Origin of the sequence: Pseudomonas sp. Z4-7, assembly GCF_051131965.1 — a bacterium.
GTDB lineage: Bacteria > Pseudomonadota > Gammaproteobacteria > Pseudomonadales > Pseudomonadaceae > Aquipseudomonas.
The window spans coordinates 5605343-5663013 of sequence record NZ_CP071642.1; the positions used below are offsets into that span (position 1 = coordinate 5605343).

Here is a 57671-nt window from a genome sequence, read left to right on the forward strand (position 1 = left end):
GTATTGCCTGGGGGATCCCATCAACCATCGGGATCCTTCCGGCCATGTCCCCGCTTTCATGAAGGGTATCCTGCGATCGCTAGGCTTCATGCCTCCCCGAACACACCCGCCCGTTCCCGTTGCCCGGTCCGTATCTCAGCGCTCCTTGTTATCAACTGAAGCTCCGGAGGCGAGGCTTCCGAGAGCACTCGATCGTCCGAGTTCCGATGTTGTTCCGGGAAGCTCGGCCCAGCCAAGCAGGCTTGGAAGAGAAGAAATAGAGGAAATGTTTTACATCGACGAGGATCTACCCGGCCTCCAGTACTTGATAGGCGAGGGCAATACTAAATATGGCGCAATCACGTTAAATCCAAAACTGGATCCCGATGCCTACCATCAATTCATGGACTTTTTAGAGCTACGAGATGAATTACTAGACCGTATCAATGAATTAAGAATGCGCGCAGGAGAAACACCAGATTACAACACTGCCACCGGGCTTCCCCGTTATACAAGCGCACTGGCGAGACAAAAAAAACTGGAAAACAGTGCAAAGCATGTGAGAACCGTGAGAGTGATACCCGAATAAAGCGAAAACACCCAGGAACAGACCCATGCCGGCGAAACGTGGAACATTGCTGTGTCGCTATCACTACGACCCGCTTGATCGCCTGGCCAATTGCACGCCATCGGCCCTGGCCAGCACCCAGCGTTTCTATTTGAAGAATCGCCTGACCTCAGAGATTGAAGGCCCGGTGCAGCGATTGATTTTTCAGCACGACGATCAACTGCTGGCCCAGCTAAAGCGAAAAGATAAAGCCAGCGAAACCACTTTGCTCGCCTGCGATCAGCAGCGTTCAGTTTTACAGACGCTCGACGCCGCGCTACGCCACCCTCTCGTCTATACGGCTTACGGCTATACCTCGCCGGGAAACCGCTTGCTGAGCCTGCGGGGTTTCAATGGCGAACGACCGGACCCGGTGACCGGGCATTATCTGTTAGGCAACGGCTATCGGGCGTTCAATCCGGTGCTGATGCGCTTCAACAGCCCAGACAATTTGAGTCCGTTTGGGGAGGGTGGGTTGAATGCATATGCGTACTGTGGCGGGGATCCGACAAATCATTCGGATCCCAGCGGCCACGCATTTGGCTGGTCGCTGGTCAAAAACAGTCTTTCCAAAATAATAAAGACAGCCACACCACCTCCTTCGAAAGTAATCAATGATTTTGCCCTTCCGGGATTACCTTCACGAGCCATGAGAAGGGCTTCGGAGTCATCTCCCCCGCTCAAACCCGACATAGAAACTTTCGAGTTCATAGGTTTTCATGGCTCAACTAAAGAAAATTACCGTAGTTTGACGAGAGGTCCAAATCCAAATTTCATGGACAGTGTGGGTGGCCTCAGCGGTGGCAGAGGATTTTACGTAGCGCCGAAACGACCAATAGCAATCGATTTTTCACAAGTCGCGGCCAGTTACAGTAATGGCACACCTCATGTTTATACAGTTCACGTCAGAGGATTCAGCGCCATGACGCCAGGTCGACATTATCAGTTCCGCACAATGGGCGAAGGGGGCTTAGCTCTACGATCGCTATCCGAGATGGAGATAGTTCTACACGAGAAAATATACAATCGAATAGCAATATACATGACTGACATCAGAAGCAAGCCAACTCTTCCAAGAGCTTCAGAGGCACCTTTTTAACGTCTATCTATGTATGACAATGATCGCCACGCCAACTGGCGAATGTATTCCATCGTCGGGGCTGGAGGTTATCGGGAGCCAAACCTAACACTTCTGCTAGCTAGACAACCCTGCGCATCTGCCTAAGCCTGATACCTGCGTCCGAGGTTCTTTAATTCAGAGCGAAGCCCATGCCTTCTACAGACGAAACGCTACTTTGCCGCTATCACTATGACCCTCTCGATCGCCTGGCCGATTGCATACCAGCAGCCCAGGCCAGCGCCCAGCGCTTCTACTTGAAGCAGCGCCTGACCTCAGAAATTCAAGGCTCGGTGCAACGGTCGATCTTTCAGCACGACGACCAGTTGCTGGCCCAGCAGTACCGGGAAAATGAGATTGGCACAGCCACCTTGCTCGCTACCGATCAGCAGCGCTCGGTTTTACGGGTGCTCGACACAGCGCAATCCTATCCCCTTGCCTATACGGTCTATGGTCACCGCTCTGAGGAAAACGGCCTGCTCAGTCTGCTCGGCTTCAATGGGGAACGGCCGGACCCGGTGACCGGGCATTATTTACTGGGCAAAGGATATCGCGCATTCAATCCAGTACTGATGCGGTTCAACAGCCCGGACAGCTTGAGTCCGTTTGGCAAAGGTGGGTTGAATCCATATGCCTATTGCTTAGGGGACCCGGTAAATTATGCGGATCTAACAGGACATATACCGCTCAGGGGATTATTCAGAAGCTTGAGACAACTTTTCGCGCCAAAAACACGAAGCTCAATAAAAAATACCAAGCAGTCTTTATCGCCCGTTTCGCCAGCGGCGAAAAAATCCACGGACAGTACAAGAGATTTCATTGGCTTCCACGGCACGAGCCGCGAGAATGCAGAGCAAATCATAAATAACGGCATTCGAAGCAAGAGCAAGGGAGACTCCTTTTTTGTCACCAACACGTTTGACAGTGCAAACAACTATTCCAGCCTTCAAAAGAACGGTGCCGTCCTCGAGATCTACAGCAACGACGTTGACCAGGTTCGGGCGTTTTCAACACGTAGCATGGTCAAGCAATCGAATATCCCACAATTGAAGATCCCCGAGGCAGCGCATAAATCCTTGAGTTTCAAGATTGTCTCCTCCACCGATAGAAGCTCTAACTTCAACAGGTTCATGACCGAGCAAGAAAGTGCCGCTTATTGGATTGGCGCATTTCGAAAACAGCTTTAAATAAAAAACAGGCTTATACGGAGAAATTTTATGTCGACAGAGAGAATAGATACGCTTTGCCGCTATCACTATGACCCGCTCGATCGCTTGGTCGACTGCACCCCAGCGGCCCAGGCCCGCACTCAGCGCTTTTATCTGAAGGAGCGCCTGGCCAGCGAAATCGAGGGTTCGGTGCAACGATCGATTTTCCAGCACGACGACCAATTGCTGGCACAGCAGCAACGGGAAAATGCGATCAGCAAAACCACGGTGCTCGCCATCGACCAGCAGCGTTCTGTTTTACAGATGCTCGACGCAACGCAACCTTACGCCTTCGCTTACACGGCCTACGGTCACCGCCCTCATGTAAACGGCTTGCTCGGCCTGCTTGCCTTCAATGGAGAACGACCCGACCCCGTGACCGGGCATTATTTACTGGGCAATGGATATCGCGCATTCAACCCAGTGCTGATGCGGTTCAACAGTCCGGACAGTTTGAGTCCATTTGGCAAGGGTGGGTTAAATGCTTATGCGTATTGCACTGGAGATCCGGTGAACAAGGCCGATCCCTCTGGGCATTTCCCCAACGTATGGAAAGGTTTACTAAACCTTATCGGGCTAAGGACAGCTCAGCGCTATAGAACACCACTTGGAGCGTTTGAAAAGATCAAGGGAGTACACGTTGTCTATGATGAAATCTTCAGCTATTTACCCGGATCGGACATGGCCTCGCTTGCTAAGACATCACAGGCCATGAAACAAGAAGTCTATTCGATGGCAAAATCACCTGTCCACCTTTTCAAACCGGAACTTGGAGAAGCCTCTATAGAGAGCCTCAAATCCGCAGCACGGGGTCACATGAATGGAATCGTTCCTGCTCACGCAATCGAAATGACAAACGCTTATCAACAAAAAAGAAGCGCAGGTTTCACTCTTGGTATCCGTATTCGTGCGACGACGGTGGGTGCCTACCACGCCAGATTTGGGCGGTATGATAGTTTAGGGAGAGAACGCGGAGTTTTTTTTACCGACTGATTCTGTCACCTCGAAAACAACCCGAGCACATAAAAGGGGCGGCATCGCATTGCCGCCCTTTCATTACTGCAGACCCAACCTTACGCCGCACTGAACAACTTATGCGGATCGATCACAAACTTCTTCGGCACACCCGCATCGAACTCGCCATAGCCCTTCGGCGCGTCATCCAGGCTGATGACCTGCACGCCGACAATTTCAGCAATGTTGATGCGGCCCCCATGAGCAGGGACCAGCTAGTGGCTATCATACCTAACACTTCTGCTAGCTAGACAACCCTGTGCATCTGCCCGAGCCTGATACCTGCGTCAAAGGTCCTTTAATTCAGAGCGAATTCCATGCCTTCTACAGACGAAACGCTACTTTGCCGCTATCACTATGACCCTCTCGATCGCCTGGCCGATTGCACACCAGCGGCCCAGGCCAGCACCCAGCGCTTTTACTTGAAGCAGCGCCTGACCTCAGAAATTCAAGGCTCGGTGCAACGATCGGTTTTCCAGCACGACGACCAATTGCTGGCACAGCAGCAACGGGAAAATGCGATCAGCAAAACCACGGTGCTCGCCATCGACCAGCAGCGTTCTGTTTTACAGATGCTCGACGCAACGCAACCTTACGCCTTCGCTTACACGGCCTACGGTCACCGCCGTCATGTAAACGGCTTGCTCGGCCTGCTTGCCTTCAATGGAGAACGACCCGACCCCGTGACCGGGCATTATTTACTGGGCAATGGATATCGCGCATTCAGCCCAGTGCTGATGCGGTTCAACAGTCCGGACAGTTTGAGTCCATTTGGCAAGGGTGGGTTAAATGCTTATGCGTATTGCACTGGAGATCCGGTGAACAAGGCCGATCCCTCTGGGCATTTCCCCAACGTATGGAAAGGTTTACTAAACCTTATCGGGCTAAGGACAGCTCAACGCTATAGAACACCACTTGGAGCGTTTGAAAAGATCAAGGGAGTACACGTTGTCTATGATGAAATCTTCAGCTATTTACCCGGACCGGACATGGCCTCGCTTGCTAAGACATCACGGGCCATGAAACAAGAAGTCTATTCGATGGCCAAATCACCTGTCCGCCTTTTCAAACCGGAACTTGGAGAAGCCTCAATAGATAGCCTCAAATCCGCAGCACGGGGTCACATGAATGGAATCGTTCCTGCTCACGCAATCGAAATGACAAACGCTTATCAACAAAAAAGAAGCGCAGGTATCACTATTCGTATCGGTAATCTTGCGGCGAGTGTGGATGCCTACCACGCCAAATTTGGGCGGTATGATAGTTTAGGGAGAGCACGCGGATTTTATTTACCCGACTGATTCTGTTACCTCGAAAACAACCCGAGCACATAAAAGGGGCGGCATCTCTTTGCCGCCCTTTCATTACTGCAGACCCAACCTTACGCCGCACTAAACAACTTATGCGGATCAATCACAAACTTCTTCGGCACGCCCGCATCGAACTCGCCATAGCCCTTCGGCGCGTCATCCAGGCTGATGACTTGCACGCCAACGATTTCAGCAATGTTGATGCGGTCCCACATGATCGCCTGCATCAGCTGGCGGTTGTACTTCATCACCGGGGTCTGGCCGGTGTGGAAGCTGTGGGATTTGGCCCAGCCCAGGCCGAAGCGGATGCTCAGGCTGCCCATTTTTGCAGCGGCATCAACTGCGCCCGGGTCTTCGGTGACATAGAGGCCGGGAATACCGATCTTGCCGGCCACGCGGACCACGCCCATCAACGAGTTGAGCACGGTGGCCGGGGCTTCGTGCTTGACGCCGTCATGGCCGTGGCCGCGGGCTTCGAAGCCCACGCAATCGACGGCGCAGTCCACTTCTGGTTCGCCCAGCAGCGCGGCGATTTGCTCGTGCAGCGGGGTGTCTGTGGACAGGTCGACGATTTCAAAGCCTTGGGCCTTGGCGTGAGCCAGACGGATGGAGTTGACGTCGCCGATGATCACTACCGCAGCACCCAGCAGGCGGGCGGAAGCGGCAGCCGCGAGGCCAACCGGGCCGGCGCCGGCGATGTAGACGGTACTGCCAGGGCCGACACCAGCGGTGACGGCGCCGTGGTAGCCGGTCGGCAGGATGTCGGACAGGCAGGTCAGGTCGCGGATTTTCTCCATGGCCTTGTCGCGGTCCGGCAGTTTCAGCAGGTTGAAGTCGGCGTACGGCACCAGCACGTATTCAGCCTGGCCGCCAGTCCAGTCGCCCATGTCGACATAACCGTAGGCACCGCCGGCACGGGCCGGGTTGACCGTCAGGCAAACACCGGTGTGTTGCTCCTTGCAGGAACGGCACCGCCCGCACGCAACGTTGAATGGCACCGAGACCAGGTCACCGATTTTCAGGTTTTCGACGTCGCTGCCCTTTTCGATCACTTCACCGGTGATCTCGTGACCCAGGACCAGGCCGGTCTGGGCAGTGGTACGGCCGCGCACCATGTGTTGGTCGGAGCCGCAGATGTTGGTGGAGACTACGCGCAGGATGACGCCGTGCTCGATCTTCCTGCCGCGCGGGTCCTGCATTTTGGGATAGTCGATTTTCTGTACTTCGACCTTGCCGTTGCCGAGATACACGACACCACGATTACCAGACATGCTTTCACCTCGCTGTTGTTTTTGTGGAACTGCGTTGCCCAGGCAGGCAGCGCGTTGATTGCTCGGGTTAGTGCTTGTGTCTTGTTTCTTCTGTTGTCTGTGAGGGCCTCATCGCGAGCAAGCTCGCTCCCACAAGGATTTTGGGTGTAACTAAATTTCTATACCGGCACAAATCCTGTGGGAGCGAGCTTGCTCGCGATGACGGTCTATAGAACGACCGTGCGATTGGCGTTCAGAAACACCCTTCGCTCAATGTGATACCCCACCGCGCGGGCCAAGGTCAGCCCTTCAATGTCCCGCCCCTTGGCGATCAGGTCTTCGGGATAGTGGCTGTGATCCACCACTTCCACGCCCTGGGCGATGATCGGGCCTTCGTCCAGGTCGTTGTTGATGTAATGCGCCGTGGCGCCTACCAGTTTCACGCCTTTGTTGTAGGCCTGGTGATACGGCTTGGCGCCCTTGAAGCCCGGCAGCAATGAGTGATGGATGTTGATGGCCTTGCCGTCGAGCTTGCGGCACAGTTCCGGCGACAGCACTTGCATGTAGCGGGCAAGAATCACCAGCTCGGCGCCGGTCTCCTCGATCACCTGCCACACCTGCCGTTCCTGGGCCGGCTTGTCGTTCGGGTCCAGGGGGAAATGGTAGTAGGGAATCTGGTGCCAGTCGGCGAGCGGCTTGAGGTCCGGGTGATTGGAGACCACGGCCACTACGTCCATCGACAACTGGCCGATGCGTTGGCGGTAGAGCAAGTCGTTGAGGCAGTGATCGGCCTTGGAGACCATGATCACCACTTTCGGCCGGTAGTTGGGCGGCGTCAGTTCGAAGACCATGCCGAAGGCTTGCGCCCGCTCGGCCAGGCCGGCGCGGAAGCTCTGCTCGTCGAAACCGTCAGGCTGGCGAAACTCCACGCGAATGAAGAAGCGCGCCGAGAGCCTGTCGTCGAAGGAATGATGCTCGGTGACGTAGCAGCCCTGCTCGAATAAAAAGCGGGTCACCGCATCCACCGTGCCGAGCACGCTGGGGCAGTCGGCAGTCAGTATCCATGTGTCTGGGGCGCGGCTCATTGCGGTGACTCCTGTTCAAAATTAACGAAGCGACACAACCCCCCGTGGCGAGGGAGCTTGCTCCCGCTGGGCTGCGAAGCGGCCCCAAGATCTCGCGGTCGCTGCGCACTGGAGCGCCAGCCCGCCCCAGCGGGAGCAAGCTCCCTCGCCACAAAAGCCGTGTCGGCTTTAGTCCTTACGCCTGCACGCTCAACCCATACTCAGCCGCCGCATCCTGCAACCACAGCCACCAGTAATCGGAAAAGCTGCGGCGGATCACCAGTTCCCAGGTGTCTTCAGCGGTGTGGCGGATCACCAGTTGCGACTTGGCGAACACCGTGCCAACGGCCTTGCCCACCGGGAAGTTGCTTGGGTGTACATCGTAGCTGGTGGATTTCATCAGCACGTCGCGCACGTTAGGGCCGGATAGTTCGAGTATCTGCTGGCCGCCACTGACGTTGACGATCTGGATGTGCAGTTCGCCCAGCGCTTCGCGCAGGTTCTTTTCGGCGGCAAATTCCTCGCCGCTCGGCACTATCAGCAGCCATTCATCCGGGCCCAGCCATTGCAGGCTGGTTTCACCCTTGATGATGATGGCCAGCGCACCCGGCAACTCCAGGCCCAGGGCCTTGTGCACGCCCGCGGCGAACGCCGGATCGTGGCCATCGCCACGAATGGTCAGGTGGCCGAGGAGTTTTTTCTCGCGCACGGTCACGCCGGCGTTCTTGCGGCCCTTGCCCGCCAGGCTGGCGAGGTCGGCATGGTGCAGCGATGACTCGGCCTTGGCCCCGGTGGTGGGGCGTTGTTGGTACACGTTGACTGCGGTCATATGGAGCACCTGTCTGAATGCTGTTGGGTCAAACCCTGTGGTGGCTGTCAGGCCGTCATCGCGAGCAAGCTCGCTCCCACAAGGGTTACACGATCAACTGTGGGAGCGAGCTTGCTCGCGATGAAGCCGACGCGGTATGCCGTTCTCCCACAGGACCTCAAGCCACTAGATATTCTGCCGATCCCCCTTCGGATCGAAGAACACCGAAGAAACGATCTCTGCCTCGATCACCCGACCATCCGCCAGCGGTGCGAAGACTCGCTCGCCGAGGCGCTTCAAGCCGCCCTTGACCACGCCCATCGCAAACGAATAACCCAGGGAGTTATGCGCATAGCTGGAGGTCACGTGGCCGACCATCGACATCGGGATCGCCTGCTTGGGGTTGAACACCAGCTGCGCGCCTTCCGGCAGCCAGACATTCGGGTCGATCGGCTTGAGGCCCACCAGTTGCTTGCGCTCTTCACGCACGCAGTCTTCGCGGTTCATCCCACGCCAGCCGATCCACGAGAACGGCTTGGTCCGGCCGACGCACCAGCCCATGTTCAGGTCGTCCGGGGTCATCGAGCCGTCGGTGTCCTGGCCGACGATGATGAAGCCCTTCTCGGCCCGCAACACGTGCATGGTCTCGGTGCCATACGGGGTCAGGTTGTACTTCTTGCCGGCCTCGACGATCTGTTCGAGCACGCCCATGGCGTAGTCGGCCTGCACGTTGATTTCGTACGACAGCTCACCGGTGAACGAGATGCGGAACACTCGCGCCGGCACGCCGCCTACCAGGCCTTCCTTCCAGGTCATGAACGGGAAGCCGTCCTTGTCCAGGTCGATGTCGGTGACTTCGCTCAGCAGCTTGCGGCTATTGGGCCCCGACAGGGTCATGGTCGCCCAGTGGTCGGTAACCGAGGTGAAATACACCTTCAGGTCCGGCCATTCGGTCTGCTGGTAGATCTCCAGCCATTGCAGTACACGGGCCGCACCGCCAGTGGTGGTGGTCATCAGGAAGTGGTTGTCGGCCAGACAGGCGGTCACGCCGTCGTCGAAGACCATGCCGTCTTCCTTGCACATCAGGCCGTAGCGGGCCTTGCCCACGTCGAGCTTGGTCCAGGCATTGGTGTAAATGCGGTTGAGGAACTCACGGGCATCCGGGCCCTGGATGTCGATCTTGCCCAGGGTCGAGGCGTCCAGCAGACCGACGCTGTCGCGCACGGCCTTGCACTCGCGCTTGACCGCGGCATGCAGGTCTTCGCCGTTCTTCGGGAAGTACCAAGGCCGTTTCCACTGGCCGACGTCTTCGAACTCGGCGCCGTTTTTCACATGCCAGGCATGCAGCGCGGTGAAGCGCACCGGTTCGAAGATGTGCCCGCAGTGCCGACCGGCCACCGCGCCGAAAGTCACCGGCGTGTAGTTCGGACGGAACATGGTGGTGCCCATCTGCGGGATGCTCACGTTCAGCGAGCGGGCCGCGATGGCCAGGCCGTTGACGTTGCCCAGCTTGCCCTGGTCGGTGCCGAAGCCCAGTGCGGTGTAGCGCTTGACGTGTTCCACCGACTCGAAGCCCTCGCGGGTGGCAAGTTCGATGGCGGCGGCGGTGACGTCGTTCTGCAGGTCGACGAATTGCTTCGGCGCCCGTGCGGTGGTTTTTTCATGCGGCACCTGGAACAACGCCAGGGTCGGTTCTTCATGACGGCTCAGGGCCTTGGGCAACACGCCCTCAACAGCCTTGAAACCGGCTTCGCTGGCCGCGCGCACGCCGCCTTCAAAACCGTCGGCCAAGGAATCGCCGAGGCCGTAGACGCCATTCACACCGCCGACGCAAACGCGTTTCTGCGGCGCTTCGCCCGGCACGAAACCGAGGATGTCTTCGCGCCAGATCGGCTTGCCGCCCAGGTGCGAAGCCAGGTGGACCACCGGGCTGTAGCCGCCGGAACTGGCCACCAGGTCGCAGTCCAGCCATTCGCCAGGGCTGGTGACCTTGTGGGCGCGGACGTCGATCGCGGCGACACGTGCACCGGTGACGCGCTTGCTGCCACGGGCTTCGATCACGGCGCTGCCGGTGAGGATGCGGATACCCTTGGCGCGGGCTTCTTCCACCAGCGCACCACGCGGATTGCTGCGGGCATCGGCGACGGCCACCACTTGCAGGCCGGCGTCGAACCAGTCCAGGGCGACGCGATAGGCGTGGTCGTTGTTGGTGCTCAACAGCAGTTTATTGCCCGGCGCCACGCCATAGCGGCGTATGTAGGTAGAAACCGCGCCAGCCAGCATATTGCCCGGCACGTCGTTGTTGCCGTAGACCAGCGGGCGCTCGCAAGCACCAGTCGCCAGCACCACACGCTTGGCGCGAACCCGGTTGATGCGCTGGCGAACCTGGCCGATCGGTGCGCGGTCGCCGAGGTGGTCGGTGAGGCGCTCGTGGATGGTCAGGAAGTTGTGGTCGTGGTAACCGTTCACCGTGGCGCGAGGCAGCAACACCACCTCGGGCATCGAGCGCAGTTCAGCCACCGCCGCCGCGACCCACTCGGTCGCCGGCTTGCCGTCCAGGCTTTCGCGGGAGTCGAGCAGGCTGCCGCCGAATTCTTCCTGCTCATCGGCCAGGATCACTCGCGCACCGCTGCGAGCCGCGGCCAATGCTGCGGCCAGGCCAGCAGGGCCAGCGCCGACGATCAGCACGTCGCAGTGACGATTCATGTAGTCGTAGGTGTCCGGATCGTTCTCGGTCGGCGAGCGACCCAGCCCTGCGGCCTTGCGGATGTACTTCTCGTAAGTCATCCAGAACGATTGCGGGTACATGAAGGTTTTATAGTAGAAGCCCGGCGGCATCAGCTTGCCGCCGACCTTGCCGAGAATCCCCATCATGTCGTTGTTGACGTTCGGCCAGCCGTTGGTGCTGGTGGCGACCAAGCCCTGGTACAGCGCCTGTTGCGTGGCGCGCACGTTCGGGATCTGCGTGGCTTCGGTGGCGCCGATCTGCAGCACCGCGTTCGGCTCTTCTGCACCGGCGGCAAAGATGCCGCGCGGACGGGAATACTTGAAGCTGCGACCAATGATGTCGACACCGTTGGCCAACAGCGCAGCGGCCAGGGAATCGCCCTCGAAGCCTTTGTAGGTCTGGCCGTTGAAGGTGAATGTCAGCACTTTGTTGCGGTCGATCCGTCCGCCGTTGGACAGGCGATTGATCTGGCTCATACCTTCTCTCCCAGAGCCTGCGCGGCCGCTTTCGGACTGTCAGCCTTGTCGGTGAATTGCGGCTTTTGACCGATCTTGTAGGTTTCGAGAATCTCGTAGGTCACGGTGTCACGGGTCGCGTTGAAGTACTGGCGGCAACCGGCGGCATGAATCCACAACTCATGGTGCAGGCCGCGAGGGTTGTCGCGAAAGAACATGTAGTCGCCCCACTCCTCGTCGGTGCAGGCGTTCGGATCCAGCGGACGCGGGATGTGCGCCTGGCCGGATGCGTGGAATTCCTCTTCGGAGCGCAGCTCAAAGCAGTGAGGACAGAAGATGTGCAACATGGGGATTTCTCCTGTTAGTGGGCAACCGCAGCAGCGCCGTGTTCATCGATCAACGCACCGTTGTGGAAACGGTCGATGGAGAAAGGGGCGGCCAATGGGTGCATTTCGCCCTTGGCCAAACTCGCGGCAAACACGTTGCCCGAGCCAGGTGTCGCCTTGAAGCCGCCGGTGCCCCAACCGCAGTTGAAGAACATGTTCGGCACTGGCGTCTTGGAGATGATCGGGCAGGCGTCCGGCGTGGTGTCGACGATGCCGCCCCACTGGCGGTTCATGCGCACCCGCGAGAGCACCGGGAACATCTCGACGATGGCCTGGATGGTGTGCTCGATCACCGGGTACGAGCCACGCTGGCCGTAGCCGTTGTAGCCGTCGATACCGGCGCCGATCACCAGGTCGCCCTTGTCGGACTGGCTGATGTAGCCGTGCACGGCGTTGGACATGATCACGCTGTCGATGATGGGCTTGATCGGCTCGGACACCAGCGCTTGCAGCGGGTGGGATTCGATCGGGAGGCGGAAGCCGGCGAGCTTGGCCATGTGCCCGGAGTTACCGGCAGTGACCACGCCGACGCGCTTGGCGCCAATAAAGCCCTTGTTGGTTTCCACACCGATGCATACGCCGTTTTCCTTGCGGAAACCGATCACTTCGGTCTGCTGGATCAAGTCCACGCCCAAGGCGTCCGCCGCCCGGGCAAAACCCCAGGCCACGGCATCGTGACGGGCCACGCCGCCGCGACGCTGGACGGTGGCGCCCATCACCGGATAACGGGTGTTCTTCGAGCAATCCAGGTATGGGATCTCGTCGGCCACTTGCTTGGCATCGAGCAGTTCGCCGTCCACGCCGTTGAGGCGGTTGGCGCTGACGCGGCGCTCGGAATCACGGATGTCCTGCAAGGTGTGGCACAGGTTGTAGACGCCACGCTGGGAGAACATCACGTTGTAGTTCAGGTCCTGGGACAGGCCTTCCCAGAGTTTCATCGCGTGTTCGTACAGGTGGGCCGATTCGTCCCACAGGTAGTTGGAGCGCACGATGGTGGTGTTGCGCGCAGTGTTACCGCCGCCCAGCCAGCCCTTCTCGACCACGGCCACGTTGGTGATGCCGTGCTCCTTGGCCAGGTAGTAGGCGGTCGCCAGACCATGCCCGCCGCCGCCGACTATAACCACGTCGTAGACCTTTTTCGGGGTCGGCGTGCGCCACATCCGCTGCCAGTTTTCATGATGGCTGAGTGAGTGTTTGAAGAGGCCGAAGCCCGAATAGCGTTGCATAGTCATTTACTCCAAAACCGACTCAGCGATAAACCGGGAAGTCCGCGCACAAGGCCGCCACTTGCTGCGCGACATTGGCCTCGACGTCGGCGTCGCCGAGGTTGTCGAGGATGTCGCAGATCCAGCCGGCCAGCGTGACGCACTGGGTCACCTTGAAGCCGCGAGTGGTCACCGCCGGGGTGCCGATGCGCAGGCCCGAGGTCACGAACGGCGATTGCGGGTCGTTCGGCACGGCGTTCTTGTTGACGGTGATGTGGGCGCGGCCCAGGGCGGCGTCCGCGTCCTTGCCGGTCAGGCCCTGGCGGATCAGGCTGACCAGGAACAGGTGGTTGTCGGTGCCGCCGGACACTACATCGTAGCCGCGCTTGATGAACACGCCCGCCATGGCCTGGGCGTTGTCGATCACTTGCTGCTGGTAAGCCTTGAAGCCCGGCTCCGCCGCTTCCTTGAAGCACACCGCCTTGCCGGCGATGACGTGCATCAGCGGGCCGCCCTGGGCGCCGGGGAATACGGCGGCGTTGAGCTTTTTCTCGATCTCTTCGTTGGCCTTGGCCAGGATCAGGCCGCCGCGTGGGCCGCGCAGGGTCTTGTGGGTAGTGGTGGTGACCACGTCGGCGTACGGCAGCGGGTTCGGGTACAGGCCGGCGGCAACCAGGCCGGCGACGTGGGCCATGTCGACGAACAGCAGCGCACCGACCTTGTCGGCGATCTGGCGAAAGCGTGGGAAATCCAGAGTCTTGGAATAGGCAGAAAAACCGGCCACGATCATCTTCGGCTTGCACTCGACCGCCAGGCGCTCGACTTCGTCGTAGTCGATCAGGCCCGTAGTGGTGTCGATTCCGTATTGCACCGCGTTGTACAGCTTGCCCGAGGACGACACCTTGGCGCCGTGGGTCAGGTGACCGCCGTGGGCCAGGCTCATGCCGAGGATGGTGTCGCCGGCTTGCAGCAAGGCCAGGTACACGGCGCTGTTGGCCGACGAACCGGAATGCGGCTGGACGTTGGCGTAATCGGCGCCGAACAGTTGTTTGGCGCGCTCGATGGCCAGGGCCTCGACCTTGTCGACGTGCTCGCAGCCACCGTAATAGCGCTTGCCCGGGTAACCTTCGGCGTACTTGTTGGTCAGGCCGCTGCCCTGGGCCTGCATCACGCGCTTGCTGGTGTAGTTCTCCGACGCGATCAGTTCGATGTGATCTTCCTGGCGTTGCTCCTCGGCATTCATCGCCGCCAGCAGTGCATCGTCGTAACCCTGGATCTGGTCTTGCTTGCTGAACATCGCGTCTCTCCCAGCGGCGGCAGTGCGCCTTTCGTCTCGGTGAGGCACGGACCGTTTCGGTCGTGCCCTTTGGATGCGATGGTATGGCCGGCGCAGGCAGGTCAAATGCCTATGGACGCCACGCAAAGGTGCGTTTACGACATGGGATCAAATGGAATCGAAGACGGCCCTTGTGGCGAGGGAGCTTGCTCCCGCTGGGCTACGAAGTAGCCCTAAGACCAGACGCCTCGGCACATCAGGTAAATCCGGGGTGGCCTTTTGGGAGGGCTTCGCCCTCCAGCGGGAGCAAGCTCCCTCGCCACGAAGGGTTATGCAATGACCTGGCGGACCGCGAGCAATATAAGGAAATGCCCGGGATACAGCGCATACGCCCAGCGCCGCATGGGCACTGGACGAAAACGCCCCGCCTGTCGCAAAAGCGCCAGCCCAAGCCATGGCGCGATCAGGCAAGCCACCAGCCCCCAGACCGCCACCGTGTCGCCCAGCCATGCCGCGCCATACAACACCCGCCATTGATTGGCCGCCACGCAGACCATTCCCGGTAGCAACACGAAATACCAAGGCCGGCGATACACCAGCAACATCGCCAGCGGCAGCAGCACGCCGTAGAACCCGAACATCAACTGGGACGAGCACAGCGCCGCCAGCAGCAGCGCCGCCACCGCCAGGCATCGCGCCTGCAAGGTGGGGGTTTGCCAACTGCGCGCCACCCACAATCCCAGCACCAGCGTCGGCATCACGTTCAATGTCGTGGGGTTGGGAACGAACAAGCGGTAGGGGATTTCACTGATGGCGCTGAACAGTAACAGCCAGCCCAGGTAACGCCACGGAAGCGAGCTGGCGCCGTTGCGTGCGAGGTTGGCCGCCATCGCCAGGCAGAACCAGGGAAATGCCAAGCGTCCCGGCACATAAAGCCAATCGGCGGAAAAACCAACATATCGCAGATGATCGAGGACCATCGACAACAGTGCCAGCCACTTGAGCAGGTCCAGCGCAGCGTCGCGCTGACTCATGTGTACTGCGGCCCGCTGATTTTGTGATTTTCTGACCGAAACATCCCGTGTGCTCCCTCGCTAATCTTGGGTAAAGTGCGCACCACTATCGACCACGGCGCTGTGGACCCAAACACGCCGAACCATGGAACCCCTCACCCGGGAATTCCACCAGGGATCTCTTACCCAGGACTCTCTATTCAAGGAGCAAGGCCATGACCGACAAGAGCCAACAATTCGCCAGCGACAACTATTCCGGCATTTGCCCCGAAGCCTGGGCGGCCATGGAAGAAGCCAACCAGGGCCACCAGCGCGCCTATGGCGACGATGAATGGACCCACCGCGCGGCGGATGATTTCCGTGCCTTGTTCGAAACCGACTGTGAAGTGTTCTTTGCGTTCAACGGCACTGCCGCCAACTCCCTGGCCCTGTCGTCGTTGTGCCAGAGTTACCACAGCGTGATCTGCTCGGAAACCGCCCACGTCGAAACCGACGAATGCGGTGCGCCGGAATTTTTCTCCAACGGCTCCAAGCTCTTGGTGGCACGCACCGAAAACGGCAAGTTGACTCCCGAGTCGATTCGCGAGATCGCCCTCAAGCGCCAGGACATCCATTATCCCAAGCCGCGCGTGGTGACCCTGACCCAGGCCACGGAAGTCGGCAGCGTCTATACCCCGGAAGAAATCCGCGCCATCAGCGTTACCTGTAAGGAACTGGGTTTGAACCTGCACATGGACGGCGCGCGCTTTTCCAACGCCTGCGCCTTCCTCGGCTGCACCCCGGCCGACCTGACCTGGAAGGCCGGCGTCGACGTGCTGTGCTTCGGCGGCACGAAAAACGGCATGGCGGTGGGCGAAGCGATCCTCTTCTTCAACCACGACCTGGCGGAAGATTTCGACTATCGCTGCAAACAGGCCGGGCAATTGGCCTCGAAGATGCGCTTCCTCTCCGCGCCCTGGGTCGGCCTGCTGCAGAACGACGCCTGGCTCAAGCATGCCCGCCACGCCAACCACTGCGCCCAATTGCTGGCGCAACTGGTCAGCGACATTCCTGGCGTCGAACTGATGTTCCCGGTCCAGGCCAACGGCGTGTTCCTGCAACTCTCGGAACCGGCCATCGCCGCGCTGACCGCCAGGGGCTGGCGCTTCTACACCTTCATCGGCAAGGGCGGCGCACGGTTCATGTGCTCGTGGGATACCGAAGAAGCGCGGGTGCGGGAGTTGGCGGCGGATATTCGGGAAGTGATGAGCGCCTGAGGCAACCACCGATGCATCAAGGCCGTTTGCCCTTTAAAGCTTCAGGGCTTTCGTGGCGAGGGAGCTTGCTCCCGCTCGGCTGCGCAGCAGTCGCCTCCGGTAAGCACGAGCTATCTGATGGATCGCATGGGGCTGCTGCGCAGCCCAGCGGGAGCAAGTTCCCTCGCCACAGGGGGCTCGCTGCGGGTTAAAACTCGATCCGCACATCCCCCTTCGGCACGCTGCAGCACGACAGGATGTAACCCTCGGCCTCGTCATCCTCGGTGATGCCGCCGTTGTGCTCCATCTCCACTTCCCCGCCGAGTTTCATGACCTTGCAGGTGCCGCAGATGCCCATGCCGCAGGCCTTGGGAATCATCAGGCCAAGCTTGGCTGCTGCCGCATGGACGGTTTCGCCCGGTGCCACGCCGATGCTCTTGCCCGACGCGACGAATTCCACCTGATGCAGGTCCGCCTGGTCGACTTCAGGCGCATCCGCCGCCTGTTCGGCCTGCTCCACCGCGTCGGCGCGAGCTTCCGGTGGCGTGGCGCCGAAGGATTCCTCGTGGTAGCGCTTCATGTCGTAGCCGGCCGCTTCCAGCAGGCGCTTGACCGCGCTCATATACGGCGTCGGGCCGCAGCAGAACACTTCGCGCTCAAGGAAATCCGGCACCATCAGTTCCAGCATCTTGTGGTTCAGGTAACCGCGATACCCGGCCCACGGCTCGCCCAAACCATGCTTTTCGCAGATCAGGTGCAAGCTGAAGTTATCGATCCGCGACGCCATGTGCTCCAGCTCACGGTGGTAGATGATGTCCTTGGGCGAGCGGGCGCTATGGACGAAGGTCATGTCGACGTTGGCGTTGGTGTCGTAGAACCAGCGGGCCATGGACATGCATGGCGTGATTCCGACGCCACCGCTGAGGTACAGGACCTTCGGGCTCGGGAAATCGATGGCATTGAACAACCCCACCGGCCCGTGCACCGCCAGTTCCTGGCCTTCGTGCAGCGTGTCGTGCAGCCAGTTGGAGACCTTGCCCCCCGGCACGCGCTTGATGGTCACCGAGAAGCTGTAGGGCACCGACGGCGAACTGGAGATCGTGTAGGAGCGCATGATCGGCTGGCCTTCGATTTCCAACTCCAGGGTGACGAACTGCCCGGGCTTGAAAAAGAACATGATCGGCTGGTCGGCCATAAAGCAAAAGGTGCGCACATCCCAGGTTTCCTGGATGACTTTGACGCAACGAACGATATGTCGGCCATTGGCCCAGGTCTGGGTGGTGACCGGGTTCAGGAAATTGTTGGACATGCTGATCTCCACGGCCGACTGTCGGCCTTCATGATGGCGATTGTGCGCAGGCGCCTGCACCGCCATTTACCTATCTGCGACATTCACATACTTATCGCGACCAGCCCCCAACTACCGGGGCTCGCGCGTCGGGAACAGATTGGGCCATGTCGCCCATGGATAAGGTTGCGCCCCTGCGCGGCCCCACACTCGCCCCAACGGATAAACAATATTTCTGCCTTGCGTAGCACCCTTGATTAGCCACTTTCGCCGGCCACAGAGATGGCCATGAGGATAAAACGATGGACGTCACCACTACCCTGAGCCTGGGCGATCCGCTGGAACCCGCACGCAAGGCCACCGCGCAAATGCTGCAAGAGCGCGAGCGCACCTTTTCGCTGCCGCAGCCGTTCTACTCCGATGAGCGCCTGTTTGATATCGACATGCAGGAAATCTTTCAGAAGGAATGGTTGATCGCCGGCATGACCTGCGAAATCCCGGCCAAGGGCAACTACCTGACGCTGCAGGTCGGCAAGAACCCGATCATCGTGATTCGCGGCGCAGAAGGCGTGGTGCACGCGTTCCATAACGTCTGCCGCCACCGTGGCTCGCGGTTGTGCACCAGCGACAAGGGCAAGGTCGCCAAGCTGGTCTGCCATTACCACCAGTGGACCTACGAACTGGACGGTCGCCTGCTGTTCGCCGGCACCGAGATGGGTGCCGACTTCGACATGAAGCAGTACGGCCTCAAGCCGGTGAGCGTGAAGACCGCCGGCGGCTACATCTTCATCAGCCTGGCCGAGAATCCGCCGGCCATCGATGATTTCCTGTCGACCCTGAACCACTATATGGAACCCTACGACATGGAAAATACCAAGGTGGCGGTGCAAACCACCTTGATGGAAAAGGCCAACTGGAAACTGGTGCTGGAAAACAACCGCGAGTGCTACCACTGCAACGCCTCGCACCCCGAACTGCTCAAGACCCTGCTGGAATGGGACGACGTCACCGATCCGCGGGCCGACCAGGCGTTCAAGGACCACGTGGCCGCTTCCGCCGCCGCTTGGGATGCCGAGAAGATCCCTTACGCCCACGCCAGCTTCGGCCTGCGCAACCGCATCGTACGCATGCCGCTGCTCAAGGGCACCGTGTCGATGACGATGGACGGCAAGCAGGGCTGCGCCAAACTGATGGGCCGCATCAAGAACCCGGACCTGGGCTCGATGCGCATCCTGCACCTGCCTCACTCGTGGAACCACTGCATGGGCGACCACATCATCGTCTTCACGGTGTGGCCGATCAGCGCCCAGGAAACCATGGTCACCACCAAATGGCTGGTGCACAAGGACGCGGTCGAAGGCGTGGACTATGACGTGGAGCGCATGCGCCAGGTCTGGGACGCCACCAACGACCAGGACCGTCGCCTGGCCGAAGAAAACCAGCGCGGCATCAACTCCACCGCCTACCAGCCGGGCCCGTACTCGAAGACTTACGAATTCGGCGTGGTGAACTTCGTCGACTGGTACAGCGAGCGCATGCTCAACAACCTCGGGGCCGAGCCGGCGCCGTACCTCAAGGGCGTTCCGGTCCAGGGCTGACAAATGCGCCGAACCCCGCCGGTATCGCAAGGTACCGCGGGGTCACGGTCGCTCGATCTTCATGCTCGAAACCTTGCCATCCAGTTGGTTTTTCGCGCCGCCGCGGATAATGCGCCATGCGCCTGCGTTGTGGCTTTTTTCGAAGCTGCCCACCACCACCGGCTGGGTGATATCCGTTAAAACCTCGATCCGCGCCCATCCCTGGTTCTCTTTCTGATCCTTGTTGCCGTACACCCAGAACCGGGTGCCGGCCTTGGCCTTCAGAATTTTCGCCGAGCGCGCTTCATCGTTGTCGCAGCTACCGCCAAAGTTGAAGCTGCTGCTGCCTCCGAGACTCACGGTGCATACCACGTTCTGCCTGGCGGAGTTGCCCTCATACAATACAACGCTTGCATCGGAAAAATTCGTCGGTGTTGTTCCGGTTATAACGCGCGATACTTTCCCGTCCAGGCCATTGTTACGTACATAAACCACTTTCAAGTCTGCACTTTCATAACTTTTTTCGAACGTATCGACAACGACCGATTCGTTTAACCCGATATCACGTTTGATATCGATGACTGCGTAGTCGTCCTGCTTGCTGGCCGCGGGCGAGTCATAGACGGAAATCCGCGTGCCCTTGGCGATGCCACGCAACTTCAATGAACGGGCCTCATCGTTTTCACAACCGCGCCCAGGCAGGCGCAGGTTATGGTGCTGCCCGGCGGGAATGACACACGTAGTATCACCGGTGGGGTCGGCGCGGTTTTTCTCATGGAAATAAAATCCGCCCTGGGTCAACGCGGCGGCATAGGCAAACGCGTCGCCGGTCTGGTTGAAGTCGATCGCCAGAAAGTTTGGCGCGGTGCGCCTGCCCAGCGCGGCTGCGCAATAGTTGTCCACGCGTCGCTCAAGCCAGGTCAGGTTGTTGTCCGCATCAGCGGCATGGGCCGCGGTCGAACCCCAGGCATGGAACTGATTCATGATGAACAGTCTTGGCCACCGCTCAAATCCACCGGCACCTACGCTCGAAGAGTAGGTGCGCCAGCGCGACGGGCAGCTCCAGTCATGTTTGAAAATGCTGGTGCCCAGCTCCCAGTGATTCTGCTTTTCCCATAAGCTGTCTTTTAACAGGTTGACGGTCTTGCCTCTGATCCGATAGCCGCCCTCGTGCCTGTCCGTGAGGATAACCAGCCGTCTGCCGCTGCGAATCATCTGCTCCAGTGTTGGCCAGTTCGAGGTGCCCGCATAGGGGGCGGGGTCAAATACCCAATCCTCAAGGCCCGGCACTCGCTCCAGCGCATTTTGCAGCGTCGCCCTATCCACATAGTTCTCCAGTGTCAGGGTTACAACAGCGTTCGGATTACCGCGTAGAAACGGCAAGAAGACCTTGTTCAATGCATCGGTAAACTTCTTGTCCCTACGGACATCACAGGTGCCTTTCTCGGTGGTATGACACAAGTAGACGTCCTTCGACCCCAAATTGCCTGGGTGCAGGTCCAGCATGAAGCCACGCACGCCACGATCGAGTTGGGTGCGCTTGTCGTCCTGATAACCGTTGTGGGCGGTCACCCAAGTGTATTCATTAAAGGGTTTTTTAAAATTACTGATGCCCGGCGCCGTTTCCGCAGCATGGGCCAAGGATGCAGTGACCGCTGACGAGCTTAATAAGCCCAACAGCAAGGCTGCTTTTTTGAAGTCAAACATAGATTAATCTTCCCTGATGAGCACCGCACTTTGATTAGTGCTGAAAGCGCATTAACCGAAAAATCAGATCGGTCGTACAGGGTGAATTTTTTTCCTGATATTTATGTGATTTTCATGACAACAAAAAATGCGCTCAGGAGCGCATTTTGAACTAACGAATATCCGGCTAACTTGAGCGCCAACGCACTTCGCCATTCTCGCTGATAAATTCCTCGACGATACTTTCACCCACCAGCCGAAGTTTCACGTAGCCGTTCAACACCCGCTCCGGATACGCCTCGTCCCCCGCCAACTGTGTTTCCGACCACAACACCCGAGGATGCCCGTTCAACTCGCTGGTGGTGCCGTAGGGAATCGCTCCGTGCCCGACGCAACGCGCCTGCAGCCCGCCTTGCGGCGCGTAGCAGATACCGTTGTGCAAATGGCCCCAATACCAGTAATCCGGCTCACGCCCCAGAGCATCGCATACCGGTTGGTAGAGGGCGGTCTTGTGGTGCCCGGAAATGTCAAAACCCTGGTGATGACTGAGCACCATAAGCTTCTTGCGCTTGGGCAGGCTTTTCATCCACTCGATCTGTTGCGTGTTGAGCGTACCGTCCATGTACAGGTTCATGGCATCCGAGGCATAGGCGCTGTCCAGGCCAACCACCAGCCAGTCATCGTTGTACAAGGCAAAGTAGCTCGTGCCTTGCTGCACCGGAAAGCGCTTGGCCAGTTCCTTGAAATAACCGTGGGCGCCGCTGTACATCTCGTGATTGGAATTGAGCGTGAACGAGCCGTGCCTGCCCTGCGGCCAGCCGACCATGTCGACGTCTTCCTGGGAATGGGTGCCGGCGTAATACACGTCGCCCAAGTGGATGGTGAAATCGGCCTGGGCCAGTTGCATCTGGTTGGCGACCGCCACGGCGGGTGCGTGACTGTCGAACGGGCCGGTGCCCCAGTCGCCAGCGATGGCCAGCACCACGTCGTTGTCCATTTTGACCAGCGCCGGGGTGGTAGCGAACGGTGCGTGGTGGCGCAGGTTCTCGATCCACTTGAGCAGCGCCTCGCTCCACAACAGGTCCAGCAGTTCCCATTTGCGGCAGCCGAGCAAGGTGCCGTCCTTGAGCACTCGGGTTGGCAGTTCCTCTTCCTTTTGCGGCAAAGGCGTGGCGTTGCCGATTTTCAGAATCGACAGGCCGTGGGCCAGTTCCCATGGCACGGCCGGCTCATCGTCGGGCAAATCACCATGATCAATGACATGCCGGGCTTGAGCGTGACCACGCTCCAGCAGCTTGACGATGGCCTGAAACTCCTCTGGCTCCAGGTCGTTGACGAGTTTTTTCCAGGACATTTCCAGCCGCGTGACCAAGCCGTGCAGGCGGACCTTGACCTTGTCGAACTCATGTTCCCAATGGTGCAGTAATGACATGTCAACGCTCCTTCGTTATGCCCTGGGCTACAGGGTCTTCATGAATTCGATCAGGGCCCGTTTGTCGACGTCCGACAGCTGCGTGCCGTACAGGTGGCCGCCGTTGTGGTTGCCTTCGAGCCGCGTGTCGTACTTGAAATCCGCCGACGCCTTCATCTGCGCGCCGCTGGTGACGAAGCCAACCTTCTGCGGGTCGTAGATATCCGAGCCGGTGTAGAACACTTGTGGACGCTGTTCTGGCGCTTGCAGCAGATCCCACAGGGTCGGCACCGAACCATTGTGCAAGTACGGCGCCCGCAGCCAGATGCCGTCGGTGGGCGTGTTGCTGTAGCTCTGGGTCTTGCGATAGGCGCCAAAGTCGAACGGCGCTTTCTTGAAGCCATGGAACGCCGTCACCAGCCCGGTGGTGAAGGAGTTCAGCCGATGGGGATCGGTGCCCAACTGGTCGATGTTGGTGGTGACCTGGCCGGTGTCGCTGCGGCCGAAGTCGTGGCAACCGGCACAGTTCTGCTCCCAGATCGGTTTGCCCTGGGCGACTTTCGCCTGATCCAGGGCGAACGGCCAGGCCGGTGGTTTGTGGCCCAGCAACCAGTTGGTCACCCGGTTGAAGCTCGGCGGCAGCACCGATTCCGGCGTCGCGCCCACGGCCATGGCTGCGGCGTAGTTGCGTTCGTGGATCTTGTTGTTATTGCCGTCCCAGTGCAGGTACATGGACTCGCGGGGTTTCTGGTTCCACACCTGCGGCAAGTCCACGGTGCCGATGGTGGAGTCATCCGGGAAGCCGAAGACCACCATCTTGGTCGGGTTGAACGTGTCGGTCCGCCCCGGTCCCTGGGCCGGACGCAGCTTCTGCCAGGCGTACGCCTGTTTCTGCTTGAGCAGCGCACTCTTGGCCATCGGAATGATCAGGTAGCGGTTATAGAGCTTTTCGAAGAACCCCAGCTGGAACTTGCCGTTGATCGCCGCCATCACCGCATCCGGGGTGAATTTCGGATCGCTGGCACACTCGTAGGCGAACCACTGGAAGGCTTGCAATTGCAGGGTATTGGCCGGCGCGGCGGCGACCGGCACCGCTACGTCAGTGGCATTGGCCCGGTAGGAACCGGTGTGGCACAGCGCGCAGTTGGGCTCCACCGTGGGGTAACCGAGCTGCCGCTTGGCCATGCCGATGGGCAAGTCGTTGCCGTTTTCATAGAGGAAGCCGAACACCTCATAACCGCCTGGCTTGGGCAGTTTTTCCGGGCACATCTGTGGCAGCACGGCGAACAGGTAGTAGGGAATCCGCGCTTCGATGCCCAGGCCGATGGCGGCGTATTTGTAATGATCTTCGTCGGAGGCGAAGTCCGGCTGCGGCACCTCGCGGATCATCTGATACCAGGTCTGGTAGCCGACGAAGCCAAGCACCAGCAGCACAATCAGCGCGCCTACCTTGAAGCCATGGCTTTGCCAGCGATGTGCCCAGCCTTCACACCATTCGCGCCAACCGGCCCGGAGCAAGGCCAGCGGACGATTGGCCGCCGGGCTGCCCAGATACAACAGCACGCCCAGGATCAGGAACATGCTCAGGTCGCCCATCAACATTGGCACGAACAGTTGGCCCTGGTTGTTGGTGTTGATCAGGTAGATCCAGAACACCACCGCCACCAGACGCGACAGCACGCATAACCACGAATGCACCACGAAACGCGGCGCGTTGAACCCCGAAGGCATGTAGAACAGGCTGATCCCCACCAGCAACATGCCGGCGTTTTCCAGCCAGGGATCGGACAGCACCGGCGGCAGGCCAAGCATGGAGGTCAGCAACGCCGGCGCGAACAGCGCCGGGATCGCGAAGACCATGTTCATGACGATTCCGATCCAGATGATGCGTTGGAACCAGCGGATACAAGTGTTCATGGCATCCTTTTCCTATTCCTGACTCACCACAAAACCCATGTGGCGAGGGAGCTTGCTCCCGCTGGGCCGCGTAGCGGCCCCCAAGACTTCAAAAAGCGACGACTGCTTCGCAGCCGAGCGGGAGCAAGCTCCCTCGCCACGGGATAGTCATACTTCAACCGAGCGCCGTTTTCTCCAAGTGCCCGAGGATGATCGGATACACATCCACCACCGCGTCCTTGCCGAACATGCAGTCGATGTGGCCGTAGCCGGGGACCTCATGACGGCTGAACAACTGCGGACCGTGCATCTCGCACAACCGTTCGTAGGTCTTGAGGGTGCTCTGCGGCAAGTAGCACTGGTTGTCGGCGCCGCTAATGAAGCAGATCGGCAACTTCAACCGATCGAAATGCGGCATGTAGACGTCGTTGCCGTTGAAGTCCACCAGGTGCCCCTTGCGCACGATCAGCGCCAGGTGCTCGAAGGTCTGGATGTTCGACTCGCCGAACAATTCATGCAGATTGTCGTGCAGGGTTTCATTGAGGGTGTCGTGGCGGTACAGCGACGCATACATGAACGTGATGCGGTGGCAGACCGGATTGGTGCAGTAGCCCTGGGCCTCGATCCGGGCGTAGCCGTTGAGGGCCTTGTCGTAGAGTTTGTTGAACCAGCTTTCCTTAGTGTCGGCATAGGCCGTCATGGACTTGATGCCGATGGCATCGAGCATCCCCGGCAAATGCAAACCGGCCTTCAACCCGGTGGCGGTGGCGACCACCGTGTCGGCGGCGATCTGCGAGCAGACCACCGAGCGCACGCCCTGCAAGCCCGCCAGCATCGACATGAAGAACGTCGTCGCGCCGTAGCAATGCACCAGGCATTGCACGTCACGGGCCAGGGTCGCCTGTTGGATCTGCTCGATGGCGGCCTTGAAGTCGTACTGGGCCACCTGGTCGCCGTTCCATTCGTTTTTGCTCGCCGGCAGCAGGATACTCACCCGCAAATCCAGCAGCCAGACGTCATACTCGTGCTTGCACAGGTACTCCAACAGGTTGGTGTGAATGGTGTCGGTGGAAAAGATATTCGAGCCCACGCCCAGGCCATGGACCAGCATCACCGGGCCCTTGCTGCCTGCCTGGTAGCGCGTCAGGCGCAGCTCGACGTGGTCTTCGGTCTGGAAGAAATGCACCACCGGGGCCGGTGCATCCAGCGGCCGTTTCAAGCGCGACGGCGCGTCCGGATTGAAATAGACGTCCCCGGCGAACACCCCGCCGTAGCTCTCCCACAGGATGCCCGCGAAAAACTTGCCGAATCGCGCAAGCGCCTCCACCCGCTCACGCTCGTTGCGAGCGTTGAGCACTTTCATGGTGGTCATCTGCTTGGCGAAATCAGCCGGGAGGATGTGCATCACCCCCGATCCGAGCACCGCACCAGTCTTGTCCGACCCGCGATAGAGCGTGACGTAAAGGGTGCTGGTGTCGTGCCAGATGTTCAGCACGCCGTTGTCCTCCGGCACGGTCTTGAACGCACTGAAGAAATAGTCGCTGCCGTCTTCAGCGGTCAGTTTCATGTCGTAGTTCATGTGCCGCACCCCGACTTGATCCTGATACTGCTCGAACAGGTTGAACACGCCGTTGCTGGCGACCAACGGCTTCGCCGACAGCAGGGGGGCATCGAGGGTACCCACCAGGGTCGCAGCGTGCTCCGGCTCCTTGATCAAACGATCAAGGTCGGCAGCGGTGATGGTCAGCGTAAATTCGATGGGCGAGTTGTCCGCCTTGCCGCGCTTGGCAGCTTCCTCGTAAAGCGGCAGGTCGGTGCCCTGGGTTTGGGTGAAGGCGCTGGAAAAATAACCCTTCATGGTTTCGGTGAACTGCACACCGAGGGTCGGCGCCGCCACCGGTTTGCGCGGGGCCGACGGCAGCGTGTAATCGATCAGCCAACCGCGATCTGCGGCCAGCAGGCCCATGTTGCGTTCACTCACCGCTGAAATGGTCAGCAGCGGATTGACCGCCAGGGACGTCGGGATCACCGAGCCGTCCGTCACGTACAGGCCTGGGTAGACGTCGGTGCCGCTGGCGCCACTGAACACCTGGCCCTTGTGATTGACCACGCCCTGGGCGGCGTCCTCGCCCATCACGCAACCGCCCAGTGGATGGACCGAGACAATGCTGTGCTTGAGCAGCTTGGTCCAGATCGGGTTTTCGACCCAGATCCCGCCCAGGGCCTTGGTGCTCTGGTGCAGACGCTCGTTGCCGAGGGTGACGTTTTCCTGCTCGCCGACGCCGGACCAGTCGATGCGCAACTGGTCCTTGTTGTCGAGGACCATGCGGCCCTTGCCGTTGTCATGGCTCATGATCAGGTAGGTCTGCATGTTATGCAGCGCGCCGTAGTACGGCCCGCGCAGGAAGCTTTCGGCTTCGCGCCCCTTGTACCTGAGGGCGGCACCAAAACCGGTGTCGGTGGGCACGCCGATCATCTCGGCGAACGCCGCCATGCTCGGCACCATGGCCCGGCCGAGGGCGCCGGGGATCGAACCTTCTTCGATGACCATGCGGCTGCGCCAGTCGCCTTCGGTGCGCATGTCGATCACCGAGGTGATGCACGGCCCCACCGGCTCCAGCTCCTTGGCCGAATGAGCGCCAAAACCGATGCCGTTGATGACTTGGTCGCAGTTGTGGCCGAAGCCGAGGATGTCACCGTTGCCACTCATGTTCTCGCCCAACTGGGGAGACATCGACAGGCCCTTGTCTCGCGAGCGCAACATGATCTCGGTGGAGCCCAGGGTGCCGGCGGACACCACCACGATATCGGCGCGCACGAACAGCGTTGGCGCCGAGAACATTTCGCGACCACTGTCCAGGTACTGGAAATGCACGATCCAGCCGTCGCCATCGCGCTCCAGGTGCCGCACCTCAGCCTGGCAGAAAATCTCTGTGCCATGGTTCCAGGCGTCCGGCAGATAATTCATCAGCGTGGTGTTCTTGGCCTTGTTGTTACAGCCCGAGACGCAGTCGCCACAGCCATTGCACGGCAACTGCTCGACGCCGACGTGGTTGAGGTTGTTCGGCAACTTGTCGAAAGTCACGTTGATCGGCGGCTTGTAGAAATGCGCGCCCTGCTTGAGGTAATCAGCGGACTTCTTATGGGCGTCGAGCTTGGGCAGGTTCGGCAAGGACGCCGGATACGGGTTGGGCTTGAGCATTTCCCGAGCCCGCGCGTAGCCGTCCTGGAGCAGCGTGTCGCGGTGCTCACGCATCGCCAGCGGCCAGCGCGGGTCCTCGAACACGCCGGGCTCGGCTTCCAGGGCGACGTTGGCGTTGATCAGTGACGTGCCGCCCAGGCCACACCCGACCACCACATTCTGCTGGGCGTTGACGTGCAGGTCGAACAGCCCGGTGCGCGAACCGATGTGGCCGTCGGGGTCGTGCACCTGCAACTCCTCGGTGGCAGCGAGCAACGTATTGGGGTATTCGCCCGGCTGGATTTCCCGGCCACGTTCCAGCAGGCAGACCTTGCGCCCGGCCCGGGACAGGCGCGACGCAGCAATGCCGCCGCCGTAGCCGGAACCGATGACGATCACGTCGTAGTGTTCCTTGATTTCACTGATGGGGGTCGATATCCGTGTCATGTTCAAGTCCTCTCAGGCAGAAGGGGCAACTCTGCGGTTGCCTGTAGTTCCAGGCGCACGAACGCCTGGCCGCTATCCCGTATGGGTTGGAGCGGCAGTCAACGGTGTTGATGGGAGGGAACCTCAGGCGCTATAGGCGTGCACGCTGATTGGCGGCACGCCGACCGTTGCGCCGGGGTAACGAGGTCATAGGGGTGGGGATGCACGTCGGGGTTGAAGCGGGATATAAATTGGGGGGCTTGCTATCCATCATGCGTTCTCCCTGAACCGGCATGGATAAAGTCGCGCTGTCCTTGTGCCATGAGTGAAGACAGGCGACACCCATACGTCAAGGCGGTTCCTTAGAACTGTATGAAATTTGATCTATCGCATTCCGCGCTAAGCCTGCCGTGACCTGTAGCGTTCGACGAACAAGTTATCCACAAGGCAACCCACAGCTAATGGGGACAAGTGTCGAGGTGATCTGGATTTTGTCAGGGCGAATGTGAATAAAATCCGTGACTTATTTGCAAACAGGAGTTTCATGCCTGATTGACCAATTTTTGATCAATACGCCGTAAGCCCCACACAGCGTGGCCTGTAGGACAGAGCGAACATGTTATCCACAGAAGCGCCAACAGCGTTTGGGGGTAATTTGACGATTTTGTGGAAAACAGGCTGAGTAGCCACCAACCCGGTGTTATTGCGGTGGTTTTTCTACTTGAAGTCGATGATTGATCATTAATCGATCAACTCACTGGAAGCCCCGTACTGCATGGGTTGCAGCGTTGAGCGAACATCTTATCCACAGAAGCGCCAACAGAGATTGGGGGCAAGTCTGGCTTGGAATGCTGCGTTGCTCGCAGACAAAAGCCAATAGAAACCGCAAGTTACGCTGGTTGTTTTTTGAGCGAAGGTCTACAGAGAGCGATTTATATGGGTTGCAGCGAGGGGCAAACAGGTTATCCACAGCCGGACACACAGGGATTGTGGGTAACCGTGAAATTTCGGCAGGCACAATACTCAGGTGCATCGCCGGCCCTTGTGGGAGCGAGCTTGCTCGCGATGGCGGACCATCAGCACCATCATCGCTAACTGACAGACCGCTATCGCGAGCAAGCTCGCTCCCACAGGGAACCTAGGCGTTCCTGGGATTAGCGAACCACCCCCTCCTCCACCAGCAGCTTCAAAATCGCCTCGGCCCCCGCCTCCGGGCTCAAGCCCTTGAGCACCTGCCCACCTCCGCCGCTGGCCTTGGCCGTGGCGGCTTTCATGCGGTCGGCGCCGCTCTTGGCCTTGATGACCTTCAGGCGCTTGGGCCGTGGCTTGGCCGGTTGCAGGGTTGCCACCGCCAGCAGGGTATCGTCGACCACTTCGACTTCTTCCGCCTGCAACGCCCCACGCCGCGCCGGGCCATAGGCGCTCTGCCGTGGTTTCGGCGCGGCGTTATCCACAGTGGCCAGAAACGGCAGGCGCACCTTGAGCCGACGGCGCTGACCGCGGGGCAAGGCTTGCAGCACCCGGGCCACGCCGTTGTCGATGGATTCGACCTGGGCCAACCCCACCACCAACGGCCAACCGAGGTTTTCCGCCAACAGAAACGGCAGCATGCCCGAGCCTTCACCGGTTTCCGCCTGGCTGCCGGTGAGCACCACTTGGGCGCCAGCGTCTCTCAGATATTCGGTCAACGCCGGCAGCGCATCGGCGCCCTCCGGATTATCCAACACGTGAAGCTCATCCAGGCCCATGCCCAGGTAGGCGCGCAGTGCCGGTTCGGCCACGTCGCCGGCATGCAGCACTTGCAGTTCATTGCCGGCCAGTTGCAGGCCCAGCTCCACGGCGCGGGCGTCCTGTTCGGCGCGCCGGGGCCGACCAGAGGTCGGGTGGGCGCCGATGGAGACGAGGCTGATCACTTGGGTACTCATGAACATTTCCTTAGCTTAAGCCGCATCGCGCCTGGCTTCGTTGCGGTAAGCCTCTACCGCCGCGATCAGGGCCTGGAGAATCGCCGCGCTGTCGCCGATCACCGACAAGTCCGCGCGCTTGATCATGTCGCAGCCCGGATCGAGGTTGATCGCCACCACCTTGTCGCAGGCACCGATGCCTTGCAGGTGCTGGATCGCCCCGGAAATCCCCACGGCCACGTAGACCCGTGCGGTGACCCAGATGCCGCTGGCACCCACCTGGCGATCGCGAGCCATGTAACCGTCGTCCACCGCCACCCGCGAAGCACCTTCGGTTGCGCCCAAGGCCGCCGCGGTTCTGTGGAAAAGCTCCCAGTCCTTGACGCCGTTGCCGCCGGAGAAAATGAATTCGGCCTCGGCCATCGGGATCGCGCCCGGATCCACCGCCACCGCACCAAGATCCTCGATCCGCGACAAGCTGCGCGCCACGCTTGTGGATAACTCCACCGGCAAGGCCTCGTGGCGGGTCTCGCTAACCGGCTCGGCGCATTCGGCCGCTGCCAGAATCAGTCGCGCCAACGGCCGAGCCAGGTCTTGCAGGCCCGCACCGGCACGGCCGATGCACTCTTCGCCCTTGACCTGCCAGACACGCGTGGCCGGGCGTTCGCCCAAAGCTGCAGCGAAACGCCGGCCCAGTTCACCACCGCCGCTGCGGCTGTCGGGCAACAGCCAATGGCGTGGGCTGAACTGGTTATCCACAGCCCGCAGGCCTTGGACCCGTTGTTCCGGTGCATAACCGCTGAACTCGTCGCCCTCAAGCACCAGCAAGCGGTCCACGCCCGCCGTGGCGAATGCATTTTCCTTATGCTCGCCAAACACCACCGCCAGGACCGCACCTTCGCTGCCGGCCAACTGATGGGCGAGGCCCAACAGGTCGCGGTCGTGACTACTGAGACGGCCGCCGACCATGTCCGGGACCACGCTGATGTAGAACGCCGGTTGCGGCACCTGATGCAGCGGCAGTTGCACTTCAGTGGTCGCAGTGCGCTTGGTTGCGCCGCCCTGCTGGGCACCGCTGCGGTCGATGCGCTTGATGCCGTTGGGGCCGATGAAGCCTATCCCATGGACGTTCTTGCGAATGACGCCGTTAGGGCCCATCCAGCTGTGCTGCACCGGTTGCATGGCCGCGTGCAGCGGGTGCAGCCGGTTACGGGCGATCCACTCGGCGCGAGGGTCGCGGCGGATGATGTCGCTCATCAATGCACCTCCGCAGGTTCACGTTTGGCCGGAGTCACGGGCTTGCTCGGGGTCGTATCCTCGAGCAGCGCATCGGCCACCAGTTCGGCAATGTCCCTGATCATTGGTCGTGGTTCGACCACGCCTTCCAGCATCGCGGTGCACTGTGGACAACCCACGGCCACCAGTTCGGCGCCGGTTTCGCGGATGTCTTCCATGCGCATGTCAGGAATACGCTGTTTGCCCGGAATGTCGGTGATCGGCGCACCGCCACCGCCGCCGCAGCAACGGGAACGGAAACCGGAACGCTGCATCTCCTTGACCTCGATGCCCAGCGCACGCAGCACCTGGCGCGGAGCCTCGTATTCGCCGTTGTAGCGGCCCAGGTAGCAGGGGTCGTGATAAGTCACGCTGTCGCCCTTGTGCTGGCCGAGGTTCAGCGCGCCGGCGTCGATGATTTCCGCCAGATAGGTGCTGTGGTGCTGCACCAGGTAGTTGCCATCGAAGGCGCCGTACTCGTTTTTCAGCACGTGGAAGCTGTGGGGGTCGCAGGTGACGATGCGGTTAAAGCGGTATTTGGCCAGGGTCTGGATGTTGCGCTTGGCCAACAGCTGGAACGTCGCTTCATCACCGAGGCGCCGGGCCACATCGCCGCTGTCGCGCTCTTCGAGGCCGAGCACGGCGAAGTCGATCTTCGCCGCCTTGAGGACTTTGACGAAGGCGCGCAAGGTGCGCTGGTTGCGCATGTCGAAGGCACCGTCGCCGACCCAGAACAGCACGTCGGTGGATTTTTTCTCGCTGAGCAGATTCAGGTTCAGGTCTGCCGCCCAGTTCATCCGCCCGCCCGGGGCGAAGCCGCCAGGGTTGTCGGTGGCGATGAGGTTTTCCAGCACCTCGGCGCCCTTGTTCGGCGTGGCGCCTTTTTCCAGAGTCAGGTGCCGGCGCATGTCAACGATGGCGTCGACGTGCTCGATCATCATCGGGCACTCCTCGACACACGCCCGGCAAGTGGTGCAGGACCACAGGGTCTCGGCGTCCACCAGACCGTTGACGATCGGCTGGTGTGGATTACCGCCGTGCTCGCCAACGGGTTTGCCTGGGTAAGGACTGCCGGCGAACTTCGCATCGGTGCCGCCGGCCAGGCCGACGACCATGTCCTGGATGAGCTTTTTCGGGTTCAGCGGCTGGCCGGCGGCGAACGCCGGGCACGCCGCTTCGCACTTGCCGCACTGCACGCAGGCGTCGAAGCCGAGCAACTGGTTCCAGGTGAAATCCTTGGGTTTCTCCACACCCAGCGGTGCGGCGGGGTCGTTCAGGTCCAGCGGCTTGAGGCCGGTGGAACGGCCGCCACCAAAACGTTCTGCACGGCGGTGCCAGGCCAGGTGCAGGGCACCGGCGAAGGCGTGCTTCATCGGCCCGCCCCAGGTCATGCCGAAGAACAATTCCGACACGCCCCACAACACACCGAGCCCCAGGACAGCCGCCACCAGCCAACCACCGAAGTTCTCCGGCAGGATGCCCGCCACCGGCAGGGTCACCAGGAAAAACGACGCCGAGAAGGCCAGCAGGCTTTTCGGGAGGCGCATCCAAGGACCTTTCGACAATCGCGCTGGCGGGTTGCGCCGACGCAGGTACATGAAGATCGCACCGACGAACATCACCGCCGACATCAATAGCAGGGCGTAACCGAGGATGCGGTTGTGCAAGCCAAAACCGTGCACCAGGATCGCCAACACAATCGATGCTACCGCCCCGCCCGCCGTGGCGACGTGGGTATTGGCGATGTATTTGTCCCGCGCCACCACGTGGTGCAAATCCACCATGTAGCGCTTGGGCATGGCGAAGAGGCCACCGATCAGGTCGACTTTCGACGGTCGTCCCCGGCGCCACATGTTCACCCGCCGCAAGGCACCGAGGACCGCGAGGCCCAGGGCTGCGAACAGCAGGATTGGAAGAAGGGTGTTCAACATAGGTGTTGCTCCCAAAGACCTCAGGGTCATGTGCGCGCCAGTGAGAGCGACGCACCTACTTGTGGCGAGGGAGCTTGCTCCCGCTGGAGCGCGAAGCGCTCCCAAAAAAGCCCCAGGTGTAAACCTGATGCTCCTCGACTGATGATTTGGGGCCGCTTCGCAGCCCAGCGGGAGCAAGCTCCCTCGCCACAGGTGATGGTGTTAAGCCGTTAGAAATCCTTGCACAGCCGCAGGGCGTCGTAGATGGCCGCGTGGGTATTACGCTGGGCCACGCAGTCGCCGATGCGGAACAGCAGGTAGCCATCGCCACTCTGCTCAAGGCACGGCTGCGGCTTGATCGCGAACAATGCTTCGACGTCGATCTGGCCCTTGTTGCGCGAACCTTCCTTCAGCGCGTAGTAGATTTCTTCGTCCGGCCGCACGCCGTTCTCCACCACCACCTGGTCCACCACGCGCTCTTCCTTGGCGCCGGTATATTCGTTCTCCAGCACCGCCACCAGCTTGTCGCCTTCGCGGTAGACCTTCTCCAGCATCATGTCCCCGGTCATGATCACTTCCTTGGGGTACATGCTGCGGTAGTAGGTCGGGAACGAGGTCCCGCCAATGGCCACGCCCGGCTTGATGTCGTCGGTGACGATTTCGACCTGGCTGCCCTTGTCGGCGAGGAAGTCGGCCACCGACATGCCGGTGAACTCGCAGATGGTGTCGTAGACCAGCACGTTCTTGCCCGGGGCAACCTTGCCGTCGAGCACGTCCCAACTGCTGACCACCAGCCCTTCGGCGGCGCCCCAGTGTTCGTTCTGTTCGACGTTCGGGTGGCCGCCGACGGCCAGCACCACCACATCCGGACGCAAGTCCATGATGGTTGGCGCATCCGCCGCCACGCCCAGGCGCAGGTCGACTTTCAGCCGCGCCAACTCCAGCTGGAACCAGCGGGTGATACCGGCGATCTGGTCCCGTTGCGGGGCTTTCGAGGCGGTGGTGATCTGTCCGCCGATGAACTCCTTCTTCTCGAACAGCGTCACGTCGTGCCCACGCTCGGCGGCCACGCGCGCCGCTTCCATTCCGGCCGGGCCGGCGCCGACCACCACGACTTTGCGTTTCGGCCCGGTGGATTTCTCGATGATGTGCGGCACGCCCATGTATTCACGGGAGGTCGCGGCGTTCTGGATACACAGCACGTCCAGGCCCTGGTACTGGCGGTCGATGCAGTAGTTGGCGCCGACGCACTGCTTGATCTGGTCGATCTGGCCCATCTTGATCTTGGCGATCAGGTGCGGATCGGCGATGTGGGCGCGGGTCATGCCGACCATGTCGACGTAGCCGCCCTCGAGGATCCGCGTGGCCTGGTTCGGGTCCTTGATGTTCTGCGCATGCAGCACCGGAACCTTGACCACTTCCTTGATACCGGCGGCCAGGTGCAGGAATGGCTCCGGTGGATAACTCATGTTCGGAATGACGTTGGCCAGGGTGTTATGGGTGTCGCAACCCGAGCCCACCACGCCGATGAAATCGAGCATGCCGGTGTCGTCGTAGTACTTGGCGATCTGCTTCATGTCCTCGTGGGACAAGCCGTCCGGGTGGAACTCGTCGCCGCACAGGCGCATGCCCACGCAGAAATCGTCACCCACTTCGGCGCGCACGGCCTTCAACACTTCCAGGCCGAACTTCATGCGGCCTTCGAAACTGCCGCCCCACTCGTCGGTCCGCTTGTTGACCCGCGGGCTCCAGAACTGGTCGATCATGTGCTGGTGCACGGCGGACAGCTCGACGCCGTCCAGGCCACCAGCCTTGGCCCGGCGCGCGGCCTGGGCGTAGTTGCCGATCACCCGCCAGATTTCTTCCGGCTCGATGGTCTTGCAGGTCGCACGATGCACCGGCTCACGCACGCCGGACGGCGACATCAGGGTCGGCCAGTTGAAACCGTCCCAGCGCGAGCGACGACCCATGTGGGTAATCTGGATCATGATCTTGGCGCCATGCTTGTGCATGGCGTCGGCCAGGTTCTGGAAGTGCGGGATGATGCGGTCGGTGGACAGGTTCACCGAACTCCACCATTCCTGCGGGCTGTCGATGGCAACCACGGACGAGCCGCCGCAGATTGCCAGGCCGATGCCGCCCTTGGCCTTCTCTTCGTAATATTTCACATAGCGGTCGGTGGTCATGCCGCCGTCGGTGGCGTAGACCTCGGCGTGCGCGGTGCTGAGCACGCGGTTGCGGATGGTCAGCTTGCCGATCTGGATCGGCTGGAACATTGCTTCAAAAGCCATGGCGCGATCCTCGACTTACAACGGCTTGACGATGAACAGGCCGTCGTCGTGGCCTTCTTCGGAACCGCCGTAGACCTGCTCGGCCACGGTGCGGATCTGGCTGCCGCGAGCGGCGAGAATCTGATCCATGGCGCCGGCGAACCAGCCGGTGAACATGTAGTCGACCTTGCGCCCGACCTTGCCGTACACGTAGACGAACGCCGAATGTTCGAGCTTGACGCTGGCGGTGCCTTTGTCCAGGTCGATGTCCTGGATCTTGAACAGGCCCCAGCCACGCTGGGACAAGCGCTTCATGTAATGCTCGAACACCGCGACGCCTTCCAGGCCGTGACATTCGGCTTCTTTTTCACACCAGTGCCAGGCGGATTTGTAGCCGGCCTTGTAGAGGATTTCGGCGTAGGCATCGGCGCCCAGCACTTCCTCGATGCCCATGTGGTTGTTGACGAAGAAGTGCCGCGGCACGTACAGCATCGGCAGGGCGTCGGAGGTCCAGACACCGGTTTCGCTGTCGACTTCGATAGGCAGTTGCGGGGCGATCTTGGCCATGAAAACGTGACTCCGGAAATTCGTGATGTGCCTGCGGCGCGAGTGGCCGCAGGTAAAGGATTCGGTGACGCGGCGGGGTTTATTCGCCCCAGACATCTTTCAAAACGTTCACCCAGTTCTCGCCCATGATCTTGCGCACCACCCGCTCCGGGTGACCGCGCTTGAGCAGCGTCTCGGTGAGGTTCGGGAACTCGCCCACGGTGCGGATGCCCAGGGGGTTGATGATCTTGCCGAAGCTGGTCAGACGACGGGCATAGCCCTTGTCGTGTGTCAGCATCTCGAAGAAATCCTGGCCATGGCCCTGGGTGAAGTCAGTGCCGATGCCGATGGCGTCTTCGCCGACGATGTTCATGGTGTATTCGATGGCTTCGGCGTAGTCGTCGATGGTCGAATCGATGCCCTTGGCCAGGAACGGCGCGAACATGGTCACGCCGACGAAACCGCCGTGGTCGGCGATGAACTTCAGTTCCTCGTCAGACTTGTTGCGTGGGTGCTCTTTCAGACCGGACGGCAGGCAATGGGAGTAGCAGACCGGCTTCTTCGATTCGAGAATGACTTCTTCTGAAGTCTTGGAACCAACGTGGGACAAGTCGCACATGATGCCGACGCGGTTCATCTCGGCGACGATTTCACGACCGAAGCCCGACAGGCCGCCGTCGCGCTCGTAGCAGCCGGTGCCCACCAGGTTCTGGGTGTTGTAGCACATCTGCACCACGCCGACGCCCAGCTGCTTGAAGATCTCGACATAGCCGAGCTGGTCCTCGAAGGCATGGGCGTTCTGGAAGCCGAAGATGATGCCGGTCTTGCCCTGCTCCTTGGCGCGACGGATGTCGGCGGTGGTCTTCACCGGGATCACCAGGTCGCTGTTTTCGCGGATCAGTTTCTGGCTGGCGACGATGTTGTTGATGGTGGCCTGGAAACCTTCCCACACCGACACGGTGCAGTTGGCTGCGGTCAGGCCGCCCTTGCGCATGTCTTCGAACAGGTCACGGTTCCACTTGGCAATGATCAGCCCGTCGATAACGATGCTGTCGGCGTGCAATTCGGCTGGGCTCATCAGGCAGTCCCCTTGTTGGCGATTCATGCGCCGAATCGTGTGCCGGCGCTTTGGGGCCAGCATATGCCTGAGGGCCGTCGCGACCGGGTGCAAAAACGACAGGGGAATTGCCGAAAGCGTCAATCCGCGACAATGGGCTGCGACAGGCCCACCCTGCCCATCTGTTCTTTACCCGGCGCTTGCGCCAGAATCCGCTGCACCACTGGATTCAACCGGACTCGAGCGACAACCGATGAAATCGATTTTCTTCGCCCTGGCACTGATCAGCACCGTCGCCCACGCGACCGAAGACACCGAACCCAACCCCTGCGACGAAGTTGAAAACGACGTCCAGACCCTGGCCTGTTCGGCCTACGGCAAAGCCGCCGCCGAACAACTGCTCAACGAAAACCTGCAAAGCCTCAACGAACGCCTGCAAACCCGCTACGCCAGCGACAAGGCCCAGCTCAACGACATCACCGCCAAGATCAAGGCCGCCCAGCAACTGTGGCAAAAGCAGCGCGAAGCCGACTGCGCGATCGCCGCCTTCCCGGCCAAACCTGGCAGCGACACCTACAAAATCGCCGAAAACGACTGCATGGCCCAGGTGAGCGATGACCGGTCGGAGTTTTTGGAGTCGATTGGGCAGGAATAAATTGGGCGCAACATCCCGACACCATCCGGCCGTTGGTCCTGGAAGAGATATAAGTCAGGATTCGCAAATCTTATAAAAGACTTATACCTCGACATGAGCCTGGTGAAATGCGATGAACGTACCTACTGACATTCAGATCATCAACGACGCAGACGGAAATCCGGCCTTTGTGGTCATTCCGTATGCGCAATACGTTGCGCAGAAATTGGAACCCGATCTGATTCCTCATGAAGTCGTTAGCCGTATCGTCGACGGCGCCACGCCCATACGCGCCTGGCGCGAGCATTTGAACCTGACCCAAGACGAAGTTGCCAAGCGTCTCGGTATTTCCCAACCGGCGTTTGCCCAGCAAGAATCTGTGGCCAAACCTCGCCGAGCTACACGAGAAAAAATTGCCTCTGCCTTTGGCATCCATGCTGATCAACTGGAGCTATAGATTCGCAAGGCGTTGAGCCTCAAGGTGGGTAAACTGGCGCTCCAGACCACCCGAACCCAAGGCCCGAGCATGATCATCTGCGGCATCGAAATCAAAGGCAGCGAAGCGATCATCGCCGTTGCCTCGCTGGACCAACAGGCGTTAAGCCACGTCGCGCTCAGTACCAAGAAAATCGCCCTCGACGACGATGACGAAGCCGCCAACGTCAAGGCCTTCGCCGCGCAGGTTCGAGCGTTCGTGACGGACAACGGCATCGAACGCATCGCCATCAAGAAGCGCAGCAAGAAAGGTGAATTCGCCGGTGGGCCGACCACCTTCAAGATCGAGGGCATTTTCCAGTTGCTGGAAGGCTGCGAGGTGATGCTGCTGTCGCCGCAGACCATCAACGCGCAGAGCAAGAAACACGACTTCGCCCTGCCGGCGACGCTGAACAAGTATCAGCATGAGGCGTACAAGGCAGCCTGCTCGGCACTGATGAAGAAATAGACCTTTTTCAGCCGAACACAGCCCCCCGTGGCGAGGGAGCTTGCTCCCGCTGGGCTGCGCAGCGGCCCCGAAACCCGGCACCCAAATGTGTCAGGTTGATTGAGTCGATGACATTGGGGCTGCTCCGCAGCCCAGCGGGAGCAAGCTCCCTCGCCACGGTGTATTTCCAGACTATGAAAACCTGTCAAACCACCTCCCGCTCATCCCCCTGCCGTCGCCGATCCTCCCGTGGACACCGGGCAAACCGTGCCCGATAGCTGCGGGTGAAGTACGACGGCGACTCGAACCCGCAGGCGATGCTCACCTCCAGCACGCTCATGTCGGTCTGACGCAGCAGTTGCCGGGCCTTTTCCAGGCGCAGGCGCAGGTAGAAGTTGCTCGGGGTGTCGTTCAGGTGCAGGCGGAACAGGCGCTCCAGCTGACGCCGCGTCACGTTGATCGACTCGGCCAGGGCCAGGGTGCTCAAGGGCGGTTCGCTATGGGTCTCCATCTCGCCAATGACCTGCACCAGCTTCTTGTTGCGGATGCCATAGCGCGTGGCGATTTCCATGCGCTGGTGATCCTTGCGCGGACGAATGCGACCGAGCACGAATTGCTCGCTGACCTGGACCGCCAGCTCCGGGCCGTGGGCCTGGCCGATCAGGTCGAGCATCAGGTCGATGGAGGCGGTGCCGCCGGCGCAAGTGATGCGACGGCGGTCAATCTCGAACAGTTCCTGGGTCACGCCGAGCTGTGGATAAGATTCCTTGAACGCCTCGATCGCCTCCCAGTGCAACGTCACCCGGTGTCCATCAAGTAGCCCCGCCTCGGCCAGGACCACGCTGCCGGTGTCGATACCGCCAAGGATCACACCTTCATTGTCCAGTCGATGCAACCAGCGCTCCAACGCCGGGCTGGCAAATTTCAACGGTTCGAAACCCGCCACGACCCACAGCGTCGCACCCTTCTTCAGCGGCTCCAGCGCGGCGTCGGCGTTGACCGACATGCCGTTGCTCGCCAGCACCGCACCGCCATCGGCGCTCAGTACATGCCAGCGGTACAGCTCGCCGCGAAAACGGTTGGCGACCCGCAAGGGCTCGATGGCCGAGATGAAACCGATGGCCGAGAAACCCGGCATCAACAAGAAATAAAAATCCTGGGACATGGAGCGCACTCGGTTGACGGGCAGCGTGCGGACCTTGATACGCCACTTGCAAGCGTCCTTCAAGCGCACAGGTCGCTGCAGTGCAAGAGCAGGTCGCCGCTGTGCGTTTTGCGCGGGGGCCGGCTGCGTACTTTGGCATCACCGGCGCGCAGATGCCGGAACCCATAACAACAAGCTGCCGAGGAACCTGACAATGAAACACCTGATCAGCTACTGCGTTCTTGCAATCAGCGCCACGTCTCTCCTGAACCAGACTGCCCTCGCAGCCGAACCCGCTGCCTGCCAGAACGTGCGCCTGGGCGTGGTCAACTGGACCGACGTCATTGCCACCAGCGCCTTGACCCAAGTGATGCTCGATGGCCTCGGCTACAAGACCAAGCAGACCAGCGCCTCCCAGCAGATCATTTTCGCCGGCATCCGCGACCAGCGCCTGGACCTGTTCCTGGGCTACTGGAACCCGCTGATGACCCAGACCATCACCCCGTTCGTCGAGGCGAAGCAGGTCAAGGTGCTGGAGCAGCCGAGCCTGAAGGACGCCCGCGCCACCCTGGCCGTACCCACTTACCTGGCCGACAAGGGCCTGAAGACCTTCGCTGATATCGCCAAATTCGAAAAAGAGCTGGGCGGCAAGATCTACGGCATCGAGCCCGGTTCCGGTGCCAACACCCAGATCAAAGCGATGATCGCCAAGAACCAGTTTGGCCTGGGCAAGTTCCAGCTGGTGGAGTCCAGCGAGGCCGGCATGCTCGCGGCGGTGGACCGCGCCGTGCGGCGCAAGGAAGCCGTGGTGTTCTTCGGCTGGGCGCCGCACCCGATGAACGTCAATGTGCAGATGACCTATCTCACCGGCAGCGAAGACGCCCTCGGCCCGAACGAAGGCATGGCCAGCGTCTGGACCGTCACCGCGCCGAACTACGCCGAGCAATGCCCTAACGTCAGCCGCCTGCTGAGCAACCTGACCTTCAGCGCCGAAGACGAGAGCCGGATGATGCAGCCGCTGCTCGACCACAAGGACCCACTGGAATCGGCCCGGCAATGGCTGAAGGACCACCCGCAAGACAAGCAGCGCTGGCTCGAAGGCGTGACCACTTTCGACGGCAAGCCGGCCATCGACAGCTTAAAACTGACCAGCAACTGATCAACCGTTATCCCTCTGCGCAGCTCCAAAGGGCTGCGCGGTGACTCACCACGCCTGAAGGAATCCGCACCATGAACCACGACGTCATCATCACCTGCGCACTCACCGGTGCTGGCGACACGACCGCCAAGAGCCCGCACGTGCCGGTCACCCCGAAACAGATCGCCGCGGCGGCCGTCGAGGCGGCCAAGGCCGGCGCCACCGTGGTCCACTGCCATGTGCGCGACCCACAGACCGGCAAGTTCAGCCGCGACGTGGCGCTGTACCGCGAAGTGATGGAGCGCATCCGCGAGGCCGACGTCGACATCATCGTCAACCTCACCGCCGGCATGGGCGGCGACCTGGAAATCGGTAGCGGCGAAAAACCCATGGAGTTCGGCCCCAACACCGATCTGGTGGGCCCACTGACCCGCCTGGCCCACGTCGAGGAGCTGTTGCCGGAAATCTGCACGCTGGATTGCGGCACCCTGAACTTCGGCGACGGCGACACCATTTACGTCTCCACCCCGGCGCAACTGCGGGCCGGCGCCAAGCGCATCACCGAGCTGGGGGTCAAGGCCGAGCTGGAGATCTTCGACACCGGGCACCTGTGGTTCGCCAAGCAGATGATCAAGGAAGGCCTGTTGGACAACCCATTGTTCCAGCTCTGCCTGGGTATCCCGTGGGGCGCGCCGGCGGATACCACCACCATGAAGGCGATGGTCGACAACCTGCCCGCCGACGCGGTGTGGGCCGGCTTCGGTATCGGCCGCATGCAAATGCCGATGGCGGCACAGGCCGTATTGCTGGGCGGCAACGTGCGGGTCGGGCTGGAAGACAACCTCTGGCTGGACAAAGGCGTGCTCGCCACTAATGGACAACTGGTGGAGCGCGCCGGCGAAATCCTCAGCCGCCTCGGGGCGCGTGTGCTTACGCCGGCTGAGGGCCGCAAGAAAATGGGCCTGACCCAGCGCGGCTAACCAAATCTCCACCGTCTTCCCTGTGGGAGCGAGCTTGCTCGCGATAGCGATAGTCCGACCGTCAAAGATGCGTCAGATGCACCGCCGCCATCGCGAGCAAGCTCGCTCCCACAGGTGATCCTCACCCTTTTCAGGAAACCACCATGAGCTTCATCACCAACATCAAAACCTTCGCCGCCCTGGGCAGCGGCGTCATCGGCAGCGGCTGGGTCAGCCGCGCCCTGGCCCACGGCCTCGACGTGGTCGCCTGGGACCCGGCGCCGGGTGCCGAAGCGGCCTTGCGCAAACGCGTCGCCAGCGCCTGGGGCGCCTTGGAAAAACAGGGCCTGGCCCCCGGCGCATCGCAGGATCGCTTGCGCTTCGTCGCTACCGTCGAGGAATGCGTACGCGAGGCCGATTTCATTCAGGAAAGCGCTCCCGAGCGGCTGGAGCTCAAGCTTGAACTGCACGCCCAGATCAGCGCCGCCGCCAAGCCGAATGCACTGATCGGGTCAAGCACCTCGGGGCTTTTGCCGAGCGAGTTTTATGCAAACTCCACTCATCCGGAGCGCTGCGTGGTCGGGCATCCGTTCAACCCGGTCTATCTGCTGCCCCTGGTGGAAGTGGTCGGCGGCAAGCACACCGCGCCTGAAGCCGTGCAAGCGGCGATGCAGGTCTACGAATCCCTTGGCATGCGCCCGCTGCACGTGCGCAAGGAAGTCCCCGGTTTCATCGCCGATCGCCTGCTCGAAGCGCTGTGGCGCGAGGCCCTGCACCTGGTCAACGACGGCGTGGCGACCACCGGCGAAATCGACGATGCCATTCGTTTTGGCGCCGGCCTGCGCTGGTCGTTCATGGGCACTTTCCTGACCTACACCCTAGCCGGCGGCGATGCCGGGATGCGCCATTTCATGGCCCAGTTCGGCCCGGCGCTGCAATTGCCGTGGACCTACCTGCCGGCGCCGGAGCTGACCGAGAAACTGATCGACGATGTGGTGGACGGGACGAGCGAGCAACTGGGGCGCCACAGCATTTCGGCGCTGGAACGCTATCGTGATGATTGCCTGATGGCGGTGCTGGAGGCGGTGAAGGCCACCAAGGAAAAGCATGGAATGGCCTTCGCCGAGTAAACCTTGGTTTTTTGGGCCAGCAGGTCTGGCCCCATCGCGAGCAAGCTCGCTCCCACATTGGCTCTGTGTCGTTCTACAAAACCTGTGGGAGCGAGCTTGCTCGCGATAGCGGCCTCCCAATCGCCACAACAATCGGAACCCACCCTCATGCCCACCCTAACCACCTACCAAACCCCCATCCTCCCTGAATGGGTCGACTACAACGGTCACTTGCGCGATGCCTTCTACCTGCTGATCTTCAGCTACGCCACCGACGCGCTGATGGACCAGCTCGGCCTGGACAGCCAGAACCGCGAAGCCAGCGGCCATTCTCTGTTCACCCTCGAACTGCACCTGAACTACCTCCACGAAGTGAAGCTCGGGGCCGAGGTAGAGGTGCACACACAAATCATCGGCCACGACGCCAAACGCCTGCACCTCTACCACAGCCTGCACCTGGTGGGCGGAGACAAAGAGCTGGCCGGCAATGAGCAGATGCTGCTGCACGTCGACCTGGCGGGCCCGCGCTCAGCGCCTTTCACCGAGCAGACCCTGGGCCGACTCAAAGCCCTGATCGACGAACAATCCGACCTGCCGGCTCCGACCTGCATTGGCCGCGTCATCGCCTTGCCGCCCGCCCGATAAGTCTCGAACAGGAGACCGCCATGAACATCGCCGCCGCTATTGCCGACTTCCGACGCTACCCTCTTGTCCAGGCATTGAGCGCTGTAACCCCCTTGGCCGACCGGGTCCACGTCACGTGGGCTGACGGTCGGATCAGCCCGTTTCACCATCAATGGCTGCGGGACAACTGCCCCTGCGCGCAGTGTGTCTACAGCGTCACCCGCGAGCAGGTCCTGGAGATCGTCGACGTCCCGGAAGACCTGACGCCCGGCGAAATCGACATCGACGGCGCGGGCTGCCTACACGTGGTTTGGCAGGACGGCCATCAGAGCCTTTTCGACCCGGGTTGGTTGCGCGCCCATGCCTATGACGATCAATCCAGGGCCGAGCGACTGGCGGGCAAACCACAACGCCAACTGTGGCAGCACGATCTGTCACTGCCAGTGTTCGAATACCAGGCCCTGATGGAGGACTCCGACACCTTGCTGAAATGGCTACTGGCAGTACGCGACATCGGCCTGACCCAGGTACGGGACGTCCCCACCGAACCCGACTCGCTGAAACTGATTGCCCAGCGCATTTCCTTTATTCGCGAAAGCAATTTCGGCGTGCTGTTCAACGTGCAGTCCAAGGCCGATGCCGACAGCAACGCCTATACCGCCTTCAATCTGCCGCTGCACAGCGACCTGCCAACACGAGAGCTGCAGCCCGGTTTGCAGTTCCTGCATTGCCTGGTGAACGACGCCGACGGTGGCGAGAGCATCTTCGTCGACGGTTTCGCCATCGCCCAGGCGCTGCGCCGGGAAGACGCCGAAGCCTTCGACGCGCTGTGCCAGATCCCGGTGGAATTTCGCAACAAGGATCGCCACAGCGACTACCGCTGCCTGGCGCCGATCATCGCCCTGGATACGCTGGGGCAGGTCTCGGAGATCCGCATGGCGAATTTCTTGCGCGGACCGTTCGATACGTCGGTGGAGCAGATGCCCAGGCTCTATCAAGCCTATCGCCGCTTCATTGCCCTGACCCGCGAGCCTCGGTTTCGCCTGGTACAGAGGCTTGAACCCGGCCAGCTCTGGTGCTTCGACAACCGTCGCACCCTCCACGCGCGCAATGCGTTCGACCCAGCCTCCGGGGCGCGACACTTCCAGGGGTGTTATGTCGATCGGGATGAGTTGCTGTCGCGGATTCAGGTGTTGCAGCGTTAGACCGCGTCATCGTTCTTCGCGAGCAGGCTCGCTCCCACAGGGGTTCTGTGTCGATCACAAAATCTAATGTGGGAGCGAGCCTGCTCGCGAAAGCACCCGATCAGACAACTCATTTCCCGCTGATTCACACAGACAAAAAAATCCCCGATCAAGCCGTGACAGGATCGGGGCAGGAGCGTTACTGGAGGAGCCGTTGCGCGAGGGTGACCAAACCATCGTGATTCAGCTTGGGACCAGTGTGCCCACTCCCGAGGCAGGCGAGTTAGCCGAAAACGACCCGCTCATAGTCATTCAGGCCAGATCGACAATTTGCCCTTGCCGCAGCTCCGGACGGCTACCAGAATCCAGTCACGACCCCAATCCCTGAACAAGGAAAAGCGTCATGATGTACGCCGATTTGATCGACCAGGAAGACCTGCTGGGCCAACTCAAGGCCCTGGGGCTGCAGATACCCAGCGGTGCGACCGCCGAGCAGGCTTGTGAATGCGCGGTGCGCGGCCTGGACCGGGCGCGCGCCAATGAACTGCGGCGCATGGTCAAGGACATGTACACCAGCAGCGCGACCATCCTGCCGGCGGTGCGTCAGGCGATCGACAAGCAACTGCTGCCAGCGCTGACCGAATACCAGCAGAACCATAGCGGCTGACCTTGTGGCGAGGGAGCTTGCTCCCGCTGGGCTGCGTAGCAGCCCCAAAAAGCTTGGGACCGCTGCGCGCTGGAGCGCCAGCCCGGTCCAGCGGGAGCAAGCTCCCTCACCACAAAAGCCCTCGGTCTTAGAGCCTCACACTGGCAAACGTCGACTCATTGCGCGCCTGGCTCAAGGCCGACAGCGGGCCGGACAATGGCGACAGCACCAGGGCCTGCGGCAACGGCATCATCGCTACCTGCTGCGTAGTGTTGGAACCGACGCGTTCGTCACGCGGCGGAATGCCGAAGTATTCGCGGTAGCACTTGGAGAAGTGCGGGGTGGAGACGAAGCCGCACACCGAGGCCACCTCGATAATCGACATCGGCGTCTGCTTGAGCAACTGCCGCGCGCGGATCAGCCGCAGCTTGAGGTAATAGCGCGACGGCGAACAGTGCAGGTACTTCTGGAACAGCCGCTCGAGCTGACGTCGGGACACGGCGACATACACCGCCAGTTCGTCCAGGTCGATCGGCTCTTCGAGGTTGGCCTCCATCAGTGCGACGATTTCCTGCAACTTCGGCTGGTTGGTGCCGAGCATGTGCTTGAGCGGCACGCGCTGGTGATCCTGCTCGTTGCGGATGCGCTCATAGACAAACATTTCCGAGATCGCTGCCGACAGTTCGCGACCGTGATCGCGGCTGATCAAGTGCAGCATCATGTCCAGCGGCGCGGTGCCGCCAGAACTGGTGAAGCGATTGCGGTCGAGGGTGAACAGGCGCGTGCTCATCGACACCCGCGGGAAGGCTTCCTGCATGGCTGCCAGGCATTCCCAGTGCACGCTGCAATCGAAACCGTCCAGCAGGCCGGCACAGGCCAGGGCCCAACTGCCGGTGCAGACCGCGCCGAGGCGACGGGACTGCCGGGCCTGGCTTTGCAGCCAGGAGACGTGCTCACGGGTAACGGTGCGCTGGATGCCGATGCCGCCGCAGACGATGACGGTGTCGAGGGCCGGCGCTTTGTGCATGGAGGCGTCAGGCGTGATCTGCAGACCGTCACTGGCCCAGACCTGCCCGCCATCGACAGTCAGGGTGGTCCAGCGATACAACTCGCGACCGGACAGCTGGTTAGCCATGCGTAGCGGTTCCACCGCGGACGCCAGGGAAATCAGCGTGAAATTGTCCAGCAGCAAAAAGCCGATGGATTGAGGCGCACGGTTCTGGGGTTGAGCCCCAGAGTTGGACGTCGTCATCGCGGTATCTCCTCACACAAAGCGGGTGATGGCCTCAGGCGGAGGCTCTTGTTATTGCCCACCATTCTCTTGCGTGAGACGGGGCTTTATCGGGACAGAGCAATTGCCATGCCTAAATTTGAATGCGCGTTCAATAAATCCTGAAAACGACATGCCGACCTGTCTATTCAAGGGGCCTGTCGGGGCTGGTTTGAAAGTGCCATCAACGGCCCCAGGCACCTGCCACAGTGGGCTGTGAGCAGATCGGTAGCACTTGTGGTAACTGGGCTGCGCCGCTTGCACGGCGGATGTCACCGCAAGCGCGGGGACGGACGGTAGCGCGGCGGACAATGGCGTGACCGATAAGTCAGGTCTTGTCTGTTTGCGACGCGCCAAAACGTGGCGTGTTTTTGCAGCGGTGTTCATTTTACGAGCGGTTTTTCTCGATACCTGTGGCGAGGGAGCTTGCTCCCGCTGGGCTGCGGAGTGGCCCTGAGTCGGGCACCTCGGCGTGTCAGAGAACCGCAAAGGGGACGCTTCGCGCCCCAGCGGGAGCAAGCTCCCTTGTCACGGAATTATCTTGTGAATCCTGAATCAACACTCCACCGCACTCACCGCCAACCCGCCCCGCGATGTCTCTTTATATTTGTCATGCATGTCGGCACCGGTGTCGCGCATGGTGCGGATCACCCGGTCCAGGGAGATGAAGTGCTGGCCGTCGCCACGCAGGGCCATTTGTGCGGCATTGATGGCTTTCACCGCGGCAATCGCGTTGCGCTCGATACAGGGCACCTGGACCAGGCCGCCGACCGGGTCGCACGTCAGGCCAAGGTTGTGCTCCAGGCCGATTTCCGCGGCGTTGCACAATTGCTCCGGCGTGGCGCCGAGGATTTCCGCCAGGCCCGCCGCCGCCATGGCGCAGGCCGAGCCGACTTCGCCCTGGCAGCCAACTTCGGCGCCGGAGATCGAAGCGTTCTTCTTGCACAAAATCCCCACCGCCGCTGCGCTGAGGAAATAGTCCACCACGTTGGCGTCGGTCACCGCTTCGCTGAATTTCATGAAGTAATGCAGCACCGCCGGAATGATCCCCGCCGCGCCATTGGTCGGCGCCGTGACCATGCGCCCGCCGGCGGCATTTTCCTCGTTGACCGCCAGGGCGAACAGGTTGACCCATTCCATGGCGCTCAAGGTCGAGCCGATCACGTTCGGTTTGTTCAGTTCCTGCAGGCTGCGATGCAACTTGGCCGCACGTCGCCGTACATTCAGGCCGCCGGGCAGGATGCCTTCGTGCTTGAGGCCTTGTTCGACGCAATCCTGCATGGCCCGCCAGAGTTTCATCAGGCCGCTGCGGATCTCTTCCTCGGAGCGCCAGACCTTTTCATTCGCCATCATCAACTCGGCCACCCGCAGGTTGTGCGTGCGGCACAGTGCCAGGAGCTCTTCGGCGCTGGAAAAATCGTACGGCAGTTCGGTACTGTCCAGGTCCACCACGCCGCTGGAAGCCTGGGCCTGGTCAACAACAAAACCTCCGCCGATGGAATAGTACGTGTCGCGGTGCAATTCGCCGCTCGCGCCTTCGGCAACCAACGTCATCGCGTTAGGGTGGAACGGCAGGTTCTCGTCGATCAGGCGCATGTCGCGCGACCAGACAAAAGGCACCGGCAGACGCCCATCCAGCAATAAGGTCGCGGTTTCGCGCAGCAGTTCGATGCGCTTGCCGATCTGCGACGGGTCGATCGCGTCAGGCCATTCGCCCATCAGACCCATGATCGTGGCGTTGTCGCTGCCATGGCCGATGCCGGTCGCCGACAGCGAACCGTACAACTGCACCTCGACCCGGCGCACATCGTGCAGCAGCGCCTTCGCCCGCAGCGCTTCAACGAACAGCGCCGCGGCGCGCATGGGGCCCACGGTATGGGAACTGGACGGGCCGATACCGATCTTGAACAGGTCGAACACGCTGATTGCCATGCCTTGGATCTCCAGAACGGTCACATCCGGGCGCAGGAGCGCCCGGTGGCGGAGCTGCTACGCTCAACGCCGGGATGGCCGCATCATCCGGCTTTTGAATCGGCTTTCGACGTCTGACACCGACGCAATCATGCCCAGCAGCGCCGCGCCCTTGTCGCCCAGGTTTTACGACGTTTTTTTGCGTGTCAGAAGCCAGCCGAGGGCGGAAAAAATCTGTAAACGACGTCACCAACACTGGATGCGACCCTCCCTGTACTGGATACGACGCACCCTGTAGGCGTCGGATTTGCACTGGTACATGATCGGTTACGGCTCGTTTGCAAGGCCGCGTGTCACCCAGGGTGCCCACGCGCCACCAACCGCAACATTAAAAAAGCAAAAAAGCGCGGTTGTCCCCGACCGGACACTGCCGATAAAACACCAGGAGTCCACCCATGAAAGGTTCCAAGCCGTTGTTGTTGGCCGCCATGCTGAGTCTTCCGATGCTGGCCAACGCTGCAGAGCCCGCTCAGTGCAGCACCGTCAACTTCTCCGATGTCGGCTGGACCGACATCACCGTTACCACCGCTACCACCAGCGTCGTGCTCGACGCCCTCGGCTACAAGACCAAGACCACCATGATCTCCGTACCAGTGACCTACAAATCCCTGGCCGACGGCAAGAACATGGACGTTTTCCTCGGCAACTGGATGCCGACCATGGAAAACGACATCAAGGCCTACCGCGAAGCCGGCACCGTGGAAACCGTGCGCGCCAACCTGGAGAACGCCAAGTACACCCTGGCCGTCCCCGAAGAGCTGTATGAAAAGGGTCTGAAGGATTTCGCCGACATCGCCAAGTTCAAGAAGGAACTGGACGGCAAGATCTACGGCATCGAACCGGGCAACGACGGCAACCGCTTGATCCAGAGCATGATCGACAAGAACGCCTTCGGTCTCAAGGACGCTGGCTTCAAGGTCGTCGAATCCAGCGAAGCCGGCATGCTGTCGCAGGTCGATCGCGCCCAGCGTCGTAACACCGCCGTGGTGTTCCTGGGCTGGGAACCGCACCCGATGAACACCCGCTTCAAGATGAAATACCTCACCGGTGGCGATGAATTCTTCGGTCCGAACTTCGGCCAGGCGACCATCTACACCAACACGCGCAAGGGCTACGCCCAGGAATGCGGCAACGTCGGCCAATTGCTGAAAAACCTGGTCTTCACCCTCGACATGGAAAGCACGCTGATGGGCAACGTGCTGGACGACAAGATGAAGCCTGAAGCCGCCGCCAAGGCCTGGCTGAAGAAAAACCCACAGGTGCTCGACACCTGGCTCGCCGGCGTCACCACCATCGACGGTAAACCTGGCCTGGAGGCCGTGAAAGCCAAGCTCGCGCAGTAAAAGCTTATGCCGGGCGAGTTCACTCGCCCGGGCTGTTTATTCCTTGCATGCGGAAGTTCACTACCATGCTTATTGATCAGAAAATACCCTTGGGCCAGTACATCGCGGGCTTTGTCGAATGGTTGACGCAAAACGGCGCCAACACTTTCGATGCCATCGCGATGTTTCTGGAAACGATGATTCACGGCGTGACGTTTGCGCTGACCTGGTTCAATCCCCTGGCCCTGATCGGCCTCATTGCCCTGCTGGCGCATTTCATCCAGCGCAAATGGGGCCTGACCGTTTTTGTCATCGCCTCGTTCCTGCTGATCCTCAACCTGGGTTACTGGCAGGAAACCATGGAAACCCTCGCCCAGGTGCTGTTCGCGACCCTGGTCTGCGTGCTGATCGGCGTGCCGCTGGGCATTGTTGCCGCGCACAAGCCGATGTTCTACACCATGATGCGTCCGGTGCTCGATCTGATGCAGACCGTACCGACCTTCGTCTACCTCATTCCTACCCTGACCCTCTTCGGTCTGGGTGTGGTCCCGGGCCTGATCTCCACGGTGGTGTTCGCGATTGCCGCGCCCATCCGCCTCACCTACCTGGGCATCCGCGACGTTCCCGACGAACTGATGGACGCCGGCAAAGCCTTCGGCTGCTCTCGTCGCCAACTCCTCTCACGCATTGAATTGCCCCATGCCATGCCGAGCATCGCCGCCGGTATCACCCAATGCATCATGCTGTCGCTGTCGATGGTGGTCATCGCGGCGCTGGTCGGTGCCGATGGCCTGGGCAAACCCGTGGTCAACGCACTGAACACCGCCGATATCGCCCTGGGCTTCGAAGCCGGCCTGGCGATCGTATTGCTGGCGATCATGCTCGACCGAATCTGCAAACAACCCGACGCCAAAGTAGGGGGTGACGCATGAGCATAATCCGCTTCGAAGAGGTCGACGTGATCTTCTCCAAAGATCCACGCGAAGCCCTCAAGCTGCTCGACAAGGGCATGACCCGCAACGAAATCCTGAAGCAGACCGGGCAGATCGTCGGCGTGGAAAAGGCCAGCCTGGATGTCGAAAAAGGCGAGATCTGCGTACTGATGGGCCTCTCCGGCTCCGGCAAGTCGAGCCTGCTGCGCTGCATCAACGGCTTGAACACAGTGAGTCGCGGCAAATTGTTCGTCGAACACGAAGGCCGCCAGATCGACATCGCCTCCTGCACCCCCGCCGAGTTGAAGATGATGCGCACCAAGCGCATCGCCATGGTCTTCCAGAAGTTCGCCCTGATGCCCTGGCTGACAGTGCGCGAGAACATCAGCTTCGGCCTGGAAATGCAGGGCCGCCCGGAAAAGGAACGCAAGAAGCTGGTGGATGAAAAGCTGGAGCTGGTGGGCCTGACCCAGTGGCGCAACAAGAAGCCCGACGAGCTGTCCGGCGGCATGCAACAACGGGTCGGCCTGGCCCGTGCCCTGGCGATGGACGCCGATATCCTGCTCATGGACGAACCCTTCTCGGCCCTCGACCCGCTGATCCGCCAAGGCCTGCAGGACGAACTGCTGGAGCTGCAGCGCAAGCTGAGCAAGACCATCGTATTCGTCAGCCATGACCTCGACGAGGCCCTGAAACTGGGCAGCCGCATCGCGATCATGAAAGACGGCCGCATCATCCAGTACAGCAAGCCGGAACAGATCGTGCTGAACCCGGCGGATGACTACGTGCGCACCTTCGTCGCTCACACCAACCCACTCAACGTGCTCTGCGGCCGCAGCCTGATGCGCACCCTGGACAACTGCAAACGCATCAACGGCTCGGTCTGCCTGGACCCGGGCGGCGATTCCTGGCTCGACCTGGCCGAAGGCAACACCATCAAGGGCGCCCGCCAGAACGGCGCCGCGCTGGACCTGCAGAACTGGGCACCGGGCCAGGCCGTCGAGGGTCTCGGCCGCCGTCCGACCCTGGTGGACTCCAGCATCGGCATGCGCGACGCCTTGCAGATCCGCTACCAGACCGGCAACAAGCTGGTGCTCCATGATAACCAGAAGGTCGTCGGGATCCTCGGTGACAGCGAGCTGTACCACGCGCTGCTCGGCAAGAACCTGGGCTGAGCCCGGGCACACAAAAACGCCGCGAGATGATCGCGGCGTTTTTGTTTGGACAAGTTTTGGAATGCTATCCCGTGGCGAGGGAGCTTGCTCCCGCTCGGCTGCGCAGCAGTCGCAATCCAGGTGACACTAACCTTCAGGTTCACCGTGTTGGCCGGTTTGGGGTCGCTTCGCAACCCAGCGGGAGCAAGCTCCCTCGCCACAAAAGCCCCTCTGGCACAAGAGCTGGGCCAGACAGAGGGTCAGCTAAAAACTTTACCCAACCCCGCCAACTCCGCCCGCTCCTGCTCAACCCGCACATCCTCGCGCATGGCCTTGTGCAGGCCGAACATGAAGAATACCAGCACCACCGAGAACGGCAGCCCGGCCAGCACGACCATGGTTTGCATCGCCTCGAAGTTACCGGCAAACAACAGGCCGATGGTCACGAGCGTGATCACCACCGACCAGAAGATCCGCAACCAGTGGGGAGCATCTTCATCGACATTGCCGCCCGTGCACGAGAGATTGGCCATCATCACCGCGCCGGAATCCGCCGGGGTCAGGAACAGCACAAAACCGACAAAGATCGACACGCCGATCACCACTTTCGACGCCGGGTAAAATTCCAACAGCTGATAGATCGACATCGACGGCTGCGTCAGTGCGGTCTTGCCCAGCTCCACCGCACCGTGGTTCATCACCAGATCCAGAGCCGAGTTACCGAAAATCGACAGCCAGGCCAAGGTAAAGCCCAGGGGAATCAGCAGCACACCGGCCACCAGCTCGCGCACGGTGCGGCCACGGGAAATCCGCGCGATGAACATGCCGACAAATGGCGCCCAGGAAATCCACCAGGCCCAGTAGAACAGCGTCCACAGGCCCATCCAGCGGCCCGACTTGGCGTTGTCGTCCGCATACACGTACAGATCGAACGTCTTGAGCACCACGCCGTTGAGGTAGTCGCCAATGTTCTGCACGAAGCCATTGAGCAAGTGCAGCGTGGGGCCGCACAGCAAGACGAAGATCAGCAAACCGCTGAACAGCACGATGTTCAGGTTGGACAGCCGGCGGATGCCGTTCTCCACGCCGGACACGGCGGCGATGGTCGCCACGCTGCTCATCACGATGATCACGATCAGCAGGTTGGTGTTGCTGTGCTCCATGCCGAACAGGTTTTCCAGCCCGGAGGCGACTTGCAGCGATCCGATCCCCAGGTTGGTCACCAGCCCCAGCAACGTAACGAACATGCCGAAGCCGTCCACCGCGTGACCGGCCGCGCCCTTGACCCAGCGTTCGCCCATCAGCGGATACAAGGCCGAACGCAGCGCCAGCGGCTGGTTGTGCCGGTAGGCGAAATAGGCCACGGCCAGGCCCACGAGGGCATAGATCGCCCAGCCGTGCAGGCCCCAATGCAAAAACGTCAGCTGCACCGCCTGGCGCGCAGCCTGGTTGCTACCGGCGACGCCTTCGGGCGGGTTGAAGAAATGGTCCAGTGGCTCGGATGCGCCAAAGTACAACAGCGAAATGCCGATGCCCGAGGAAAACAGCATCCCGGCCCAGGCGCCATAACTGAAATCCGGCGTGTCGTCCTTGCTGCCAAGCTTGAGCTTGCCGTAGGAGGAAAACGCCAGGCCGACCACAAACACCAGGTAAGCGGCGATGACCACCATGTAGTACCAGCCGAAGCTGCGCGATAGCCACGCCTGGGCAATGCCGAGCAACCGGCCGGCCTCCTGCGGGGCGATGATCAGGGTGGCCGTCAACAACAGAATCAACGCGGTGGAGGTGTAGAACACCCAACCGTTGACCGTCACCTTCTGCGGCGGGGTCTTTATTAGCAAGGCAGAACTCATTGCACGGATGCTCCAGGCAGTGCGAGAGAAGGACTAGGCAACGCAATACCCGTCCGATCGATGAGTTGGTAGCCGACCGGCGGGTGTTATAAAGACACCCTGGAAGCCCTGCCCCCGCAATGCGCGGGTGTGAGGGTCCTTGATGTCCGTTTATTTACGCCGTTTACGCGTAGGAAATTTCGTAAATCGCGACGATTTGTCGCAGAGCTTATTCTTTGTTGATTGAACGTTCAATCAAAACAAAATAGACTGGCCCTCATGAAGGCAGGCGAAGACTCGTCCGCCCGATGGCCTAAGGAGATGTGCAGATGCCCAAGGTCGGTATGCAACCCATCCGCCGCCAGCAGTTGATCGAAGCCACTTTGCAGGCTGTCGACCAGGTCGGAATGGGGGACGCCAGCATTGCGCTGATCGCCCGTTTGGCCGGTGTTTCGAACGGCATCATCAGTCACTACTTTCAGGACAAGAATGGCCTGATCGCGGCCACGGCCCAGTACCTGATGAGTGTCTTGAGCGAGAACGTCACCGCGCGGCGTCAAGCGCTGACGGATCCAAGCCCGCGAGCTCACCTGAAGGTGATCATCGAAGGCAATTTCGACGCCAGCCAGGTCAACGGGCCGGCAATGAAAACCTGGCTGGCCTTCTGGGCCACCAGCATGCATCACCCGTCATTGCACAGGTTGCAGCGGATCAACGATCACCGTCTGTATTCCAACCTGTGTTGCCAGTTCCGCCGCGTCTTGCCCGTTGACCAGGCACGCAGCGCGGCACGGGGCCTGGCCGCCCTGATTGACGGTTTGTGGCTGCGCGGGGCGCTGTCGGGAGACGCGTTCGATACCGCCCAGGCGCACCAGATCGCTTACGAATACATGGATTTCCAACTGGCCAAGGCAGGAGCGCCAGAGCACACAGAACCGCTCGACTCCTGAACCGTCACCGCAGCGCGTAGTCAGCTATAAACGACACGCTCGGTGGCCAGCCAACCACTCATGCACTTGCGAGGACTTTATGGCCCGTTTCGAACTGCAAAAACTCTACATCGATGGCGCGTACAGCGATGCCAGCGGCGACGCCACTTTCGAAGCCATCAACCCGGCCAACGGTGAAGTTCTCGCCCTGGTGCAGCGCGCGACGTTCGAGGACGTCGAGCGCGCCGTGGTCAGCGCCGAAAAGGGCCAGAAAGTCTGGGCCGCGATGACCGCCATGCAGCGCTCGCGCATCCTGCGCCGCGCCGTCGACATCCTGCGCGAACGCAACGATGAACTGGCCGCCCTGGAAACCCTGGACACCGGAAAATCCTTCTCCGAAACCAAATACGTCGACATCGTCACCGGCGCCGACGTGCTGGAATATTACGCGGGCCTGGTGCCCGCCATCGAAGGCGAGCAGGTTCCGCTGCGCAGCACTTCGTTCATCTATACCCGTCGCGAGCCCCTGGGCGTGGTCGCTGGTATCGGCGCGTGGAACTACCCGATCCAGATTGCCTTGTGGAAGTCCGCCCCGGCCCTGGCAGCCGGCAACGCGATGATCTTCAAGCCCAGCGAAGTGACCTCGCTGACCACCCTGAAACTGGCCGAGATATACACCGAGGCCGGTGTTCCAGCGGGCGTGTTCAACGTGCTGACCGGCAGTGGCCGTGAAGTCGGCACCTGGCTGACCGAGCACCCGCGCATCGAGAAAATCTCCTTCACCGGCGGCACCGACACCGGCAAGAAAGTCATGGCCAGCGCTTCGAGTTCTTCGCTCAAGGACGTGACCATGGAGCTGGGCGGTAAGTCGCCGCTGATCATCTTCGACGACGCCGACCTGGATCGCGCCGCCGACACCGCGATGATGGCCAACTTCTACAGCTCCGGCCAGGTCTGCACCAACGGCACCCGCGTGTTCGTGCCGAGCCATCTGAAGGCAGCGTTCGAAGCCAAGATCGCCGAACGCGTGGCGCGCATCCGCATCGGCAATCCGGAAGACGAAAACACCAATTTCGGTCCGCTGGTGAGCTTCGCCCACATGGAAAGCGTGCTGGGCTACATCGAGAAGGGCAAGGCCGAAGGCGCGCGCCTGTTGTGTGGCGGCGGTCGCCTGACCGAGGGTGAATTCGCCAAGGGCGCATTCGTCGCACCGACGGTGTTCACCGATTGCACCGATGACATGACCATCGTGCGTGAGGAAATCTTCGGTCCGGTGATGAGCATCCTCACTTACGACACCGAAGAAGAAGTGATCCGCCGCGCCAACGATACTGACTTCGGCCTGGCCGCCGGCGTCGTGACCCGCGACCTGAACCGCGCCCACCGCGTGATCCACCAGCTCGAAGCAGGCATCTGCTGGATCAACGCCTGGGGCGAGTCCGCGGCGGAAATGCCGGTCGGTGGCTACAAGCAATCGGGCGTGGGTCGGGAGAATGGCATCAGTTCGCTGACCAACTACACGCGCATCAAATCGGTACAGGTCGAAATGGGCGATTACGCCTCGGTGTTCTAAGCCGACGTTGCCTATGCGGCCGCCATCGCGAGCAAGCTCGCTCCCACAGGAGTTCCCATTCCAATGTGGGAGCGAGCTTGCTCGCGATCGAGTGCGAAGCACTCGCCAGGCCTGAACCCAATTCAAAAGAGGGTGCATTTCATGTCCCAAGAATTCGATTACATCATCATCGGTGCCGGCTCGGCCGGTAACACCCTGGCCACCCGCCTGACCGAAGACGAAGGCGTCACTGTCCTGCTGCTCGAAGCCGGCGGCCCGGACTATCGCCTGGACTTCCGCACGCAAATGCCCGCCGCCCTGGCGTTCCCGCTGCAAGGCCGACGCTACAACTGGGCCTATGAGACCGACCCGGAGCCGCACATGAACGGCCGCCGCATGGAATGCGGTCGCGGCAAGGGCCTGGGCGGATCTTCGCTGATCAACGGCATGTGCTACATCCGCGGCAATGCCCTGGACTATGACAACTGGGCCAAGCTGCCAGGCCTGGAAGACTGGACCTACCTCGACTGCCTGCCGTATTTCCGTAAAGCCGAAACCCGCGACATCGGCCCGAACGACTACCACGGCGGCGACGGTCCGGTCAGCGTGACCACGCCCAAGCCCGGCAACAACCCGCTGTTCCACGCCATGGTCGAAGCCGGCGTGCAGGCCGGTTACCCGCGTACCGAAGACCTCAACGGCTACCAGCAGGAAGGCTTCGGCCCGATGGACCGTACCGTGACGCCCAATGGCCGTCGCGCCAGTACCGCGCGCGGCTACCTGGACATCGCCAAGAAGCGCTCCACCCTGACCATCGTCACCCACGCGCTGACCGACAAGATCCTGTTCGAAGGCAAGCGTGCGGTCGGCGTGCGTTACCTGGTGGGCGCCGCCGAAGAGCGCGTCGAGGCCCGGGCCCGCAAGGAAGTGCTGCTGTGCTCCGGCGCCATCGCTTCGCCGCAGATCCTGCAACGCTCCGGCGTCGGTCCGGCAAAACTGCTCGAAAGCCTCGACATCCCGGTGGTCCACGACCTGCCGGGTGTTGGTGAAAACCTCCAGGACCACTTGGAGCTGTACCTGCAATACGCTTGCACCCAGCCAGTTTCGCTGTACCCGTCGCTGCTCTGGTACAACCAGCCGGCCATCGGTGCCGAGTGGCTGTTCAACGGCACCGGCATCGGCGCCAGCAACCAGTTCGAGGCCGGCGGTTTCATCCGCACCCGCCCGGACTTCGAGTGGCCGAACATCCAGTACCACTTCTTGCCGG

45 protein-coding genes and 1 pseudogene (2 of these 46 running past the window's edge) are annotated in these 57671 nt (G+C 60.9%); 22 read left to right on the plus strand and 24 right to left on the minus strand.

Translation table 11 applies throughout. The annotated features are described in order from the left end of the window. From J3P91_RS25220 to J3P91_RS25235, 4 genes are all read left to right on the plus strand, one after another. Positions 1-568, plus strand: partial view of an RHS repeat-associated core domain-containing protein gene (locus tag J3P91_RS25220; RefSeq protein ID WP_434602056.1) — the 3' portion only. It extends 482 nt beyond the left edge of the window; the window shows 568 of its 1050 coding nt (coding positions 483-1050); the start codon falls outside the window, past its left edge; its stop codon occupies positions 566-568. 25 nt (positions 569-593) lie between these two features. Further along, positions 594-1685 (plus strand): RHS repeat-associated core domain-containing protein, encoded by a 1092-nt coding sequence (locus tag J3P91_RS25225; RefSeq protein WP_434602058.1) that lies wholly within the window; start codon positions 594-596, stop codon positions 1683-1685. A gap of 170 nt (positions 1686-1855) precedes the next feature. Next, positions 1856-2890, plus strand: a complete 1035-nt coding sequence (locus J3P91_RS25230; protein WP_434602060.1) for an RHS repeat-associated core domain-containing protein — start codon at positions 1856-1858, stop codon at positions 2888-2890. Between the two features lie 30 nt (positions 2891-2920). After that, the gene (locus J3P91_RS25235; RefSeq protein WP_434602061.1) at positions 2921-3904 is read left to right on the plus strand and encodes an RHS repeat-associated core domain-containing protein; all 984 of its coding nucleotides are present in this window, start codon (positions 2921-2923) and stop codon (positions 3902-3904) included. An 80-nt stretch (positions 3905-3984) separates the two neighbouring features. Here J3P91_RS25235 and J3P91_RS25240 read toward each other — a convergent pair. Next, a pseudogene (locus J3P91_RS25240) lies at positions 3985-4119 on the minus strand (formaldehyde dehydrogenase, glutathione-independent); the annotation flags it as partial. Between the two features lie 123 nt (positions 4120-4242). Here J3P91_RS25240 and J3P91_RS25245 point away from each other — a divergent pair. Then, the gene (locus tag J3P91_RS25245; RefSeq protein WP_434602062.1) at positions 4243-5226 is read left to right on the plus strand and encodes an RHS repeat-associated core domain-containing protein; all 984 of its coding nucleotides are present in this window, start codon (positions 4243-4245) and stop codon (positions 5224-5226) included. Between the two features lie 80 nt (positions 5227-5306). On the opposite strand, the gene fdhA is transcribed toward J3P91_RS25245, so the two are convergent. The 8 genes from fdhA to J3P91_RS25285 form a co-directional block, all read right to left on the minus strand. Further along, a complete protein-coding gene (gene fdhA / locus J3P91_RS25250; RefSeq protein WP_003177608.1) occupies positions 5307-6506 on the minus strand; it encodes a formaldehyde dehydrogenase, glutathione-independent in 1200 nt (399 codons plus the stop codon). A 206-nt stretch (positions 6507-6712) separates the two neighbouring features. Beyond that, positions 6713-7570 carry a formyltetrahydrofolate deformylase gene (gene purU, locus J3P91_RS25255; protein WP_434571318.1) on the minus strand — a complete coding sequence of 286 codons (858 nt, stop codon included), beginning with the start codon at positions 7568-7570 and terminating at the stop codon, positions 6713-6715. 175 nt (positions 7571-7745) lie between these two features. Continuing rightward, positions 7746-8378, minus strand: coding sequence for a sarcosine oxidase subunit gamma (locus tag J3P91_RS25260; protein WP_434602063.1), 633 nt, complete (start codon positions 8376-8378; stop codon positions 7746-7748). A 165-nt stretch (positions 8379-8543) separates the two neighbouring features. Continuing rightward, complete coding sequence (locus J3P91_RS25265; RefSeq protein ID WP_434602064.1) at positions 8544-11561, minus strand: sarcosine oxidase subunit alpha; 3018 nt, start codon at positions 11559-11561, stop codon at positions 8544-8546. Continuing rightward, positions 11558-11887: a sarcosine oxidase subunit delta gene (locus J3P91_RS25270; RefSeq protein ID WP_434602065.1), complete on the minus strand. Its 330-nt coding sequence runs from the start codon at positions 11885-11887 to the stop codon at positions 11558-11560. The genes J3P91_RS25265 and J3P91_RS25270 overlap by 4 nt, the downstream gene beginning before the upstream one ends. Positions 11888-11901: 14 nt before the next feature. Beyond that, entirely contained in the window at positions 11902-13152 is a 1251-nt protein-coding gene (locus J3P91_RS25275; RefSeq protein WP_007980419.1) for a sarcosine oxidase subunit beta, read from the minus strand. 22 nt (positions 13153-13174) lie between these two features. Further along, the gene (gene glyA, locus J3P91_RS25280; protein ID WP_030139294.1) at positions 13175-14428 is read right to left on the minus strand and encodes a serine hydroxymethyltransferase; all 1254 of its coding nucleotides are present in this window, start codon (positions 14426-14428) and stop codon (positions 13175-13177) included. Positions 14429-14736: 308 nt separating this feature from the next. Then, the gene (locus J3P91_RS25285; protein WP_434602066.1) at positions 14737-15441 is read right to left on the minus strand and encodes a TraX family protein; all 705 of its coding nucleotides are present in this window, start codon (positions 15439-15441) and stop codon (positions 14737-14739) included. A 194-nt stretch (positions 15442-15635) separates the two neighbouring features. On the opposite strand from J3P91_RS25285, the gene J3P91_RS25290 reads away from it, so the two are divergent. Continuing rightward, on the plus strand, positions 15636-16676 hold the full coding sequence (locus J3P91_RS25290; RefSeq protein WP_434571307.1) for a low specificity L-threonine aldolase: 1041 nt from the start codon (positions 15636-15638) through the stop codon (positions 16674-16676). 187 nt (positions 16677-16863) lie between these two features. Here the strand turns inward: J3P91_RS25290 and gbcB are convergent, their stop codons facing one another. Further along, complete coding sequence (gene gbcB / locus J3P91_RS25295) at positions 16864-17964, minus strand: glycine-betaine demethylase subunit GbcB (protein WP_434571306.1); 1101 nt, start codon at positions 17962-17964, stop codon at positions 16864-16866. A gap of 281 nt (positions 17965-18245) precedes the next feature. Here gbcB and gbcA point away from each other — a divergent pair, with 281 nt between their 5' ends. Next, positions 18246-19541, plus strand: coding sequence for a glycine-betaine demethylase subunit GbcA (gene gbcA, locus J3P91_RS25300; protein WP_434602067.1), 1296 nt, complete (start codon positions 18246-18248; stop codon positions 19539-19541). Between the two features lie 42 nt (positions 19542-19583). Here gbcA and J3P91_RS25305 read toward each other — a convergent pair whose 3' ends face one another. From J3P91_RS25305 to J3P91_RS25350, 10 genes are all read right to left on the minus strand, one after another. Next, a complete protein-coding gene (locus tag J3P91_RS25305) occupies positions 19584-21227 on the minus strand; it encodes a hypothetical protein (protein ID WP_434602068.1) in 1644 nt (547 codons plus the stop codon). Between the two features lie 166 nt (positions 21228-21393). Further along, positions 21394-22638, minus strand: a complete 1245-nt coding sequence (locus J3P91_RS25310; RefSeq protein WP_434602069.1) for a metallophosphoesterase — start codon at positions 22636-22638, stop codon at positions 21394-21396. A gap of 27 nt (positions 22639-22665) precedes the next feature. Continuing rightward, the gene (locus J3P91_RS25315; RefSeq protein WP_434602070.1) at positions 22666-24534 is read right to left on the minus strand and encodes a hypothetical protein; all 1869 of its coding nucleotides are present in this window, start codon (positions 24532-24534) and stop codon (positions 22666-22668) included. A gap of 154 nt (positions 24535-24688) precedes the next feature. After that, a complete protein-coding gene (locus J3P91_RS25320) occupies positions 24689-28141 on the minus strand; it encodes a GMC oxidoreductase (RefSeq protein WP_434602071.1) in 3453 nt (1150 codons plus the stop codon). Between the two features lie 1133 nt (positions 28142-29274). Then, positions 29275-30045, minus strand: a complete 771-nt coding sequence (locus J3P91_RS25325; protein WP_434602072.1) for an electron transfer flavoprotein subunit beta — start codon at positions 30043-30045, stop codon at positions 29275-29277. A 15-nt stretch (positions 30046-30060) separates the two neighbouring features. Continuing rightward, positions 30061-31281: an electron transfer flavoprotein subunit alpha/FixB family protein gene (locus tag J3P91_RS25330; RefSeq protein ID WP_434602073.1), complete on the minus strand. Its 1221-nt coding sequence runs from the start codon at positions 31279-31281 to the stop codon at positions 30061-30063. Beyond that, positions 31281-33230 carry a dimethylglycine demethylation protein DgcB gene (dgcB, locus tag J3P91_RS25335; protein ID WP_434602074.1) on the minus strand — a complete coding sequence of 650 codons (1950 nt, stop codon included), beginning with the start codon at positions 33228-33230 and terminating at the stop codon, positions 31281-31283. The genes J3P91_RS25330 and dgcB overlap by 1 nt, the downstream gene beginning before the upstream one ends. 209 nt (positions 33231-33439) lie before the next feature. Continuing rightward, on the minus strand, positions 33440-35500 hold the full coding sequence (gene dgcA, locus J3P91_RS25340; protein WP_305498294.1) for a dimethylglycine demethylation protein DgcA: 2061 nt from the start codon (positions 35498-35500) through the stop codon (positions 33440-33442). Positions 35501-35515: 15 nt separating this feature from the next. Then, a complete protein-coding gene (locus J3P91_RS25345; RefSeq protein WP_018612374.1) occupies positions 35516-36046 on the minus strand; it encodes a DUF5943 domain-containing protein in 531 nt (176 codons plus the stop codon). Positions 36047-36125: 79 nt separating this feature from the next. Further along, on the minus strand, positions 36126-37103 hold the full coding sequence (locus J3P91_RS25350) for a dipeptidase (protein ID WP_030139307.1): 978 nt from the start codon (positions 37101-37103) through the stop codon (positions 36126-36128). Between the two features lie 232 nt (positions 37104-37335). Between J3P91_RS25350 and J3P91_RS25355 the strand changes: the two genes are divergently transcribed. From J3P91_RS25355 to J3P91_RS25365, 3 genes are all read left to right on the plus strand, one after another. Beyond that, a complete protein-coding gene (locus tag J3P91_RS25355; protein ID WP_434602075.1) occupies positions 37336-37737 on the plus strand; it encodes a lysozyme inhibitor LprI family protein in 402 nt (133 codons plus the stop codon). A 112-nt stretch (positions 37738-37849) separates the two neighbouring features. Next, positions 37850-38173, plus strand: a complete 324-nt coding sequence (locus tag J3P91_RS25360) for a helix-turn-helix domain-containing protein (protein ID WP_305498291.1) — start codon at positions 37850-37852, stop codon at positions 38171-38173. 69 nt (positions 38174-38242) lie between these two features. Beyond that, positions 38243-38659: a DUF3010 family protein gene (locus tag J3P91_RS25365; RefSeq protein WP_434605223.1), complete on the plus strand. Its 417-nt coding sequence runs from the start codon at positions 38243-38245 to the stop codon at positions 38657-38659. A 184-nt stretch (positions 38660-38843) separates the two neighbouring features. On the opposite strand, the gene J3P91_RS25370 is transcribed toward J3P91_RS25365, so the two are convergent. Next, positions 38844-39803, minus strand: a complete 960-nt coding sequence (locus tag J3P91_RS25370) for a GlxA family transcriptional regulator (protein WP_434602076.1) — start codon at positions 39801-39803, stop codon at positions 38844-38846. 193 nt (positions 39804-39996) lie between these two features. On the opposite strand from J3P91_RS25370, the gene J3P91_RS25375 reads away from it, so the two are divergent. From J3P91_RS25375 to J3P91_RS25400, 6 genes are all read left to right on the plus strand, one after another. Continuing rightward, the gene (locus J3P91_RS25375) at positions 39997-40941 is read left to right on the plus strand and encodes a choline ABC transporter substrate-binding protein (protein ID WP_434602077.1); all 945 of its coding nucleotides are present in this window, start codon (positions 39997-39999) and stop codon (positions 40939-40941) included. A gap of 71 nt (positions 40942-41012) precedes the next feature. Next, a complete protein-coding gene (locus J3P91_RS25380) occupies positions 41013-41900 on the plus strand; it encodes a 3-keto-5-aminohexanoate cleavage protein (protein ID WP_434571287.1) in 888 nt (295 codons plus the stop codon). A gap of 143 nt (positions 41901-42043) precedes the next feature. Then, positions 42044-43009 carry an L-carnitine dehydrogenase gene (locus J3P91_RS25385; RefSeq protein WP_434602078.1) on the plus strand — a complete coding sequence of 322 codons (966 nt, stop codon included), beginning with the start codon at positions 42044-42046 and terminating at the stop codon, positions 43007-43009. Positions 43010-43156: 147 nt separating this feature from the next. Further along, a complete protein-coding gene (locus J3P91_RS25390; protein ID WP_434602079.1) occupies positions 43157-43633 on the plus strand; it encodes a thioesterase family protein in 477 nt (158 codons plus the stop codon). 20 nt (positions 43634-43653) lie between these two features. Then, positions 43654-44817 (plus strand): gamma-butyrobetaine dioxygenase, encoded by a 1164-nt coding sequence (locus J3P91_RS25395; protein ID WP_434602080.1) that lies wholly within the window; start codon positions 43654-43656, stop codon positions 44815-44817. 382 nt (positions 44818-45199) lie between these two features. After that, entirely contained in the window at positions 45200-45463 is a 264-nt protein-coding gene (locus J3P91_RS25400) for a hypothetical protein (RefSeq protein WP_434571283.1), read from the plus strand. A gap of 127 nt (positions 45464-45590) precedes the next feature. Here the strand turns inward: J3P91_RS25400 and J3P91_RS25405 are convergent, their stop codons facing one another. Continuing rightward, entirely contained in the window at positions 45591-46694 is a 1104-nt protein-coding gene (locus tag J3P91_RS25405) for a GlxA family transcriptional regulator (protein WP_003177576.1), read from the minus strand. A 573-nt stretch (positions 46695-47267) separates the two neighbouring features. Further along, a complete protein-coding gene (locus tag J3P91_RS25410) occupies positions 47268-48644 on the minus strand; it encodes an L-serine ammonia-lyase (protein WP_434602081.1) in 1377 nt (458 codons plus the stop codon). A 434-nt stretch (positions 48645-49078) separates the two neighbouring features. Here J3P91_RS25410 and J3P91_RS25415 point away from each other — a divergent pair, with 434 nt between their 5' ends. From J3P91_RS25415 to choV, 3 genes are all read left to right on the plus strand, one after another. Further along, positions 49079-50026 carry a choline ABC transporter substrate-binding protein gene (locus J3P91_RS25415; protein WP_305498281.1) on the plus strand — a complete coding sequence of 316 codons (948 nt, stop codon included), beginning with the start codon at positions 49079-49081 and terminating at the stop codon, positions 50024-50026. A gap of 65 nt (positions 50027-50091) precedes the next feature. Further along, a complete protein-coding gene (gene choW, locus J3P91_RS25420; protein ID WP_305498280.1) occupies positions 50092-50937 on the plus strand; it encodes a choline ABC transporter permease subunit in 846 nt (281 codons plus the stop codon). Then, a complete protein-coding gene (gene choV, locus J3P91_RS25425) occupies positions 50934-52112 on the plus strand; it encodes a choline ABC transporter ATP-binding protein (RefSeq protein ID WP_434602082.1) in 1179 nt (392 codons plus the stop codon). Before choW ends, choV begins: the two co-directional genes overlap by 4 nt. Before the next feature lie 239 nt (positions 52113-52351). On the opposite strand, the gene J3P91_RS25430 is transcribed toward choV, so the two are convergent. After that, entirely contained in the window at positions 52352-53887 is a 1536-nt protein-coding gene (locus tag J3P91_RS25430; protein WP_434605225.1) for a BCCT family transporter, read from the minus strand. A 365-nt stretch (positions 53888-54252) separates the two neighbouring features. Here J3P91_RS25430 and betI point away from each other — a divergent pair, with 365 nt between their 5' ends. The 3 genes from betI to betA all read left to right on the plus strand — a co-directional run. After that, positions 54253-54873, plus strand: a complete 621-nt coding sequence (gene betI, locus J3P91_RS25435) for a transcriptional regulator BetI (protein WP_305498277.1) — start codon at positions 54253-54255, stop codon at positions 54871-54873. 79 nt (positions 54874-54952) lie between these two features. Next, positions 54953-56425, plus strand: coding sequence for a betaine-aldehyde dehydrogenase (betB, locus tag J3P91_RS25440; protein ID WP_434602083.1), 1473 nt, complete (start codon positions 54953-54955; stop codon positions 56423-56425). A 141-nt stretch (positions 56426-56566) separates the two neighbouring features. Then, positions 56567-57671: the 5' portion of a choline dehydrogenase gene (gene betA, locus J3P91_RS25445; protein ID WP_434602084.1), read on the plus strand. Its footprint extends 599 nt past the window's final position; the window shows 1105 of its 1704 coding nt (coding positions 1-1105); its start codon is at positions 56567-56569; its stop codon lies off the right edge, out of view.

Bases quoted from the DNA above. Each gene is read 5' to 3' on its own strand.
- J3P91_RS25350 (WP_030139307.1), bottom strand. From the start codon at position 37,103: ATGAGCCCAGCCGAATTGCACGCCGACAGCATCGTTATCGACGGGCTG.
- J3P91_RS25385 (WP_434602078.1), top strand. From the start codon at position 42,044: ATGAGCTTCATCACCAACATCAAAACCTTCGCCGCCCTGGGCAGCGGC.
- gbcA (WP_434602067.1), top strand. From the start codon at position 18,246: ATGGACGTCACCACTACCCTGAGCCTGGGCGATCCGCTGGAACCCGCA.
- J3P91_RS25315 (WP_434602070.1), bottom strand. From the start codon at position 24,534: ATGAACACTTGTATCCGCTGGTTCCAACGCATCATCTGGATCGGAATC.
- J3P91_RS25320 (WP_434602071.1), bottom strand. From the start codon at position 28,141: ATGACACGGATATCGACCCCCATCAGTGAAATCAAGGAACACTACGAC.
- J3P91_RS25225 (WP_434602058.1), top strand. From the start codon at position 594: ATGCCGGCGAAACGTGGAACATTGCTGTGTCGCTATCACTACGACCCG.
- J3P91_RS25365 (WP_434605223.1), top strand. From the start codon at position 38,243: ATGATCATCTGCGGCATCGAAATCAAAGGCAGCGAAGCGATCATCGCC.
- J3P91_RS25260 (WP_434602063.1), bottom strand. From the start codon at position 8,378: ATGACCGCAGTCAACGTGTACCAACAACGCCCCACCACCGGGGCCAAG.
- J3P91_RS25410 (WP_434602081.1), bottom strand. From the start codon at position 48,644: ATGGCAATCAGCGTGTTCGACCTGTTCAAGATCGGTATCGGCCCGTCC.
- J3P91_RS25330 (WP_434602073.1), bottom strand. From the start codon at position 31,281: ATGAGCGACATCATCCGCCGCGACCCTCGCGCCGAGTGGATCGCCCGT.
- betI (WP_305498277.1), top strand. From the start codon at position 54,253: ATGCCCAAGGTCGGTATGCAACCCATCCGCCGCCAGCAGTTGATCGAA.
- J3P91_RS25395 (WP_434602080.1), top strand. From the start codon at position 43,654: ATGAACATCGCCGCCGCTATTGCCGACTTCCGACGCTACCCTCTTGTC.
- J3P91_RS25285 (WP_434602066.1), bottom strand. From the start codon at position 15,441: ATGAGTCAGCGCGACGCTGCGCTGGACCTGCTCAAGTGGCTGGCACTG.
- J3P91_RS25235 (WP_434602061.1), top strand. From the start codon at position 2,921: ATGTCGACAGAGAGAATAGATACGCTTTGCCGCTATCACTATGACCCG.
- J3P91_RS25390 (WP_434602079.1), top strand. From the start codon at position 43,157: ATGCCCACCCTAACCACCTACCAAACCCCCATCCTCCCTGAATGGGTC.
- choW (WP_305498280.1), top strand. From the start codon at position 50,092: ATGCTTATTGATCAGAAAATACCCTTGGGCCAGTACATCGCGGGCTTT.
- J3P91_RS25265 (WP_434602064.1), bottom strand. From the start codon at position 11,561: ATGAGCCAGATCAATCGCCTGTCCAACGGCGGACGGATCGACCGCAAC.
- glyA (WP_030139294.1), bottom strand. From the start codon at position 14,428: ATGTTCAGCAAGCAAGACCAGATCCAGGGTTACGACGATGCACTGCTG.
- dgcB (WP_434602074.1), bottom strand. From the start codon at position 33,230: ATGTTGAACACCCTTCTTCCAATCCTGCTGTTCGCAGCCCTGGGCCTC.
- purU (WP_434571318.1), bottom strand. From the start codon at position 7,570: ATGAGCCGCGCCCCAGACACATGGATACTGACTGCCGACTGCCCCAGC.
- J3P91_RS25230 (WP_434602060.1), top strand. From the start codon at position 1,856: ATGCCTTCTACAGACGAAACGCTACTTTGCCGCTATCACTATGACCCT.
- J3P91_RS25405 (WP_003177576.1), bottom strand. From the start codon at position 46,694: ATGACGACGTCCAACTCTGGGGCTCAACCCCAGAACCGTGCGCCTCAA.
- J3P91_RS25290 (WP_434571307.1), top strand. From the start codon at position 15,636: ATGACCGACAAGAGCCAACAATTCGCCAGCGACAACTATTCCGGCATT.
- J3P91_RS25370 (WP_434602076.1), bottom strand. From the start codon at position 39,803: ATGTCCCAGGATTTTTATTTCTTGTTGATGCCGGGTTTCTCGGCCATC.
- dgcA (WP_305498294.1), bottom strand. From the start codon at position 35,500: ATGGCTTTTGAAGCAATGTTCCAGCCGATCCAGATCGGCAAGCTGACC.
- J3P91_RS25305 (WP_434602068.1), bottom strand. From the start codon at position 21,227: ATGTTTGACTTCAAAAAAGCAGCCTTGCTGTTGGGCTTATTAAGCTCG.
- gbcB (WP_434571306.1), bottom strand. From the start codon at position 17,964: ATGTCCAACAATTTCCTGAACCCGGTCACCACCCAGACCTGGGCCAAT.
- J3P91_RS25310 (WP_434602069.1), bottom strand. From the start codon at position 22,638: ATGTCATTACTGCACCATTGGGAACATGAGTTCGACAAGGTCAAGGTC.
- J3P91_RS25360 (WP_305498291.1), top strand. From the start codon at position 37,850: ATGAACGTACCTACTGACATTCAGATCATCAACGACGCAGACGGAAAT.
- choV (WP_434602082.1), top strand. From the start codon at position 50,934: ATGAGCATAATCCGCTTCGAAGAGGTCGACGTGATCTTCTCCAAAGAT.
- J3P91_RS25375 (WP_434602077.1), top strand. From the start codon at position 39,997: ATGAAACACCTGATCAGCTACTGCGTTCTTGCAATCAGCGCCACGTCT.
- J3P91_RS25400 (WP_434571283.1), top strand. From the start codon at position 45,200: ATGATGTACGCCGATTTGATCGACCAGGAAGACCTGCTGGGCCAACTC.
- J3P91_RS25270 (WP_434602065.1), bottom strand. From the start codon at position 11,887: ATGTTGCACATCTTCTGTCCTCACTGCTTTGAGCTGCGCTCCGAAGAG.
- betB (WP_434602083.1), top strand. From the start codon at position 54,953: ATGGCCCGTTTCGAACTGCAAAAACTCTACATCGATGGCGCGTACAGC.
- J3P91_RS25325 (WP_434602072.1), bottom strand. From the start codon at position 30,045: ATGAGTACCCAAGTGATCAGCCTCGTCTCCATCGGCGCCCACCCGACC.
- J3P91_RS25245 (WP_434602062.1), top strand. From the start codon at position 4,243: ATGCCTTCTACAGACGAAACGCTACTTTGCCGCTATCACTATGACCCT.
- fdhA (WP_003177608.1), bottom strand. From the start codon at position 6,506: ATGTCTGGTAATCGTGGTGTCGTGTATCTCGGCAACGGCAAGGTCGAA.
- J3P91_RS25275 (WP_007980419.1), bottom strand. From the start codon at position 13,152: ATGCAACGCTATTCGGGCTTCGGCCTCTTCAAACACTCACTCAGCCAT.
- J3P91_RS25380 (WP_434571287.1), top strand. From the start codon at position 41,013: ATGAACCACGACGTCATCATCACCTGCGCACTCACCGGTGCTGGCGAC.
- J3P91_RS25355 (WP_434602075.1), top strand. From the start codon at position 37,336: ATGAAATCGATTTTCTTCGCCCTGGCACTGATCAGCACCGTCGCCCAC.
- J3P91_RS25345 (WP_018612374.1), bottom strand. From the start codon at position 36,046: ATGGCCAAGATCGCCCCGCAACTGCCTATCGAAGTCGACAGCGAAACC.
- J3P91_RS25415 (WP_305498281.1), top strand. From the start codon at position 49,079: ATGAAAGGTTCCAAGCCGTTGTTGTTGGCCGCCATGCTGAGTCTTCCG.